We start from the raw sequence: 52,906 nt of genomic DNA, 5'->3' as shown, positions 1-52,906 counted from the left end.
GAGGACGGACCGCCATCGAGATAGTCGACCCCTCACTCGTCGCGCTCCCGAGCGTCGGGTAGGCATCGAGGCCATCGCCCGGGTACGACCACTTCCGAGAGCGGTTGTCGTAGTTCTCGCGATAGGCTGCCGACGGGCCGGAAAATGAGTCGCTGGTCGTCCCGATGACCGAAGCCGACCCACGCCAGGGGCCTTGGGACCCGTCGTAGTTCTCGACACCACCGATGGGGTCGTTGAACTCCTCGAGGACGATCAGCCCGGTGAACGCACCGTTCTGGACCGCGAAGGCGTCCGTCCCCCCGACGATGGAGAAGTCGAAGTCCCCCATGTCACTCGATGATGTAGGCGAACGTTCCGCCCGCGCGGACGATGTCGCCGGTCGCGTTCTCGACGGCGAACGTCACGGGGGCCTGCTCGCCGACGAGCGTGACGAGTGGCGTGTCGAGCGTCCCGACGGTCCGCCGGTTGTTTGTCGAGAACTGCTCTGTTCCCGAGCCGTCCGAGACTGTCGCCGTCAGGCCCGCCGGTGCCTGCCCGCTCTCGTCGAGGAGCGTGATGCCGATTACCTTCAGCGTCAGTCCCGAAGGCACGTACTCGAGGGTACGAGATCTATCGCCGTCCTGCAGCCGACCGACCGGGATGGGTGCCGTCCGGGCGTCCCGGACCAGCAGGGTCGCCGAGCGCCCCGCCACCTGACTCGTCGACGTCGCCTTCGCGACGGCGGTCGGATTCGCCCCTTCGTAGCGCTGGTTCTGTACGTCAACTTGCCGCCCGAGCACGCGTTTGTCGGTGAACGCTGTCACTGAAGACGCGTCCGTCTCGTACGTGGCGACGGGTATCCGCGGGTCGCCGCTCGCGAAGTCCGACGCGAGGCCGACGATGACTGTATCAGGTGCGGAGAGGTCACCACCGACGTAGACGGTCTGGTCGGTCGTCGACGCGGCCAGCGTCACGGTTGACGTGACGTCCCGCCCGAGGTAGACACCACCGACGATCGCCTCACCGGTGTCGATCTGAACGTCGAGGTCGGCCGACGACTGCTCCGGCGCGAAGGCGTTGAGCGGCGTCGCCTCGATGACCGAATCGGAGGCGGGGACGACCCACCCGCCGCCGGGGGCGTGGGCTGCCCGTTCGATCGTCGCCGCCGTGATCTGTGCACTGACCGCTCGGTTGGGGGATGGATTGACGAGATCCGTCATATCAGAGTGCTGTGAACGAGATGCTGACCTCGATCGTCACGGTCGTCGAGGCGTCTTTGTCGACCGGCGAGATACTCGCGTGATTCAGGAAGCGGTCGTCGGCGTAGAGTCCGATCTCCTGTAGTGTGTTCCCGTTCGCTTCCCCTTCGTCCAGATACGCGGCAGTGAGCACTTCGTCGCCGTTGCCCTCGATCGACGAGAGCGGAATCCGGGCGACCTCGTTTCCGAGGCTTCGGTCGGTCTCGGCGGGCGTCGTTCCGTTCGTTCCGACCGCCATCTCCGAGAGCGCCGGCGTATCCTTCCCGCAAAGCCCGTCGACGGCCCACTCGTGCAGCTCGACGCAGGTCGTGTTCCGCGCGAGCGAGAACTGCTCGGGCGGGACGCGCCGAAGGGCTGCTATCCGGGCCCGGTCGGGCAGGTCGTCCCAGGCGTCGATGACTGCACTCGCGAGGCCGACGTCGTAGCTCGCGACGGCGACGTTGCACTCAACGCCGACCTGTGCGAAGACGGTCACAATCCGGCCCCCCACGACGAGAAGGACCAGTCGTCACCGTCCCACGTCGCGGCGGCCGACGCCGCGCTCGTCACGGTTACGCTGTCGCTCGCCCCCTCCTGATCGGTCCCGGCGCTGCGGACGTCCTCGACGGACGACTGAGGGTCGTCTTGGTTCTCCGAGCGACGCTGGTCGCGCCGGAGCTCGTTCAACAGCCGTACGGCTTCTCGGGTTTGGGTGTCTCTCATGCTGGGTCTGGTGGCTGGTGCCGGTCGCTCAGAGCGTCCGGGCTTCCTGCGAGACGATGGAGGTCCGGAGTCGGCCGCCTGCGTAGTCGGTCGTCTTCTCGGTGACGACATAGTCACCGACGGCATCCTCGAGCGGGAAGTTCGCGGTGAACACCTGGCCGGCGTCGAGGTTGTGCGCAGCGAGCGACCGACAGTCGAACTCGAGTTCTTCGCGCGGCTCGTCACGATGCCGGAGGTCTGCCTCACCGCGGTCGCGGGCGGCTGTGAACGTCTGCAGGCCGTCGTCTTTGATTCGTCCCTCACGAAGGCCATACTCCCGTTGGCTCGCCGGGTCCTGTACTCGGACCGAGACGGGGAACGGAAAGTACGCGCGGTAGGCGGGCGTCGGCGCTGCGTCGACGCCGACCTCCTGACCCGTCGGTCCGTCGGACTCGATGATGAGCCACGGGTTCGGCTCGGGAAGCGTGTGAGTGGGCATGATGAAGCGCGTCCACCCGTCGGCGGCGAGGAACTCCGCCGAGAGTTGTTTTTTCGTGATGTCCGACTCGGTGTCCTCGATGGCGACCGGGCCCGACCCGTCGCCGACGTCCTTCTGCAGCCGGACGACGAGCCCGTCGGCGTCCTCGTTCCGATCGGCGCGCGTCCACAGCTCGATACGGGCGAGTTCCGACTTTCGCGTCGAGATACGCGTCGTGATGCGGTCGGCAGGCTGGTCGGTCACCGCCTGGTAGGCCGTGACCGTCTCCTGGGCGTCGTCGACGGCCTTGTCCGTCCCGCCGTCGACGCGCATTACGTTGATGAGTTCGTCGTCGGTCTCGCGGACGCGGTAGGTGCCGACGTCCGCCGGGCCGATCGTGCCGACCGGCTCGATGTCGGCGAGCGGCTGGAACGAGAGTGCCCGTCCTTCGGAGGCCATGATCGCGTCACCTTTCTTCTGTAGTTCGACGAGGACGTCGAGGAGGTTCATCCCATTCGAGAACTCGTCGGTGATCGTCTCGACGCGTCCGAGCTTCGAGCGGTCGATTTCCGGGGCCTTCTCCCGTAGCAGCGTGTTGACGATCGCGGTGTTCGCATCGGGGTCGTCCTCTGGGAGGCAAATAGGAGCGCCCTCGAAGACGTCGTAGACCTGTCGCCAGCTCGCGATGGCGAAGGCGAAGTCCTCGCTCTCGATCGTAATCGTCGCGTCACGAGGGCCGCTTCGCTCGCGTGTCTGGGGGCGGGCGACGCCCGTCCAGAGCGTGCCGTATCCGCCGAACGTCCCCGAGCCGAACGGACCCTCACCGAACACGCGTTTCCGGTTGATCGGCGTGTCGGCGATGAACGCCAGTCGGTCGCCCGCCGTGACCTCGCCGGAGTACTGCCCCAGCGCGTTGTCGACGACGAGCTTCGCGGTGTCCTTGCGCTCCTGGATGCGCTCGCTGATCGAGACGACATCGAGGTCCGGTGCCGGGACGGTGATGTCGGCCGCATCGAGGTCGTCGCTGTCGTTGTCAGGCTTGAAGACGGCGAGTCGCGCCTCGCGAACGGGGAGGGCGAGTGACCGCTGGACAATCTGGCTCATCGTCTCCCCCTCTGCACGAACATTGACGCCTCCCACTCGGCGGCCGACCGCTCGAGGCTGGGAAAGCGCTGGTTGAGCACCGCGGCGACGTCCTGCGGGTTCGTTGCCAGATTCCGCGTGTCGGCCTTCACGGAGATTTGGTTAAGCGCCTGCCACCCGGCGTTGCCGCTCCCGTAGAAGCGGACGATGTACCACGGGTCGACGTCTGGGTTCGTCTGGATGAGTCCAGCGTAGGACGGTTTGACGTCCGCCGCAGCGACGATTCGACCGGCGAACCCAGCAAGGGCGTCGTAGTCGTCGTAGTAGGCCGGCCACCACGCCGTCTGGTTCTTCCGTGCCAGGTCGGGGTCCTGGTCGCCCGGGGGGATGCCCACTGCCGGGACGATGTACCACCGGTCGTATTCGGTCACTGTATCAGCCTCCGCTCGAGGCCGTCCCAGTGGACGTCTGCGTTGTTCGTGTTCTCGTTGAGTAGCTGCAACCCCTCGAACGAGTCGAAATACGGGGCGTTCATCGATGTCGTCGCCCACGCGTCGGAGCTCCCCGCTTCGCGTATCTTCGCGACGATATCGGAGTTGTCGTACCGGAGTACGCGGAACTCGTAGAAGGTCGCTCCCGCAAACGAGTAGGAGACGTCCGCTGTCGAGGAGATGTTCGACCCCACTTCCTGTAGGTCGAAGTGGCCGTCGCCCATCTCCATGCGTAGACGGACGTACTCGTCGTTCACGGTGTCCATCGCGACGTAGAGAAAGGAATCGCTGATCGAACCGATCGACCCGTGTCGCGTGAACCCTCGGAGTTCGTAGCCCTTCGGGAAGTAGTTCGGCAACCCGTCGCCGGGGCCGCTCTCCAGTGTCGAGTAGTCACCGGTCGTATTGACGAGCGAGCCCGTCCCTTCCCAGAACGTCGAGTTGTCGACCGAGTAGCGCGAGACGTCCTCTCTCCACCCTTTGTTGAAGGTGTCGAACCGGTCGATCTCCTCCCACGAGGGGCCGACGATACCGACGTTGACGCCACGTCCCGTGACCGTGACACCGCGACCTTCGACGTTGATGCCTCGAGCCATTATTCGACGAGGAACCCGAATTGCCCGCCGACGCCGGGAGAGGTGAGGTCGCTCCCCGTCTCGTTGTTCGCGCGTACCTTTGCCACGCCGAACGACCCCGTGTTGTTGGTCCACGAGGCGACGCCGGAGTGCGCCCATGCGTCGGACGTCTCTGCCGAGGCGACGACGGTATCGGAGTCGTCCACCAACTCCGCGGAGAGGCCCGTTGGCGCGGACCCTGTCGAGGCGTCGAACGCTCCCCATCGATAGACGGTGATGGTGTCACCGTTCGGAACCGGGACGGCGATTTCGACGGACTGCGTGTCCTTGAGTCGCGAAACGGGTAGCGGGTCCGGGTTGTCGATAACCGCCTGGACGCGGTCGACGTCCACCGTCGCCGAGCCGCCGAGGCCGACCGCACCACCGCCCGAGAGCCACGTCCCTGCCGAGAGCGTTACTGTCGAGTTGACGAGCCCCGAGTTCGGGACGGATGACTCACCTGCGGCAGTATGGTTATGTCCTTCACTGGCTGCCCACGAGCGCGTCGCGAGGCGCCTCGTCGAGCCGCCGTTATCGAGCGCCAGGACCCTCCCCGTCTCATCGACCGTGGCGATGACGCTCCCGCCGGCGACAACCTCGAGGAGTCCGCCGCTTCCCTCTCGAAGCGTGAACGCCGAGCCGTCGCTATCGGTATCCGAGAAGACGAGCGAGCCGACGCCGGTCGCAGCGTAGCCGCCGAACGGGAGCCCCGCCTGCATCGCCGTCGACCCGTCTCGTGCGAGAAAGGCCGACGCGGACTCCCCACCGACGGTTTGGGCGTCGCCGTCCCAGATCGTGACCCACCCAGAGGCAGAGGGTCCCGTATCGAGGTAGAGCCCGGGCGGCGACTCGTCGGTCGTGAGATACCAGCGCTCCGGCTCTCCGCTTGCCGGGTCGGTGCTCGCCGGACGATTCGCCAGCGTACCCTTTTTGATGACGGCCTCGTCCTGGAGGTCGACAAGGTCTTCGAGGATCTCGTCCCAGACCTCAGCGTCGCCGCCGAGGACGGGGAAGGGCCAGTCGTGGTAATCTGTTTGTGGCATGGATTAGCCGTTGTTGAAGTTCGCGCTGCGAAGTTCGTCGACGAAGCCGCGGCCAGCCGCCCGGCCCTCACTGCGGGAGTTCGCGTTGACCTCGACGCGGCCGATGGTGACGCCGCCCGAGCCGCCACCGCCGCTGGTCTGGACGTTTGCGGCCTCCATCGCCCGAGCCATCGCACCAACGCCACGGTCGTTCAGCGGGATTACCGCTTCCTTGGAGCGGCCCTCACCGACGACGGCCCGCGTCGCCCCACTGACGACGCCACCGCTCGCGAGACCGATTGCATTGGCACCAGCGTTGATCGCGTCACCGACCGCATCTGCAGCGGACCCGGCAGCATCGGCCGCGGCGCTTGCCGCGTCGGCGGCCGCTCCTTTCGCGTCCGAGAGATAGTCCGCCGCATCGCTCGCGGCATCGCTCGCCGCGCCCACGATATCCGAGGCGATATCCTCGACCGCTCCGAGTTTGTCCTGGAACGCTCCGACGACGTCGCCGAGGAACCCTGATACGTCAGATATCAAGTCTCTCCCAAAGCTACCGATCGTCCCAAGGAAGCCCGATATCCAGCCGTCTACGAACGACGAGATAGCGTTGAACATCTCGGGAACGATGGAGTTGCCGATGATCTGGGAGTGGAGGTCCTCGAAGAACTGGATGACTGGCTGGATGAACGTGCGGTCGAACCAGCTGACGAACCCACCGACCCAGTTCTCGACGAAGTTCCGGATGCCGCCGAACGTCCGCTCGAGGAACCCAGCGATGGCATTCCAGGCCTCTTCCCAGTCGCCTTGGAGAATATTGAGCCCTGTTCGAACGACTGTGAGGATGAAGTCGACGGCTGTGTTTATTACCGACCCGACGGTGTCGAATAGGAACCGGACGATGACGAGGATCTCGTCGCCCCACGCCTGCCATGCCGACTCTGTCGCCCCGAGGAACCCCTCGATGAACGGCCAGATGAAGTCGACGAACTGCGTGATGCGTGACTTGATGGCCTGGTAGGTTTCGAGGATCTCGGAGTAGAGCGCCTGCCCGTGAGTTTTCCACTGCTTTTCGATACTGTTGAGGACGGGGGTGATGGCGTTCTGCCACAGCCACGTCATCGCTCCCATCACGACCGCCTTGACGTGCTCGAAGATCGCCTTCGCTCGCTCGTAGAGCACCTGCAGGCGGTCCCAGGCGTCTCGCATCCGCTGGACTCCGTTGGCGACCAGCGTCCGCATCTTCGAGGTATCCCCACGGAGCAGCGCCTTGACTCCCGAGAGGACCTGCCGGGTGGTGTCACGAATGCCGCCGAAGTTGTTCTTCCACGCAGCGTACAGCGCGGCCGCGGCGAGGCCGGCCGCAGCGAGCGGGGCCGACAGGCCCATCACGGCGGCGAGAATCGCGCGGATGCCGCCGGTCACGACAGGGACCGCACCCGTGATCGATGTCAGCGAGAGCGAGAACGAGGACACCGACGACACCACCGAAGAGATGATGCCGGGAATGCCGAGCAAGAAGCCCTTCAGGACGCCAAGTGCGTCCTTGAACTTCAGGATGCCGTAGACGCCGTACAGGAGCGCCTTGTCGACGAGTGCCGTCAGGATGGTCCGCATCTTCCCGAACGACAGCAGCGTCTTGGTCACGCTCGAGGAGACCGTCCCCAGCGTAAGGGCGACCGACCCCAGCGTCGACGCCAGCGTCGCAAAAATGCCACCCGCCGTCGTCGCGACAGATACGAGGCCGCCCAGCCCGGACGCGCCGATGAGCGTCCCGACCGGCCCGAGCAGGCCAAGGAGGACAGGTGCCAGCCCGAGGAGGACTGTCTTCCACCCACCGAACCTGTCGGCGACGGCCTGGATTTTCGGCGCGAAGCGGTCGAACAGCGCCTCGAGCTGGCCGAGCGCCGACCGGGCCGTTCGGACGAGCGTGCGGACCGTCGCGACGACGGTCGCCCGATGTTCGTGCCAGGCAGCGCCGATAACCGTGAGCGCTCCGCGGACCGATCCGCCGAGTGTGCGGATGCCCCCGATGAGCACCGTTTTGATTGTCTGGACGACCGATCGAGCGGTGATGCCCATCGAGTTGAGTTCGCTGCGGAACGCTCCGGCGACCGTCGACGTGATATCGCGGACGAGCGCCATCGCATAGCGGACGCTCGGGGCGAATTCCGAGCGGATTACCTGCAGCACCTCACGCGTCGCCGCCTGGATGCCGCCGAAGTCGGATCTCCACGCCGCGGCTAGGGCGACGACGCCCGAGGCGACGAGCCCGAGGACCGGGTTCAGGGCAGTCAGCGCCGTGATGATGCCCCCGACCTGCCCGGCGAGCAGGCCGAGGCGAATCTGGGCGTCCGAGAGGCTCTGTACCCATTGGCTGACGCCCTTCGTGACAGATGTCAGCTTCGAGACGAAGTCAGTCAGCCCAGGGAGCAGCGCCTCACCAATCGTGATGGCGACATTCCGAAGCTGGTTCGCCAGCAGCTGCGCCTGGTTGTTGAACGTCTTCGACTGCGCTTCGAACTCTCGCTGGAGGGACGTCGCGTTCTCGAATTGTTTGCCCGAGAGCTCGACGGCGCTGTTGACGCCCTCGAGGTTCTTCGCCAGATTCGATAGTGCCGTCCGCGAGAACGAGGTGAGCGTCTTGCGGAGCAGGTCGGCCTGCTTGCCCGACCCGGCCATCGTCTGGGCGAGGCGTTTGATCGTCGCGACGGGTGCCTCCGACCGCATCTGCTTGAACTGATCAACCGAGACGCCCAACGCCCGCGAGATGTCCGCCACCTTCCGCGGGTCGAGCATCTCCTGGGCGATGCGCCGAAGCCCGCGGCCTGCCTTCGAGGCGTTGGACGTTACCTCGTTGAGTGCCGCCGAGAGGCCCGCAATCTCGACTTGCGATGCGCCGAGCGTCGACAACGACGATGCCGACTCCATCATCGACGTGACGATTTCACTCGAACTCGTCGCGAAGTTATTCGAGAGGGCGTTAATCGCTGAGCCCAGGTTCTCTATCTTGGAGATGGGCGTGTCGGTAATCGTGGCGAGCTTCGCGAACGCCTCGCCCGCCTCAGTCGCTGCGAGGTCGGTCGCTGTCGCCATCTTCGCGACGGTCTCCGTGAAGCCGACCAGCTGGTCCTCTGCGACTCCGAACCGGCCGGCCTGTGCGACGAGGTCGGCGATCTCCGATTGGGCCAGCGGGATGGTGCCAGCCAGCCGCTTGACCTCCTCGGACATCCGCGCGGCCGTCTCGGCGGAGGTGACCTTTTCGACCTCCACGAGCGCGTCCTGGAACTTACGCGCCGCATTCACTCCCACGCCGGCGAGGACGCCCGACGCAGCGGCGACGGCGCCGCCCATCAGCCCGACGGCCTTTCGGAGGTCGAGAGCGGCGCTCTTCACCGATGCGAGCGCGCCGGAGACCTCCCCCGCGCCGGACGAAGATATCTCTACCTGGAGGCGCTCTGCTGTGATTGCCATGTCAGAAAGTCATTGTGTGCCGCGAGTGGCCTCTCAGGCCGCGTTCGGACCGGATTGCGCCATCAGATCGTCGATGCGCGCCTCTGCTTCGGGCGTCATCGCCTGCCCGGGTTTGGGCTCGCTGGCGGACTCGCCCGAGTGCTCGACTTCGAAGAGTTCGTAGTAGACGCTGAAGCCGACGAACAGCCGCTCTCTTTCCTGCTGGCCGAGTTGTCCGATGATGCCGTGGCGGTCGTAGGTGTAGCCACAGTGATGCAGGAAGTAGTCGACGAAGCAGGCCTGCTCGTGGGCGTCGAACTGGTCGAGTGACGTCCGGGGCTTACGACTCATCTTCGTCAGCCTGCTCGGCGAACTGCACCACTGCCTCGGGGTTCGCCTCGAGGAGCTGCATCGCCTCCGGCGGGAGGTCGCCCCGACTCGTCGCACGGATGCGCTCGACGACGGCGTCCTCGTCGGACGCCAGCAGGACGAGGATGAAGTAGGCGTCCTGCATCGCCCCGGTCATCTGGTCGCTGACGAATGACTCGGTCACGCCCTCGCTCGGGCACTGCGGATGTGTGGTGAGGTCCGGCGCGACGACACACCGGTCGAAGATGTTCGCGAGGTCGCGGTCGGTGAGGTCCTCGCCAGCCTCCAGCTTGCCCTCGATGTAGCGGCTTCGAAGCGCGCCGGTCAGCGGGCGGGCGATGCCGTCACCGCCGAGTTCCTCGACGTACTCTCGCCGAGGGATGATTTCGCCGTCCTCGTCACGCTGGATGGTCGTCTGTTCGAGGCTGACGAGGTCGTTGTCGCCCCCCGACCCGTTGATATGGTCGGGCGTCTGAGCGGCCTCGTCGCGCTGCTGGCGCTCGACGTTGGCGCCGGTATCGGTACTCTCTGGTACGTTGGAGAAATCGCTGTTGGACATGGGTTAGATTACGCCGGTCGGAAGTCGATGGGGGCGCTACCGTCGGTCTGCTGCAGCGCCGAGAACGTCGTCTCGACGGTCGCGAACGCCTGCCCCTCTTCTTTCGTGACGCTCCCGCCAGCACTGCAGTAGGCCCGCGGGAACGCGATATCGCCGTCGTCGAGCGGGATGACCATCTCCCCCTCGTTACCTTCGAAGTGGTCGCCGGACTTGTCGGCTGACTGCGTCTCGCCGAACACCGTCGCCTCAACCGTGGTGTCGCGGCCGTCGGCGTGCTTTGACTGCGCGAAGCCCTGCGTTGTCGACTCCTCTTCGATGTTGTTCGTGACGGTCGCCGTCGCCTCCACAATCGTCTCGGCGATCGGGCTGCCGTACCACTGGATGTCCGTCCCAAGGACGGTCTGCGGGTTACCGAGCGTCGAGCCGTCACCGAGCGAGCCAGCGCCCAGCGGCGGGACGCCGTGGTCGCCTTCGATGCCGTCGTAGTCGCTCTTCCCGGGGATGACCGTCAGCAGCTGGCCGGGCTGTGGGGTCGTGTCGTCGCCGTCGTTGACGTACACTTCGAGCGTGCCGGTGAGTTCAGTGTCGACCCACACAGCGCCGAGCGTGTCAAACTGCGTGGCCGAAGAGACGACGACCGTCCCATCGCTCCCGTCGAGCGTGACGTCCTCCTGGGTGCTCCCATCGACACCTTCGAGCGTGACCGACACGCCCGTGTCGCTCGCGTCGGTCGACTTGAGTGCGAGGAACGTCGTGGCCGAGGGCTGATCGAGTTGGTACTTCCGACGCTTGTCGAACATGTACGGGAGTTCGACCTGCGCGACAGCGTTATCGCCAGCTGACAGCGACAGCGCCGGTTCCGAGGGCCGCCCGCCTCGAGCGTAGTCGACGATGCGCGTCCCGAGCGAACTCGCCGATGGCGCGCTCCCCGACGGGTGAGAGTTGCCCCGTCCAGCAACGAAGTACTTCGCGTGGACGGTGTTGCTCGCGATGACCGACGCGAGCGTCTCGATCTCCATGAACGAGTGGGTTGCCAGCAGGTTGTTGTCAACATCTCGCATCCAGCCGTAGGCGAGTGGGTCGATGGCATTGCCACCGGAGTCGACCGGGAAGCGTTCGAGGTCGTACGTGACCGTCGACTCGTGCGTCTCCTGCTGGCGCTGCTTGTCAATCGGGTCGACGTTGCCGATGCCGGTCCGCTCGTCGTGGGTCGCCTCCGACTCCGCCTCGTAACTCGTCACGACTGACGAGTAGAGCTTCCAGTCGGGGTCGGCAGGGGTCTGTGCGTCGCCGGTCGCGTCGACGGTCTCGGGGACCCAGTGGTACTCGGTCCTACGCGAGCCGCTTTCAACGTTGAGTGGTGCCATGTGTTACCTCTGAAGGTTCGAACTGCGGAGTTCGTCAGTGAGTTCGACACCGATGTCGAGCTCTTCACCCCGAGCGAGCTGCAGTCGACTGAGCGCGACGTTCGCCTCCTCGGCAGCATCGCCGAGGTTCTCGAGCGCCGCAGTCAGCTCTTCGATGTCCCTGATGGCCTCCTCGGTGTCGGCCGTGACCGTCACCGTGAGCTCTTTTTGCTCCGTCATCAGTCGTCCTCCTCGTCGAGGGTGTCCTCGTCGGTCGGTGGGGCGTCGTAGCGCTCAACGCCCGGGTAGCGGTCGCTCTCAAGGATGTACTCGCCGAGGTCCTCCGGTACTTCGTCGGTCGTGCCGGTCGCGTGGACGCGCACGCTCCACGGCTCGCCGTCGAAGCGGCCGCCGAGGCGCGTCGTTCGAGACCGGCCTTCGTCAGTTGTTGGTAGTGTGAGTCGCATCAGGTGTTCTCAGTCTGCGAAGCGCACGCCGGACGATCGGCGAACGCGGGAACAAGAGTCAACCCCAGCGGATCGATACCGGGGCTGTCGGTCGGATGGCGATGCTACGCGGTCGGGGTCCGGTCGCGCAACCAGACTGCCCGCAACTCGGTTCGGAAGACCGCCGGACCGTCGTCGGTGTCGACGATGTCTCGGCTGTCTCCGGGCGCCAACGAGCGGAACTCGACGGGCGACTCGTCGAGTAGGATTTGACTTGCCTGCTCGAAGAGGTCGTTGCGGACGATCTTCGGGTTTACATCGTTGCCGCTCGTGCCGATGCCCTCGCAGTCGTCGCGGGTCCCCGCAACGCAGTTGACGAGGGCGAACCCCGAGAGTCGCTGGCGGCCCTTCCCGGTCTCGCCGTCGAGGCCAGTCAGGCCCGTCACACCGCCGCGATAGGGGCCTTCATCCATGTTGGTGATCGTGATGCACGGCATGTCGCCGTCGCGGTCATACCAGCCGGTGTGGAACACGGGCGCGTTCGCGACCGACGTCGCGCTGGCGTCCCAGTTCGATCTGAGGACGTCTCGCAGCACGACGTTCGGATCGGGCATGTCAGGCACCCTCCTCCGAGTCGATGGCGTAGACGCGGAGTCTGCCGTTCTGCTCGTCGTAAACGTGTACGACGTGGTAGACGACCTCCGAGGGCGTCTCGATTTCCGAGGGGTAGGGGTGAGCGTCGGTGCCATCGTAGACGCTGACGTCATCCGGGAGCAGAATCTCAGCGTCGATAAGCACCGACTCGCCATTGACGGTCGACGTCTCGACGGGGTCCTGTGGTTGCTCCACCTGCCCGGTCGTCTCGACAGTCTCGCCGAGTGTCTTGCCGGTGTCGCCGTGGGCGTCATCGCCGACGGCGGTCCCTGAGCCCTCAACGTAGTTCCGAACAGTCAGCGCCGTCTCGAAGTAGTCGACGAACCGCTGATCGTGCCGGGAAATCTGCCGCCCGATTCTGGTGCGCGTCATGAGACCCTCTCGTACTTGATCGATGCGCGGAGTGCACCCGTATCCACGGGCACGATCTCTTTCGCGATTCGCTCGACCTCCTGGGCGGCAAGTCGGACGAACTCTTCGACACTGTCGGTCTCCGCGCCGATCTGGTCGAGCCTACGGTTCGTCCGCTCGGCGGCCGGCCGGAGGTATGGCTGGGCCGCCATCTTCGAGGTGCCGTACTCAACATGGATGGCATAGTTCTGATTCGCCGAAACGACGTACGTGACGTCGCTCGTCCACCGCTCGTCGATGGTGTCGAGCGTCGTGACGAGGCTCCCAACCCCGGAGATACTCGCCCCCACGATTAGCCATCCATGCCCCGACCATCCGGGACGTCGATCCGCGCGACGGGCTTCTCGAGTTTCGAGAGCTGCCCGGTCGGGTCGAGTTGTGTCGCCTTCCGCCAGAGTGACAGCGCATCGTCCGTGTCGAAGCTAATCGCCCGATTGCCCTGCCGGAGTTGGGTGACGTCACCGTCGCCCTCGACGTACGCCGCTGCGAGCAGCGCCCCGACAAGTTCGAGGCGGTCGGCATCTCCTGGGGCGGCGTGCGGGGCGAGGTCGTCGTTGACCACCGACTCGGCGAGCGACTTCTCAAACGCCAACGAGCTATCGGGGTACTCAGACGAGTCCGCTCGCAGCGCGCCGCGGATGTCGCTCTCGCTGACGGTGATCGACATGGGTGGTTACTCCTCGTCCTCGCGGGCGGCCTCGATGGCGTTTATCGCGCCATCACGGTGCTTGCCCTCGCGCTCGGCGACGGCGAGTGCAGCGAGTTCGTCCTCGCCGTAGTCGCCGCCGTCCAGTTCGCCCTCGAACTCGTCGATCGTCATGTCCGACGGGTCGAACGGGGCGCTGGCGTCGTCCTCTTCTCCAGCTTGGTCCGAGGCTTCGCCACCGTCGTCGCTCTCGTCCTCGACGGGTTCGAGCTTGTCGCGAAAGGCGCTGATTTCGGCCTCAGTCGGCTCGAATACCTCACCCTGTTCGCGACGGTTGCCTGGGGCGCCGTAGTTCGGGGCGGTGACCCGGTACTGCTCAGGCATCTTCGACCTCCTCGCCGTCGATGTAGATGTCGATGGCCTCGTCTTCGGGGATGTGGATCTCCTGCCCCTGCGAGGTCTTGATGATGACTGCGCTGCGGGCGTCGTGGTTGTGGAACGCATCGTAGACCTCCTTGGCATCGCCGTCGTGGTCCCACGGAGTTCCGGAGTAGACTGTGGTTCGCGTCATCCGAATCAGACCCCCGTCGCGTGGACGATGCCGCTCTTCCCCGAGAAGGGCTGCTTGATCCGCGGGACGCGGCACTCGAACACCTTGAAGCGCTCGGCCATGCCGCCCTCGATGTCCCACGCCATGGTCGTGAGGCCGGCCGCGTCGGCGAGATCGACGACGTCACGCGACTTCGCGACCATCACGAGCTCGTCGCTCGGCAGGCTGCCGGCGTGCCGGACGTCGAGGTAGGGGTAGTCGCGGTTGAGCCGCTGCAGAATCGACATGTTGCCGTCCCCGCGCTGGTCCTCGGTCCGGGCGAGGCGGCCCCACTTCGCCGTCGGGACGTAGAGCCATGCGCCGAGTTCGTTCGGCATGTACCCCTCGTTGTTGTTCGACCCCTGCTGTTCCATCGCCTCCAGGAGTCCATCGATCGTCGGCTGGATGTTGGTCGCGGTGCCCCAGTCCCCGCCGCCGAATCCGGTCGCGGTGTCGTTGATGCGATTGGGCGCTGTCCGGTAGCCGTAGACCTTGAACGAGCCGTCCTGAGTCGTGATGGTCGAGCCCCAGCCGTTGAACAGCTGCTCTTCGACTGCTTGCCGGACCTCGAGGGCCGCCGCCGACGCGTTCTCGTTGGGGAGGTTCTCGCCGAAATTAGCGGAGTTCTGCTGCAGCCGCGCCGACATCTCGTAGTCGACATGGATGATCGGCAGCGGGACGCCGAAGAGTTGCTTGATGATGCTGTCCTCGGTCGAGCGAGCACGGCCGTCCATGCTCGTCTCCGCGACGTCGTCGAAGTCGGTCTTCGCCTGCCAGACCGAGACGAGGCGCGCGAGCGAGGTGTCACGCGTGAAGCCCGCCGCGACGAGGTCGTCGACGGCAGTTAGTGTCTTCTGGGGTTCGGGGATGACGTTCGGGTCACGATCCTCCCACTCCTCGAAGTCGAGCTGCTGGGCGGCCGTCAGCGTCCGCCGTCGGTCGGGCACCTGGTCAGTGACCGAGGCGGTCAGCGTGTTCCAGTTGCTCTGACCGATACCGCTAGCCTTCGCGATCTTGATGCGCGCTTCCTTCCGGGCCTCTTTGTCGCTCGCGAAGAGCGCCTGGCGGTGAAGCGGCGACTGTCCCTTGACAAAGTCGTCCGGATAGCTCCGGTATGCCTGCATGCTCGTGCTCATCTACAGCACCTCCACAGCAATCCGCGCACGTTCACCGGCCGCGGCGCCGGAGTTGTCGACCGCCTCGACTGCCTCGACCACCTCGGCGCCCGCAGTCGTCGCGAGCTTGAGGCTGCCGTCGTCGTTGAAGGCGAGCTTGTCACCGATGGCGATGGTCGCGTGAGCGGCGGTGGTGAGGTCGCCACCAGCTGCGAGCAGTGCGTTCTCGACGGTGTCACCCGAGCGGAACACCTGCATCTCGACGTTGTCGCCGGCATCGTAGCCCTGCTCGATGGGGCGGGTCGCTCCCGATGCACCACGCGGCGGCATCCGCTGCTCGATGGCGAAGCGGGCCGCCGGTCCTGTGGGTTCGACGCTCGACACGGGCTGGACGGTGCGGTTACCTACAGCCGTCTCGCCGGCGTACTCGAGGCCCATTCCCGGCGTGATAGCAGCCGCCGCCTCGGCTTCCATGTAGGCGGCGTCGTCGTAGACCGTCCCGCGGACGCGTTCGGTCATCAGTTCACCACCCCGTCAGACCACTCCTCGTCATCGCCGTCGCCGTCACTGCCACCGACCGACGCCGTGAGGTCGGCACCCACCGTGCCCGGAATCTGGGCGGCGGTGGTCTCGTGGGCCTGGCTCTTGATCTTCTCGAGAACCGACGGAGCCGACGCCAGCAGCTCCTCGCGATCGTCGGCGTCGTAGTCCTCGTGCTGGGCGATGATGTCCGCGACGAGGTCGGCCTTTTCGTCCTGTTCGCGCTGCTCCTGAACGCGCTGCTCGACGGCACTGTCGATGGCTGCCTCCAGCGAGTCGTGGTCGCCGAGGTCGAGGGCGTTCGCCGTCGCAGCACCACCATCGGCTGGCTGGTCCTGCATGCCGGCGTCGTCCCCATCCCCGCCGTCACCGTCGACATCGACGATGGCGTCGTGGGTTCGCTTGAGGTCGTCGTCGTCCATCTCGGCCAGCGACTCCTCCGTGAAGTCGTGACTCGAGACGAGCTGTTCGATTGCGTCGTCCCTGTTGAAGTCCTGCATCTGGGTTGAACTGCTAGAATCCGCACCGGTATCCGCCGGCTCGTCTCCACTCTGTTCGTCGCCGCCATCGTCCGCATCACCGCCCTGCTGGTCGGCCTCGCCGTCGTCGGTCGCGTCGTGGTCGCCACCGCGGATTGCGGCGGTCAGACTCTGGACGAAGCGCGATGCGATGGACTCGATCTGGTCGTCATCGACGGCCGGCGGCGTCCGGCTGCCGGCGCTGGCGTCGAGCAGCTCGCCGACGTCGTGTGTCTGCGACCAGGCGGCGAGCTGCTGGGACGGCCCCCAGTTCGCCGTGTTGTTCGGCGAGTCTCCCTTCGAGACGACCGAGAGATCGAGGAACTGGATGTCCGTCGCGATGTACGCGCCGGTCGTCTCGTCCTTCGGCCCGAGGTCGAAACTCGGATGGACCGAGACGTCGAAGCTGCCAGCCTTCACGCCGCGAGCGATCTGCTCGTCGTGTGTCTTGGCGTTGTAGCCGACGCCCTCGACGCCCTCCTCAGCGTCCTGGACGTAGTCGGCCGCCTCGACCGTCCCGATTGTGTCATCCGTGTCCGGCGGGTAGTCGTTGGGGCGCTGCGGGTCGTCGTAGCTCGGATGGTCCTTCGTGAGCGGCTGGCTCGACTGCGTCGGCGCGGCCGTACGGAGTTCCTCCTCGGTGAACAGGACTGGCGTCCCGTCCGCCATATGGAGGATGTCGCCGGCCGCGACGGCCAGCCCCGAGAACGTCCAGGGGCCATCGTCATCGACGCCGTCGGCCGACGCTTTGAGCCGCGCCGTCCGAGCGGTGATGCGGATGTCTTTCGTGTCGTGTTTCATCGTACGTAGCTGCAGAACCAGGGACCTCGGCAACCGGCTGAACCGCCGGGTTGACGCGTCATCGGGCTGGGTCGTCTGTGGGGTAGTTCACTCGGCCGTCGCCTGCCGGGCACGCAGCCGATATCGCCGGAGCAGATGCCCGAGCCGCGCTCGTAACTCGGCCGATGGGACCGGCGCGATTGAGCACACGCAGTTCGGGTGGGTGCGGCCAGGAATCAGCGTCGCCGCCTCCTCGACGCTGTAGGGTCCCTGGTCGGCGAGCGACTCGCAGATTGGGCACGGTCCCGACGTGACGACGCGGACTCGCTCGACACCGGTCCGCTGATAACGGCGAGCACTGGCGGTGTTGTAGGCATTGGAGATCTCCGTGCGGGAGAGCGTCCGTGCCCGCTTGATGCCGACATCGTCGACGACGCCGTTGATCCGCCGGGCGGCTTCTTTCGGGTTGATACCCTCCTCGAGGGCGGTCGTCAGCTCGCGACGGATGCCCGTCGCCATGTCCTGCGTGATGTCTTCGAGGTTGTCGTACGCTCGCGTGTAGATCGTCTGGAGCGTCTCCGCGTGGATGGGGGCGTTGAACGCCGACTGTAGCATCGCCTCGTCGACGTCGTAGCCTGCCTGCCGAAGACGGGTTGCCGCGCCGTCGAGTCCGCGGTCGTACGCCGACCGGACGTAGCTCGCCGTGAAGTGCTCGCCGTTGCGGACTTGCTCGCGAGTGAGTTCCTCGAGGAGACCCTCGTCGATGCGTGCCTGCAGCCACTCGATGAACTCGTCGACCTTCTGCGCGTCCGATCGGAAGTCGTAGGGGTCGGTCGCCGCTGCCGCGAAGAGCCATCCGATGAGTCGCCCGTCGTTTTCGCCGAGGTTGAGGGCGTCCTGTTCGTAACCGACGCGCGAGGCGATTTGCCCCTTTAGTGCGCGAAGTCGTGAGAGAAGCGCTGGGCGGAACTCTCGTCTATGTAATGTAGTCGTCCGAGTGACGTCTTGCGCCTCGGCCGTGAGGTGGTGGCGGTGCTCGTGGTCATGGTCGTGCATGAGCGCTCAGTCGTCGGCCGTCGCGGGGAACGCAGCGTCGAAGTACGCCTGTACCTGCGGGTCGCTCTCGTTGAGGGGAGGGAGGTCGCCGTCCTGGACGGCTGCCGGTTGCGGTGCCATGTCGGGAAACTCCCCGTCTTCGACCCACTGAACCGCACCTTCCGACGTCAGCCCAGGGACGAGCGTCTGGATGTGCTTCAGGATTTTCGCTCGGTTGAGCTGCACCTCCGAGATGTCCTTTGCGGACTGCTCGGCGAGTGGCGGCCAGTCGACGTCGTAATCACCGCCCGTCGGCTCGTCGAGGACGCCGAACCGTCGGAGGCGGTCGAGCAGCTCGCGGACCAGCGTCGGTGTGACGAACTGCTCGCGCCGTTCGGTGATCGTCCCGTAGAATTCCTTGAGGTCCTGTGTGGTCGCCCGCTCACCGGTCTCGTTACCCTTGAGGACAGACTGTGGGATGCGAGTCACCGCGCTGATGGCCTCGATCTCCGAGGCGATGATTGGTGATGGGTCGATGTCCGCACCGCCGAGTTCCTCGATGTCAGCCCCCTCAGTTCGGATGAATGGCTGGAGGTCATGGACGAACTTCTGGACCTCTTCGTCGAGGCGCTTCCCGCCGTCCTCGAGGCGGTACTCCGGATCGACGTTGATGTGCAGGCCGCGGTCGGCCGAGCGATAGGCGAGTTCGGCAGCACTCCCGAGCGTCTTCTCGATGTCGTACAGTGGGTTGTACGGGGCTTCGAGTCGCGACCGTGAGCGAATCTCGTCGTCAAGGAGCTCCTGGGCCGGGACGTGGATGACACGTTGATGGTGGACCCAGATGGTGCGGTCGGGGCCATCGTCGGCGAGGGCGTCGTTCTCGTCACCGAGGTCGAGGCGATAGTGGGTCGGTTTCCCCCACCGGGGGGAGTCCGGACCGCCGACCTTCATATCGTCGACCGAGAGCTGCGAGAACGGCCGGAGCCAGAGGATTGGCGACTGGCTGTCGCCGGAGAGTGACGATAGCACTGAGGCATTGACTGGTGCCGAGAGGTCCTCGCCGTCATCGAACCCGATGACGAGGACGCCGAACTGCCCGATGCCGGCGAGCCGATCTGCCCGCTTCGCGTAGTGCCACACCCGGTGATCGTTGGTGAGACGTTGGACCCCCGCCTCGAAGGGTGTCTGCTCTTCGGCGTCGGTTTCTTCTTCGTCGTCGATCTCGGGTGCGCCGCGCCACGTCGTCTCGACCGGCGTATCGACAATCGCCTGCGCGTACGGATGGCGCAGGTACATCGCGTAGAAGTCCTCGATATCGGGCTGTTTCTGCCAGCCGAACGTCTTGTAGAGGTCGCGATCGCCACCGTACTGCTGGCCGAGGTTCGCCGCCAGCAGGTTTCGCATCTGGATGGCTTCGATCTCGCTCGCCGTGAGGTCGCGATCGCCAGCCCCACGGTCGGTGTTCGTGCCAGTGAGCGTCTGTCGGCCACTCCCGCTGCTCTCGGTGTTGGTATCGTCACTCATGGATGTCAGTTAGCCGCCCCACGTTCCGGTGCCCGAGTAGCCGTCGGTCGGACCGACATGGCCCATGACAGCATATCTGGCGCTGTCGAGACCGTGGTCGGTCGCCTTCGCCTTCCCGACGTGGTCTTCCTTGTAGGAGTGGAACTCGTTGATGAGCTCTCCACAGCGCTCGGAGACGAGGAGGCCGGGGCGGTCCTCAGAGTCGAGTTCGAGTAGCGACCGGACTGCCGGGATGCCCTCGTCGAGATCCTTCTCGGCAGCCTCGACGCGGTAGCCAGCGCTGCGGAACTTCTGGTAGTGGCTCGGCTCGTGTTCGGCGTAGACCGTCCCACTGGGCTTGTCGTTCTCGACGAGCCATCGGACTGCCTCCTCGACTTGCGTCTCACTCTGGTAGAAGCAGTCTATGGCGACCAGTTGGTCGTGCGCTGTCTGCCCGATCTCGAGGACGACCCGTGGGTCGTCCCACCCGTGGTCGTATCCAAAGATTCGCCAGTTGCCGTGGACAAGTTCGTCGGCCTCCGCTTCGGTGATGACGTGGCGCTCGCGAGAAAAGCGCGGGTAGACCAACCCCTCTGCCGCCGCGAACCCACCGGCCAGCGCTTCCTCCTCACGCTCGGTGCCGGCGAACTGACGGGTGAGCTTGTCCCTCTCCGGAAGGAACGGGTTGTCCCGCGAGTCGGCGACGACGACGTAGAGACGCGTCGGGAGCGGACTGCCGTCGGGCAGCTGACGCTTCTCGGTGAACTTGTGGAAGTCGTTGTAGCCGTTCCCGGTCGATGTCCAGAGTGTGACGTTCGGCCCAGCCTCGGTGCGCTGCCTCGAGAGCAGCATCTCGTTCAGCTGGTAGATGTCGGTGTGCTCGTAGTGAGCTACCTCGTCGCACCAGATCGCGTTGAACTCACCACCAGCGTATCGGTTCCAGACGTCGGCCGACCCGAGGCGGGCGACCGCCCCCGTGACGTAGGTGAGCCGCCGGTCGTTGCGGTTGTAGTCGGCGACGATCGGCGAGTTCTCCGGGTCGCCACCCTCGTCAGGGACCGTGTCTTCGCCGGGGAGTTCCTCGAAGAAGACCTTGTACGTCGTCGGGCCGCCCTTCGCCGAGTCGGGGGCGATAACGAGGTTGTCCGACTTCGGGACCGTCATCCCGACCTCGTGAACCCACCGTGCGCCGAGGATAGTCTTGCCCGACCCGTAGCCGCCGCGGTAGCAGACGACGTCGAAGTCACCCGAGTCGATGGCGCTCAGCACTTCGAGCTGCGGGTCCCAGAAGTCCCAGTCGAGCGTGAGCCCTGTCGCCCCGATTTCGGTCCGGGCGCCCTTGCTCTCGAAAACCTGGGTGTCGGTGGTCATGCGTCAGTTCTCGTCGTCTTCGCCGTCGAGGCCGACTCGGTGGTGGTTGATCTCTACGGAGAAGCCCCCCGAGAGGTTCTGTCCGACCTCGCCCGAGTGCGTGACATCCAGCGAGTCACCCTCGGTGATCTTGTGGTGTGTTTTCACGAGATCGTTCATCCGGCCGAGTGCCCGGTCGAGGGCACCACTCGACGTCTGCAGCATCTTCGCCAGTGCGTCGACGAGTTGCTGGTCGACGTCGGCGGCCTCCTGGTCGTCGAGGATTTCGCGGACCAGCTGGATGGCCTCGTTGTTCCCCGACTCCTTCGCTGCTCTGAGAAGACGTGCCTTGATGGCCCAGATCTCCTCCTGGACGAGTTCGGCGTTGGACTGCTGGGAGACCTGCTCGTAGATCTCCCGCGTCTCGTCGTCCATGTACTCCGAGCGAAGGCCGTGGATGGCGTTCGGCGAGTCCATCCCGCGCTTCTTCTTTCCACCGTGCATCTTGCAACGCTCCCGGCCGTCGACAGGATACTGCGTGCAGTAGTTTCCGTCGCGGCACTTAGCGCCACATCGGTCGGGGAGTGGTTCCTCGCTGGTCATGGGAATGGCATGGGGTTACGGCAGCAGTAGGGTGGCATGGGGTCGCGGCCGACAGTCAGACGTCGTCGAACTCCTCTACCAGCGCGCTCGTTAGTGACTCGCCCTCGGGGCCGTGGATGACGGCGACGTACCGGCCGAACTTCCCCGTCTCTTTGAGCGTCGTCACACTCAGCGGGTACTCGCTCCCCTGCGACTCGAACATGAACCACTGCTCGACGAACGCCTTGTGCTCCTGGCCGCGCTGGAACTCCTCGGTGTCCTCGCCGACGGTGTGGATCTCGGCGGTATCCACACCGAAGACGCGGACGCGAATCGTCCGGCGCATGTCGAAGCCGACGTCGCAGACGATGTCGACCGTGTCACCGTCGACGACGCCGTCGTCAGCGAGACGGGCGGGGAACTCCCAGGCGTTGCCGGCGAAGGTGTGGTGACTCATGGGTGGATGTCCTCGAAGATGCGGTCGTGGAGGTCCTGCGGGTTGAGCCCGGGGCGGAGACTCGCCCAGGCGCGAAAGATCGTCCGGCCGGACGCTTGCTCGCCGGTATGGGTGTCTTCGGCGACCCAGAAGTCGCCATCGAACGAGAGGCGGATGTCGGCGCCGTCGGCGTAGCGCTTGATGTCGTCGAGGAGCAGGGGGTCGGTCATGCTATGCGACGAACTCGTTGGGGATGCCCGCCTCGTCGAGGATGCCTCGGAGGGTGCGCATCGCGCGAGTGCGCTCGAAGCCGACGCCGTCGAGATGGGCGACGGGATGGGCGACCGACTCGGGTTCCCAGTGGGCGCGGACTTTGATTGCCTGCCCGCCGTTCGTCGCCGTCCGTTCACCATCGGGGACGTCCCAACTCCGGACGTGGGTCTGAAACCACGGATAGTCGTCGTCCGTCCACGTCACCCGGCGGAGGTTCTCGACCTCGCCGCGGTATGAGTAGGACAGCTCCCAGTGGGGCTCGAAGTGATGCGTCCCGAGCGTCTTTCTCAACAACTCGTGCGAGCACTCGGCGAGGATGTAGGGGCCGTCGGGTTCGGGCTTCGACGACGTCGCCTTTCGGGCGATCCACAGACACGCCTTGATGACGTGCCACGGGATGCGGTCTTGCCAGCGGGTCATGTGAGGTCGGTGAAGAGGGCGTATGCCGCCCAGATCGTGACGGCGAACAGGACGAGGGTACCGACGAGCGTCTGGAGCGACGTCGCGGCGTGGAGTAGCATCACGTGACCATCGCGGCGAGCTGGTGGCCCCCCTCGACTGCGAGCCACGTCACCGCCGCCGCGAACAGGATCTCGTCGGCTTGCTTACTCGTCAGCGGCGTCGACTGGACGTGCTTCTGGATGACGCGGATGATCGCTGCCGCCGGGACGATGGTCGCCGGCTGGGCGTTGATCTGGAGCGTCTCGAGGACGCGGAAGTAGACGCCCGGAACGTGGATGAGCATCGACGCCGCCGTGATGCCAATCGTAATTGCGAGGGCGTCGCGTTTCTTCTCGGCGTCGAGGCCGCCGAGGTATCGCTCGACACGTGAACGGGCCTGTTGTTTGGTGCCCGAATCGCGGTGGGAGGGGTAGTGGCCCCAGTGGCCGATGAGCCCGTACCGCGATCCGAACGAGCGGTCACAGCCCGGGCAGTCGTGGGAGTCGTTGGTCATGGCAGGTATCGTCAGGTCGGTATCGGCGAGCGAGCGACTCGGCACGTCGCGGACTCTGGTAGAGTCGATGCAAGTGGCCACGAGGAAATGGAGCGCGCCCGTCGTGTGCTTGGGTCGCGGTACGACAGCGACAGTGCACAGAGGAGTCGCCCGCCCTAGACCGCCGACTGGCGAGTCACAGTTTGTCTCGGGGGTCCTCGATTCGGAACGGGCCGGGGACGTCACCGAGCTCGAAATAGCAGACGAGTATCGTCAGCACCACGGAGACAAACCAGAGGCCGAACAGCCAGACTGCACCAGGGTAGAGTACCGAGAAGTGCTGGCCGCCGAAGCCGAACAGGAATAGGGCGATACCGACACTCGCGAAGAAGAGATAGACCCCCTGCCCGAAGCGACGTGTGGAGCGAAAATGCAGATGGGCCATCGCGACGAACGCGAACCACCCGACGACATACCCGAGCGAGAACAGGAGGTCCGAGATGTCTGGATAGGACCACACGTCTTGGGCGAAGACGCCGACCGAACTCACGACCATGTCACACCCCCGGAGCGCGACGCATGATGATCAGTGTGACCATGCCCCCGACGATGACTCCCGCCAGCGCGGGATCTGGAGCGTATTTGGGGAGAAATGGTTCGAGGCCGACCATGAACACAAGCATGAACAGCAACGCCCACACGATTCGCTCCCGAGTCTGTCGAGTGAGAGGCGCGTGGGCCTTGTCGGTCCCGTCGGTAGTGTCGTCGGTGCGGTCCATTCATGGATGCTGCCACTCTGAGAGCGGCACTAGTGGTCGCAAACGTCCGAGACGGGGACGCGGTAGCGATGCCCGTCGATCTCGACGGTGACGATCTCCTCGGCGACGCGGATGTCCGCGGCGAACTCCCGCCCGACGACGACGGCATCGCGACGAGTGCCTGTCGGTGTCGGCACGGTGACTCGCTCGCTCGCGCTCACAGCAATCGCGCCTCCATCTCCTCGTCGAACGACGCTCGATAGATGTCGCCGATGTACTCGACGAGTGCTTCGTCGACGGCGCCGTGTTCGTGGGGGCATTTCGCGCAGACGCCCTCGAGCTTCCCGACGCCAGGGCGGAACTTCAGCCGACTCCCGCAGCGGCCGACGACCTCGCCGTCGACGCGTTGGGTCGGGTGGGGACAGCGGGCGATGACGTGGTCGAGCATCCACGCTGCCCAGTAGCCCTTCGCCGCGAGGCGCTCGGCCAGCGCGTACCAGACGAAACTGTCCAGCGCTCGCGGCGCCTCGGCTTTGAGTCGCTTCAGGGCGAGGGCGGCCGTCGAGTCCATCGACGGGTCAGGATCGTCGCGGACGTTCCGGTGCGTTCGCCGGAAGTACCCAAGCAGGCCTCGCTGGGCACTGACGAGTTCGCCGTTCGTGAGTGTGCCCTCGCGAGTGCCCGACCACTCGACGAGTGGATGCTGTTCTGGCGTTCGAACCCCGGTTCTGTACGCCTGTGTCTGGACGTCGGCGAGACCCTCTCCGACCTCCGGGCCAGGGTAGTTCTTCACCGACGAGAGCGGCGCACCGCTCTGTGGGTCGTGTGCGAGTTCCTCGATCATAGTGAGAGAGCAATGGCTGCGAGCCGGCCGAATCATTCACCCTCGCGGGTGTCATCGGGGGCAGCGTGTGTTGGGAGCGACTATCGCCCGGTGCGACAGGTCTGCGAGAAGCATAGTCGCCGGGAGGGGTAAGTCGATATGAATAGGCCTGTTTGTCCGATTCATCGTCACTCCTCGGCGACGACGGTGTCGTACAGCCGCTGGCGCGAGTCCGCCACGTACGGACGTGAGGCGACTAACCCGCCGTCCTCCAGTCGAGTGAGTGCGTGGCGGACCGTCCGCCGCTTCAGGCCGGTCCGGACGATCGCCTGCTGGGTCAGCGGGCCGTGCTCCTCGAGGAGGAGGTAGACTGAACAGCAACTCGGCGAGAGCTGCACGACCGCTTCCGGAATCTCGGTCGGGGGGTCGTTCGGTGACGATTCGTCGGGAGATTGGTCGGACATGATATCTTGACGGGTTTCACGGCGCGAACAACGGTCGAGTCGCCGTTCACGCTCCTCTACGCCTGCGGAGGAGGCGTAGAGGCGGCGTACCCTCCGCTAACGCTTTGTTTCATACACTACACACAACAACCTAAGATTAGACTAGGACAAGGGCGGTGGGACAACGGCGTGGAAGATTGGCATCTCAGTTCACCTCAGACGCGCCGTCGTTGTTCGCGGCGTGAAGCACCGCGTCATCGTTCACGGCGTCCAGATTCACGCGAAGCCGCTTCTGGTCGTGGAAGGTCCCGAACTCGAAGCCGTCGAGGTTTCCGGCGAGTTCCATCAATGTGTAGGCGTGGCCGCTCGACGGGTGGTTGCCGAACAGCGAGAGGACGTCGGTGTAGTCGAACCGGGCCTTTCCGTTCTTCTGTCCGAGCGCCTTCCGAGCGAGGGCGACGCGAACCTCTCGGACCTTCTCGTCGCGACTCTTCTGGTTGTACGGCTTCGCCTCCGGGTCGGGCGTGACGGTGCTCTCCAGTTGAGCGACGCGCTCTCGAAGGTCCGCGACCTCTTCGCGGAGTTCGTCGTTGTCGTCGCTCTGGAGGCGGACCGCCTGCCGGAGCGCTTCGTTCTGCGACTCCACGCTGTCGAGACGGTCCGAGAGGTCCTGGACTAACTCCAGAGCTTCCTCTCGCCCGATCTGCGCACTCATACCTCGGTCACCTCGATGTCGTGGCCGCTCTCTCCGAACGCGGCGGCCACAACGCCTGCGTTGCGCTGGATGTTGTACTCGTAGTGGAGGTCGCAGTCTCGGCAGGTGACGACGTACGTCATGCCTCGACCCCCTCCCCGGTGACGAGGTGGTAGTCGGCCTCGTCGTGGCCGACGCGATCGCGGTGCATCATGACCAGCGAGTGGGCGGTGGCCTCGTTCTCGGTCATGCCCTCGGCACCGCATTCCGAGCAGTGCATCCGGTAGGTCGACATCAGTCATCGACCTCCTCGACGATGACCTCGTGGCCGGACGAGCGGGCGTGGGCGCGTCGAACACGCCAGGCGGTCCGCTCATCCTTCCGGGTGTCTTCGACCGAGCAGTCCTGGCACTTGATCCGGAACATCACCGGCCACCTCGCGAGCCGTTGAGCCGCTCGACGGGGGCGACACTGTCCCGGTCTGGGCACTTCGGGAGGTGACTCCCAAGGCGGATGAACGTCTCACCACAGCCCGGACAGACGTACTTGGACTCTCGCCCGGCCATCACCGATCACCTCCTTCGTTGGCGAGTGTTCCGCCACGGAACGGGACCTCTCCAAGGTCATCGAGTTCGAGGGAACTCCAGCACGAGCAGTCCGTACACTGATAGATGACCTGAATTTCGGAGGTGTACTCGTCGTGAACGACACCTAGTCGTTCCCACTGGTGCTTGTGGTTGTGGTTGTAGAACCCCATCACCGATCACCTCCGGGAACGGCGTCGAAGCCGTCGGGCCACAGGTCGCCCGGCGAGCCGATACTGATGGCGCGCTCGCCCTCTGCGCGCTTGATCATCCGTTTCAGCGTGCCCGCGTCCGTCGCGTGCTGGGAGACAAACCCGTTCCCCGGCCCATAGGCGACGACGGTGAACTCCGCCGGCCCTCCAGTCGAACCCAGGGGGTTCGGGCGGATGAAGTGGCGACCCGCAGGTGAGCGGACCTCGAGGACGCGATGCCCGCGGACGTCGCCGATGAGCGACGACACCGAGAGCTTTCCCTCGGCGTTCGCGCCCGCCTTGTGGTGGGCGGTATCGGTCATCGGCGTGCCTCCTCACGAAGCTCCTCCAGCGAGTAGCTGGTGATGGTCTCGGCCGCTGGGTCGAGATGCGTCGAGGCCTCCTCGCCGCAGTAGTAGGCGGTCGCGACGCGGTCCTTCGTGTTGACCACTTCGACGCCGTTCCGCCCGACGATGTCGTAGCCCTCGCGAGCCATGTCGCGGGCGAGCGTCGCGGCCTCGCGCTGGTAGGGTGGTTGACCGAGCCGACTGAGCGCCTCGGAGACGCTCTTCATCAGCGGTGTCAGGGCACGCGAGTACGCCCCGACCAGCTCACTGAGCGCCGTCGCGACGTTCCCCACTGCTTCGGGGATGCTGGGTTCGTCGCTCACCGACCCTCACCTCGGAGTGGGGTCCCGCAGCGCTCGCACTCGCTGGGAATCGAGTAGTCGAGTCGGCCACACGTCGGGCATTCGACCCGAGTCGCGTTCCATCGACTCATCGCGAGATGCACCTCCGGCACCGTGGGCAGTGGCGCGTCCCGTCGACGGCCTCGTGGCGTTTGGTCGCGACCCCGCCGCAGCAGGGACACGAGACGGCGCTCACGCCACCACCTCGGTTGAAGAACCGCCGCTACCGGTGCGTGTCGCTATGGGCTTCGAAGTATGACAGTCAAGCCAAGGGTGGGATTCGAACCCACGAATTCTCGATTACAAATCGAGTGCTTGAACCACCCAAGCTCCCTTGGCGCAGTTCGCACTCAGTCGTGCCGCCGTGTGTGTTTATCGGTTTCGTCCGCCTTCGCCATCGTCACCCGGTGTGGGCGGAAGCCGTGGGCCTCGTAGAACCGGCGGGCGTCCTCGTTCTCGGCCATCACGTCGAGGATGACGACGGCCGCGCCGTCGGCGCGCAGGGCGTCCTCGGCGGCCGATAGCAGGGCCGACCCGATGCCCTCGCCACGGCGGCCCGGTTCGACGTAGAGGTTCTCGACGACCCCCTTCTTCTCGGCCTGTTCGTACACGCCCGTCTCCGGGCTGAACATGACGAACCCGACGACGTCCGTGCTCGCGTCGTCGTCCACCTGCGGGTCGCGGGCGACCAGGACGCCGCCCGTGACGATGCCGCGGGAGACCGTCTCGTAGACGGCGGCGCGGTTCTCCTCGGCGAGGAGGAACGACCCGAACCGCCGTTGGCCGTCGGCGAGACCGACCCACGCGTCCGTGATGGCGTCCGCCTCGTCCATCCGCGGGGTGTCGACCTCGACGTCCGTCACCGGAGCGCCTCGACGGCGGGGAGGGACTCCCCGGTGAGCATGGCCAGCGCGGCCCCGCCGCCCGTCGAGACGTGGTCGAACCCGGACAGCCCGAGGCGACGCAGGGCGGCGGCGGTGTCGCCCCCGCCGACGACGGTGAACTCGGCGGCCTTCGCCGCCTCGTAGAGGTCACGCGTGCCGTGGGCGAACAGGTCCATCTCGAAGACGCCCGCCGGACCGTTCAGGACGGCGGTGCCGGCGTCCGCGAGGGTGTCGCCGTAGTCGGCGACCGTCTCGCTGCCGATGTCCATCGCCGCCTCCTCCGCGGGGAGGTCGTCGACGGAGAGTTCGACGCGCTCGCCGTCGCGTTCGACCGCCACGTCTACCGGGAGGTGGATGCGGTCGCCGTACTCCTCGTAGAGCGACTCCGCACGCGCGAGGGCCTCTCCGGCGCGCTTCTGGACCACCTCGGTGCTCTCCGCCCCGAGGTCGACGCCGGCGACGTGCAGGAACGTGTTGCCGACGACGCCGCTGGTGAGGACGGTGTCGGCGAGGCCCGAGGACAGGACGGCCTCCGCGACGTCGATGGAGTCGTCGACCTTCGCGCCGCCGAGGACGTACACCCGCGGTGTCGGGGTCGAGGCGATGTCGCCGAGGGCTTCGAGCTCCCGCTCCATCACGCGGCCCGCGTAACTCGGGAGGTGCGTCGGGAAGCCGACCAGCGACGGCTGGGAGCGGTGGGCGGCGGCGAAGGCGTCGTTGACGTAGGCGTCGAGGGCGGGCGCGAGGCCGCGGACGAGGTGGGTGGCGGCGGCGACCTCGGGGTCGAACTCCATGTACTCCTCGCTGTAGAAGCGCGTGTTCTCGAGGACGAGCGCCGTCCCCGGGTCGAGGGTGTCGACCCGTCGGTGGGCCTCGGCCGAGAAGGTGGCATCGAGGTACGTGACGGACGACGAGAGCAACTCGGAGAGCGCCTCCGCGTGGGGTTCGAGCGTCGTGAAGTCGTCGCCGCCGGGTCGACCCTGGTGGGCGAGGACGACCACGCGCGCGTCGCGGTCCAGCAGTTCCTGGAGCGTCTCGACGTGCGCGTGGAGGCGGGAGTCGTCTGCGAGCGACCCGTCGTCGGCGATGGGACTGTTGATGTCGACGCGAACCCCGACGGCCGCGCCGGCGGCGTCGAGGTCGTCGAGCGTCCGAACCATGTCCGGGAGTCCATCATCGTAGAGCAAAGGTGTTACCCTCTCCGCCATCGTGCGCGAGCGGGCCGCTGTGGTACGATTTCTCGTAACATGGTGTCGCCTCAGTCGCCGGGACGGGCCGCCCTCCTCCCGGCCGACCGAACCCTTTTGTTTCCGTGGCAGTCACCGTCGGCGTGGACGAACTCGACCCCGCCAACACGGGACCGCTCGCCAGCCGCACCCCCCGACTGCCGGGCGCGTGGGACGTCCTGTCGCTCTCGGGGGTCGGCGTCGTCGGGACGTGGGTCGCGTACGCCGCCCTCGCCGGGGGCGACGTGACCCTCGCCAGAGTCACCCTCGTGGGCGTGCTGACCGCCCTCGCGGGCGTGGGCCACCGCGTGCGCGCCCGCGACATCGCCGCCCGGGAGCGCCTCGGGTTCGCGTCCGTCGGGGTCGCGACGTTCGCCGGGGCCGCCCTCTACGCCCTCGCGGCCCTCCGGGGCGCCCCGCCGAACCCCGTCCTCGGGGGCCCCGCGAGCAGACTGCTGGGGTCGGTGGCCCTCGTCTCGCTCGCCTGCGGGGCCGTCGCCGCGGGCGGCCTTGTCGCCGGCCGCCTCCGGGAGGTCCACGAGTCACCCGCCGAACGGGCCGAGCGAATCGTCGAGGAAGCGCTCGAAAATCCTCGAAACTGACACTTATGCTCCCGAGAGGACCTCGAAACCCGTAGCAGGGCCGAGGCGGAGCGAAGGGTTATTTATCATCGGAAACCCGAGGCTCTGCGTGACAGAGACTCATGGGTGTAAGTGATACATACTCGCGGGGACGCGACCTGGCGGTCGAGCGTCCCGGAGCACTCGTCGTCGGCGTGGTCGGCATGCTGCTGTTGCTCGACCTGATTCGCCGCCTGGCGACGGGCGTACTCGATCCCTCCCAGTTCGCGACCTACGTCTGGACGGGGCTGGTCATCGGACTGGTCTACGGGCTGGCGGGAATCGGCCTCTCGCTGACGTACAGCATCCTGAACTTCGCGAACTTCGCGCACGGCGAGTACGTCACGACGGGGGCGTTCTCCGGGTGGGCGGTCGCCTACGTCGTCGCCGGCGCGGGGGCCGCGGACCTCGGGAGTCGCCTCCTCGTGCAGGCCGCACCGGGTGCCATCGAGGCGAGCATCACCAGCACGCCCGTCGCCATCGTCCTCGGCCTCGTCGCCGCGATGGTGCTGGCCGTCGCCCTGTCGCTGGTCTTAGACCGGGTCGTCTACAAACCGATGCGCGGTCAGGAGGGCATCTCGCTGCTCATCGCCAGCATCGGCGTGGCGTTCGCGCTGCGCTACCTGCTCTCGTTCGTCTTCGGCAACAGCACCCGCGGGGTCACCGGCGGGACGGTGAAGACCACCATCGGCGGCGTCGTCCTCAACGCCCACGACGTGACGCTCGTCGTCATCGCCCTCGTGCTCATGCTCGGCGTCCACCTCGTGCTCCAGACGACGAAACTGGGCAAGGCGATGCGCGCCATGGCCGACAACGAGGACCTCGCGCGCGTGACGGGTATCCCGACCGAACGCGTCATCCGCTGGACGTGGATCATCGGCGGCGGCCTCGCGGGCGCGGCGGGCTACCTCGTCGTCCTCAAGCGCGGCACCATCGCCTTCGACTTCGGCTGGATCCTCCTCTTGCTCATCTTCGCAGCGGTCATCCTCGGCGGCATCGGGAGCGTCTACGGCGCGATGCTCGGCGGCGTCCTCATCGGCATCGCCGAGAACGTCTCGCTGGTCTGGCTCAGCGGGCCGTGGACGGACTTCACCACGCCCGTGGCGTTCGGCCTGATGATCCTCATCTTGCTGTTCCGTCCCGAGGGCATCTTCGGCGGGGTGAGTACGGCATGAGCACCGACACGGAGTCCGAGTCGGGTCGGTTCGGCCTCGGCAAGACCGGCACCGACCTCGCGCTCATGATCGGGATGATGCTGGCGCTGTACGTCGTCTTCGCGGGCGTCGGGATGGTCCTCGGCTTCCCGCTGTTCGGCATCGTCAATCTCGTCCGCGAACTGACGTTCTTCGTCGCCGTCTACGCTATCGTCGCCCTCGCGCTCAACCTCCACTGGGGGTACGCGGGGCTGTTCAACATCGGTGTCGCCGGGTTCATGGCCGTCGGGGCGTACGCTCTCGGCCTGCTCAGCGGGTCGCCGGCGGGCTCTCCCCCTGGACTCGGCCTGCCACTGTTCCTCGGTGTCCCCCTCGGGATGGGCGTCGCGGCGCTGGTCGGCCTCGTCGCCGCCCTGCCCGCCCTCCGCCTCAAGGCGGACTACCTCGCCATCGTCACCATCGCACTCGCCGAGATCATCCGCCTCACGTTCGTCTCCCGCGCCTTCGAGGACATCACGGGCGGCGCGGCCGGGTTCGGCAACTTCCCGGCGAACCCCGCCAACACGCTGTTGCTGACCGACCCGTCGAGCCTCGCCTCCGACCCGACGGCCGTCGGCGGGGTGGTCTTCGGGCTGTTCGAGTCCATCGGCATCGCCAGCCCGAAGGTCGCCATCGACTCGACGTACGCGGTGATGCTCCTCCTCGTCGTGGCCCTCGTCTACGTCTTCCTGCGACGACTCGGCAACTCGCCGTTCGGTCGCGTGCTGAAGGCCATCCGCGAGGACGAACTCGTCGCCCAGTCGCTCGGCAAGGACACCAACCGCTTCAAGATCAAGGTGTTCATGGTCGGCTGTGCGCTGATGGGACTCGGCGGGATGCTCTGGCAGGCCCTCGGCACCGGGAGCGTCAACCCGACGAACAACTTCCTGCCACAGATCACGTTCTACATCTTCATCGCCGTCATCATCGGTGGCGCGGGGTCGAACACGGGGAGCGTCCTCGGCGCGGGCCTGTTCGCGGGCGTCCTCTTCCTCCTGCCGTCGTACGTGGACAACCTCGTCAACTCACTGAACCTGCTGCAGAACACGACCACCCCACAGACGTTCATCGACGCCGTCGCTCCCGTCGCGTCGCTGGAACTGGCGCCGTTCTTCGCGTACGCGCTGGGGAACATCGACCAGTTGCGCTTCGTCCTCATCGGCGTCCTGCTGGTCTGGCTGATGCAGAACCGCCCGGACGGCCTGCTCGGCCACCGACAGGAACCCGCCGCGAGCGTCGACCTGATGCGCCGCACCAGCGGGTCGAAGCCACCTCGCGGAGAACCCGCCGCCGACGGGGGTGAGAGCGATGAGTAACGCCGAGGACGCCAACGTCGAGACGAACCTCCCGGAGGACGTGGACGCCTCCGACGGGGACGTTCTGGAGGCGGAGACGGCCGACTCCGAAGTCGAGGAGGCCGCCAAGACCACGCCGCGCGGCCTCCCCCTGCGCGTCGAGAACCTCCGCAAGGAGTTCGGCGGCATCACCGCCGTCGACGGGGCGACGTTCGCCGTCGAGGAGGGGTCGCTCACCGGCCTCATCGGGCCGAACGGGGCCGGGAAGTCGACGACCTTCAACTGCATCGCGGGCGTCCACCGGCCCACCGCGGGCAACGTCTACTTCCGCGGCGAGGACATCACGGGCCTGCGCCCGCACCAGATCGCCAACCGGCAACTCGTTCGCACCTTCCAGATCGCGCGCGAACTGGAGGAGATGTCCGTCCTCGAGAACATGATGCTCGCGCCGCGCGGACAGACGGGCGAGCGCCTCATCCACTCGGTCACGCCGGGCCTTCGTGGGAAGGTCGTCGGGGAGGAGGAGGCCACCCGCGAGAAGGCCTGGGAGACCCTGGAGTTCTTCGAGATCGACCACCTCGCGGGCGTGGAGGCGGGAACGCTCTCGGGCGGCCAGCGCAAACTGCTGGAGATGGCCCGCGTGCTGATGACCGAACCGGAGATGGTTCTGCTGGACGAACCGCTCGCGGGGGTCAACCCGACGCTCGAACACAAACTGCTCGAACGCATCCACGACCTGCGCGAACAGGGACTCACCTTCCTGCTCGTCGAACACGACATGGACGTCATCATGAACAACTGCGAACACATCATCGTCATGCACCAGGGCAAGGTGCTCGCCGAGGGCGACGCCGACGCCATCCGGAACAACGACCGCGTCATCGACGCCTACCTGGGTGAGACGCTATGAGCGCCGAGGAGTCGGCGTCGGGGACGGCACGCACCGCCAGTACCGACTCGACGCTCCCGGAGGGTACGGAGGAGAGTCTCCTCGCGGTCCGCGGGATCGACGCCGGTTACGGCGACCTGCAGGTGCTCTCGGACGTGAACCTCGACGTCCTCGACGGCGAGTACGTCACCATCGTCGGGCCCAACGGGGCCGGTAAGTCGACCGTGATGAAGTCCGTCTTCGGCCTGACGACGTTCATGGGTGGCTCCATCACCTACGCGGGCGACGATATCGGCGGCAAGAACCCCGAGGAGATCATCCACCACGGCCTGGGCTACGTCCCGCAGAACGAGAACGTCTTCGCGGGTCTCTCGGTCCGCGAGAACCTCGAGATGGGGGCGTACATCCTCGACGACTTCCCCGACGAACGACTGGAGGAGGTGTTCGAGCGCTTCCCCATCCTGAAGGAACGCCAGAGCCAGAAGGCGGGGACGCTCTCGGGCGGTCAGCGCCAGATGCTCGCGATGGGCCGGGCGCTGATGCTCGACCCGCAACTGTTGATGCTCGACGAACCCTCGGCGGGGCTCGCGCCGGACCTCGTCGACGAGATGTTCGACCGCATCGACGCCATCAACGAGAGCGGCACGGCCATCCTCATGGTCGAGCAGAACGCGAAGGAGGCGCTCAGACGCTGTGACCGCGGCTACGTCCTCGTCAACGGGAGCAACCGCTTCATGGACGAGGGGAGCGTCCTCCTGAACGACCAGGAGGTCCGCCAGGAGTTCCTCGGCGGGTAAGGTTCGTCTCAGTCCCCCTCACTCTCGCGACCTGCACCGCTCTCGTACACGTCTCGTACTCTTCACGCACACTTCTCGCGCTTCTCACGCCCGCACCGCCGGGGATGGCCGTGGCGGGCGTGGCGTCCGCTCCCCTGTCGGGTCGCGGTCGTCGAAAGAACTCGGAGGTCGTGGAGCGTCTACGCTTCGAACTGTATCTCCTCGATGGTCTCGATGCCGCCGCCCTCGGTGAAGCCGAACAGTTCGTAGGTCGCGGCCTCGAGGTCACCGGCCTCGTCGAAGCTGACGGCGCTGGAGGCACCCTGGTAGTTGATGTCCTCCCCGGCGGCCGCCGCGGCGACGGCGTCGGCGAGGTTCTCGGGGGTGTACTCCGTGCCCTCGGGGTTCGCGATGGTCCGCATCTGCTCGGCGATGGCCGCACCGCTGTTCTCGCCAGCGGCGGCGTTCGCGAGGATGAGACACGCGGTGGCGTCGTAGGCCTGTGCGGTGAACACGCCGGGCTCTGTGCCGTAGGCCTGCTGGTACTGCTGGTTGAAGAACTCCGTCCCCGGCCCGGAGGCCAGCGGCGCGGTCCCCTGCACGTTCGACATGGCGTTATCGACGTTCGAGGGGAGGTCGGGCGCGCGCATACCGTCCGTCACGAGGATGGGCAGGTCGGGCTGGTTGAAGTTGGCGTAGAAGTCGCGGAATATCTGCACCCCGCTCGCGGGGTAGCCGATGACGACGACCAGTCCGGGGTCGCCGGAGAGCGTCTGCTCCAGTCGTGAGGTGTACGACGACTGCTCCTTCTGGAAGGAGACGGTGTTGGTCACCGTGCCGCCTTTCTCCTCGAAGGCGGAGGCGAAGCTCTCGGAGAGCAACTGGCCGTAGTCGTTGGCGACGAACATCGTCGCGGCGCTGTCGACGCCCTTGTCCATCGCCACCTGCGCGAGGACCTGCCCCTGCAGGGCGTCCGTCGGTGGCGTCCGGAAGATGAGGTCGTTGTCCTGCAGGTCCGTGATGGCCGGCGAGGTGCTCGCCGGGGAACAGGCGGCGATGCCGTTCGGGATGAACACCTGCTCGTACACCTGAGTGGAGACGCCCGAGGACGCCGCGCCCGTCACCGCCGGGTAGCCGGCGTTGACGAGCGACTGGGCCGCGGACTGGGCCGCGTTCGGGTCCGTCTGCGTGTCCTCCACCTGGTTCTCGATGGTGAAGTCCGTCTCCCCCTTGAGTTGGCTCACGGGGAGGATGGCCCCGTCCTTGATGGGGACACCGAGTTCGCCGAGGTCACCGGTCAGCGGGAGGAGCGTCCCAACCTTGATGGGTTCGCTCCGGTCGGCACTGCCGCCGCCACCGCTCCCGCCGTCGGTCTGGTTGCCCCCGCCGCCACCGGTCGTGGTGGGGTCGCTGCCGTTGTCGCCCCCGCCACCGTTCCCGCCGTCGTCACCCGTACACCCGGCCAGAAGGACCGTCCCGGCGACGCCCGCGCCCTTCAGGAAATCACGTCTGTCGATGTCACGTCGCATACCTTCTCAGTATCCGAATAGGAACATATAAAGGTAGTCAAAACGGCGAAGCGGATTTCACGTATCAGCCTCGCCCCACTGACAGCTCTCGGGGCGGGTAGTGTCGAGACGGACCGTGCCAGGGTCGGCCCCACGCCGACCACAGGGCTGCCAGCGGACCGTACCTGTGAACGGAACGACGGTCTGGATGTCCCGTCGACCGGTTTCACACCACCGTGGAACTCGACTGTACGGCTTGCTATCGCCGGGTTACCAGCCGAGTTCGACGCTCGTGCCGTCCTCCCGGCAGTCTTCGAGAGCGTGCTTGGCGGCCATCCCGGCGTTCTGTGCGGTCCGGGCGTGCCCGACGCCGACCTTCAACTCCACGTTCACCGTCTCCTGGACGTGGTCGATGGCGTCCTGGTACTCCCCGGTGCCGAGGGCGGGACAGACCGCGATGATGTTGTCGCCCCCGACGAAGAACGAGAGGGCGTCGTGGGCCTGTCGCATGTACCGCATCAGTTCGGCGTAGCCCTGTTCGATGCGGATGAACGTGTCGAACTCGTTGAGGCGGTCGGTGTACTTGCCCGTCGCGTCGTTGACGTCGAAGTGCGCGAGTTGGACGTCCTCGTCGGTCCGGTCGGCCTCCGCGAGGGTGGCCCCCCGGAGAATCTCGCGGCGGGACCCGTCCTGTGCGCTCCCGGCGTCCTGTAACTGGTCGGTCGCGACGCCGAGGGCCTCGGCGGGGTTCGGCCCCACCGCCGTCGAGAGACTGACCGTCACCGGATAGCGATTGCGCACGGACTCCTGAACGAGCGCGTGTGCGTCACGGTCGAGACCGTTCGTGACGGCGATCATGTTGTCGAAGCGGGTGAAGAAGACGTACCCCTCGCGGTTGCCGAACAACTGGGAGAGGTCGGCGTAGAGGCGCGACTGGAGCGTCTGGAGGTCGACCTCCCGTCTCGGCTCGGGGGTCACCGTCCACGGCCCGTAGTTGTCGATCTGGACGAGGGTGACCTGCGTGTTCGTCACAGCGGGCGGTAGTCGGCCCCTCGCTATGCCTCTTCGGGTTTTCGACGCTCCGTGCTATCGGTGAGCCGACGTGAACTGTCACCACGGACCAGCGACTATCGTAGACGGAAGCGGTATCGCCGCGGGTGGGATGTCTCCTCGTATGTCATCCACGACACGGAAACGCCCCCGCCGGTTCACGCTCGACGCTACCTCCGCGACGGGGTCGAATCGCACGCTGACGCTGGCGGACCTCGAACGGTTCATGGCGGACAACGAGGCGTTCGCCCCGCGACTCCGGAGCGTCACGTTCGAACTGGACGACGCGGTGACGGACCACTCCTGAGTCGGATCGGTCAGCGCAACTCGCGGGCGAGTTCCGTCAGTCGGTCCTCGAACTGCCGGGCGGCGCCGGAGAGGGAGACGGCGTCGAGCGTCGAGTCGTAGCGCACCACGTCCGTCGCCAGCAGTTTCGGGAGGTCGTCCTCGCGGATGGCGCGGCGCATCTCGCGGCGACCGTCGGGCGTCGGGTCGGTCCCCGCCACGGCGAGTTCGCGGCCGAGGTCGGCCACGCTCATCCGCTCACCCCGGTCGTAGAGCACCCCTAGGAGGAGCCGTCGCCGTGGCTCCGCGAGCAGTTCGTCGACGACCGTCTCGGGGAGGGCGTTCTGGTCGTGCCGAAGTACCATGGGTACCTGTTACACACCGCGGGACAAGTAGGTATTGCCCGCAGAGGACAGGTCCGTCCGGGGAACTCAGGCCCGGCTGCCTTTCTCGGGCTGGAACTCCCAGAGGCCGGCCTCCCGCATCGCCCGCCCGACCGCGCCGTGGAAGTCCGGGAAGTCCTCGAACTCCTCCTGGTCGACGTGCTCGAAGATGTCGCGGACGCTCACGACCTCCTCGTAGTTGAGGCGGACGGGGTGGTCGCCGAACTCCTCGACGTAGTCGGCCTTCTTCAGCGGGAAGTCCTCCTCCTCGTTTATCTTCTTCGCGAGGACGGCCAGACCGTACTTCCGCATCCCCTCGCTCCCCTCGTCGGAGTCGGGGTCGTGGGGCCAGTCGTTTGCCATGTGGTGACTCTCGGACAGACGACGCAAAAGCGTTCTCACTTCCCCGCAGGGACCGCTCAGGCCGCCGGATTCCCCGTCGCGAACACCTGCTGGCCGTACGGCTGGAGCGGCCGGTCGAACGTCGTGGTGACGTCGGTCGTCGGGAAGACGGCGACGAAGCGTGTGACCTCCCGCCTCACGTTCCTGATGCCGTGCGGAGCCATCGGGGGGACGAGCGCCAGGCCGCCGCGCGAGAGGGGTTCCGATTCGCCGGCGACCGTCAGTTCGCCGTCGCCGTCGAGGACGACGACGAGTTCCTCGGTACTATCGATGTGCGTTCCGAGGGCCTTCCCGGGGTCGATTTCCGCGTAGACGACGGTCTGGGCGGTCGACGCGATGTCGGTTGCACCCGGGACCCCGTGGGTCAACGGGAAGTTGTCGCGGAACGCAACCGACGGGTCGTCCTCGTACCAGTCGTCGCTCAACTCCAGGTCCGCAGTCGCAACGCCCCTCGGTGTGCTCACGTGTGACTGCGACGTCACCTCGGGGGATAACCGCGTCGTCAGTGCACCAGATACAGCATCGCGTAGACGACGATGCCGAGCGTGAACGACACGAGCCACAGGGAGGCGGCCACGCGGCCCACGCGCTTGTGGTTCGTCGCCGGGAGTTCGGCGGGAGTGTGCGTCGCCGCCAAGAGGAGGACGTAGTACAGCAGCGGGATGCAGACGATAGCCAGCAGGACGTGAATCGCGAGCACCGGCAGGTAGACGAACTGGTAGACCGTCGCGGGGCCGGGGAAGTCGCTCGGTCCCTCGATGCTCACTCGGTAGAGGTAGAGCGCGAGGAAGACGACGAACAGGCCGAACGTCGCCAGCATCGCCGCGCGGTGGCGGTCGACCGCCCCCCGGCGAATCGAGCGCCACCCGAACAGGAGAGTGCCGATTGCGAGGGCGCTGACGACGGCGTTGATGTGCGGGATGAGGGCGATGAACCCCTCGGAGCGGGGCAGGGACTCGGTGGGGACGTAGCCGAGGACGGCCCCGAAGACGAGCGCCAGCGAGACGACGGACAACACGCCCGTCAGCGCGGGGACGTTCCGCCGGACGATGCGTTCCATACCGGGGACAGGGTCGTCGGGGGTATCGGCCTGTCGCTTCGCCCCGTCGGTTCGGTCGTCGGCCCATCCGCTCCGACCGGGAGGGGACCGAGCCGCCCCTCCTGCCCCGCGGCCCCAATTTGGGTCAGCGCTTTTTACAGATATGGTGGGTTTAGTGTCATGATTGGCAATGATATCAAAGTTAGTGAATTTACTAGAACGCTGGTTCTCACCTCCGACCACGACGGGCGGGCGGGGTCGCCGCCGCGGACGCGTCGGTGGAGACGGTCACATCCCCGGAGGACCTGACGGGGATGGGAATCCACGCCGGGACGTTCGTGTCGGACCGCTCCGTCGACGAACGCGACGTCGCCATCTTCGACTCGCTGACCGTCCTCCTCCAGTACGTCGACGAGCGGACTGCCTACCGGTTCCTGAACGTCCTCCTCGGTCAGTTCGAGGCGGCGGGCGTCGACACCTACGTCCGCCTCGCGCCCGAGGCGGTGAGCGACCGGACGGTGTCGGTGTTCGGGCCGCTGTTCGACGCCGTCGTCCGTCCCGACGGCTGAGTGGACCGCCCCCGGACCCGGAGACTGCGGAGGACCCGTCGCTCCCGGGTCGGTACGTCGCGAAGGACGATGTACGGGTGCTGTCCTAGCGACACCCGCAGTGAACGACGTGGGACCGGATTTGAACCTCGGTTGCTCGCGCTCGCTCGCGACGACGTTCGCAATCGGCGAGCCGATTGCTCACCGGCGGACCCCGGGTGCGACGTGGCACGGAGCTATCGCTCGTCGATGGTGGCTTCGTGAAGGATGATGCGTGGGTGCTGTCCTAATCAGCACCTGCACGTGAACGGCGGGTGTGCCGCCGTCAGTGCGTGGGACCGGATTTGAACCGGCGGACCTCTACAGGACAGCGCCCTCAACGCTGCGCCGTTGGCCTGGCTTGGCTACCCACGCACGCTGTGTCGTACGCACTCCAATGTACCCCGCGGGCTATTAAAAGCCCTTCCGTTTCGCTCCGCAGTGAGACGGTTCCACACGAGGGTGGCGGCGTGGCGGGGACGACACGTCACCATGCGGACGTTTGAAATACTCGCGGTACGGTACGACGGGTATGGCGAAGTACTCGACCGGCGGCGTCAGCTCCGGCGAGAGCGACTCCTGCGAACTCTGCGGTGCGGAGGGGCGCTCGCTGGAGGAAGCGAACGTGGCCGGGGCGCGGCTGCTGGTCTGTTCGGAGTGCCGACGACACGCCGAGGGCGGCGGTGGCGGCGGCGGGGAGCGTCGCTCCCGACAGGACGACGAGCACAGCGAGGAACGCGACCGGAAGCTCAGAGCCGTCCGCGCGCAGGCCCGCCTCGACGACGCCCGCAAGGGCGACGCCGACCGCTGGGTCGAGGGCGGCGACTACGAGGACGACCCGCTCCCGTACCTCGTGAAGGGCTACGGCGACCGACTCGCCGAGGCGCGCGAGGACGCGGGCCTCAGCACGGGCGACCTGGCGGGCGAACTCGGCGTCCGCGAGGCCGACGTCCTCGCCGTCGAACAGGGCCGGGCGACCAGCGCCGGCGTCGGCGGGTCACTCATCACCGCGCTGGAGGAGCGACTGAACGTCGAACTCGCCGACGAGTAGTCACGGGTCGCCGAACCCGAACGACCTTTCCGGCCGCCCGCCGACGCTCGTGGTATGCCATCGCGCGCCGCGGTAGAGCCGGAGCGGACCGACTTCGACGCCACCGTCGAGACGCGGGAGGGCCGCGAGGTGGTCCTCGACACGACTTACTTCTACCCCGAGGGCGGCGGCCAACCCGCCGACCGGGGCGTCCTCGGCGGCGTCCCCGTCGTCGACGTCCAGTACCGCGACGACCGGGTGGTCCACACGCTCGCTCCCGACGCGGACGCGAGCGAGGTCGACCCCGGTTCGACCGTGGCCTGCGCCGTCGACCAGCGGTTTCGCACCTACTGCATGCGGGCGCACACGGCGAGTCACGTCCTCTACGGCGCGGGCCGCCGACTGCTGGACGACCTCGGCTACGGCGGGTTCGGCATCGGCGCCGATCCCGTCCCGGGCGACGGCGGCCCCGCGAGCGTCCGCGGGAAGGTCCGCGTGGACTTCACGACGCCCACCGACATCGACGACGACACGCTAATCGAACTGGAGCGGCTCGTCAACCGGGCGGTCTGGGAGTCCCGACCCGTCTCGTGGGAGACGTACCCGAAGGCGGAGGCCCTCGAACTGGACGGCATCGCGTTCAACACCAAGACCGAGGAGGGACTGGGCGCGGAGACGGTCCGCGTGGTGACCGTCGGGGCCGCCGCCGGGGCGGACGCCGACGCCGACCCGTGGGACGTGGCCGCCTGCGGCGGCACGCACGTCTCGAACACGCGGGAAATCGGTCCCGTGACGGTCCTGGAGCGCTCGAACCCCGGCGAGGGCCTCACGCGCGTCGAGTTCGCCGTCGGCGAGGCGGGCATCGACCGCCGCGGCGAGGAGAAGGGCGTCGCCCTTGCCGCGGCCCGCGACCTCGGGACGAACCTCGCGGACGTACCCGACGCCGTCGCCCGCCTGCGCGACGAACGCGACGAGTACGCCTCGGAACTGGCCGACCTGCGCGGACGACTCGTCGACGCCCGCATCGCCGAACTCCGGGAGGAGACGGTCACCCGGGACGGGGCGACGTGGCTGGTCGGCCGCGTCGAGGGGCTGGACGCGAACGCCCTCGCCGACCGCGCCCGAGAACTCGCGGGGGACGGCGCGGGCGTGGTCGCTCTCGTCGACGACGGCGCACTCGCGGTGGCGACGGACGGCGAGACGGACGCCGGGGACGTGGTCGAGGCGGTCACGGACGAGTTCGGCGGCGGCGGTGGCGGGAGTCCGACCGTCGCGCAGGGCGGTGGCCTCGGTGCGAGCGACGACGAGGTGGTCGCGTTCCTCCGCGGGGAGTAGTCCCCGGGGGTGCGGACGGGGCGACAAGCGCGCAATTTTTGCACCCGGCCCGTAACCCTCTCTCATGCAACTGTCCGGCGAGCAGGAGGCCATCCGGAAGGCCGTCCGCGACTTCGCGGTCGAGGAGTTACAGCCAATCGCCCGCGAGTGCGACGAGGAGGCCCGTTTCCCCGAGGAGGTGTGGGACGGCCTCGCCGACCTCGACCTGACGGGGATGACCGTCCCCGAGGAGTACGGCGGGTTCGACGCCGACCCGGTCACCTACGCCGTCGTCAACGAACAGGTCGCGTACGGCACCCTCGCCGTCGCCACGGCGCTCTCGGTCCACTGCCTCGCCACCTCCTGCATCGCCGGGTTCGGCGACGAGGAGCAGAGAGAGCGGTGGCTCCCGGAGATGGTCTCGGGACGGCCCGTCGGCGCGTTCTGCCTCTCGGAACCCGGCGCGGGGTCGAACCCGGCGCAGATGACCACCACCGCCGAGCGAGACGGCGACGAGTGGGTCATCGACGGCGACAAGCAGTGGATCACCAACGGCTCGCGGGCGGGTGTCTACATCGTCTTCGCGAAGACGGGTGAGGACGCCATAACGCAGTTCGTCGTCCCGGGCGAGGCCGACGGCCTCACCGTCGGGCCGAAGGAGGACAAGATGGGCCTGCGCGCCAGCGACACGACGAGCCTCACGTTCGACGGCGTGCGCATCCCCGAGGGCAACCGCCTCACCGAGGAGGGGCGGGGGCTGTCGGCGGCGCTCTCCATCCTCACTGGCGGGCGCATCGGCATCGCGGCGCAGGCGGTGGGCGTCGCGCAGGACGCACTGGACCGCACCGTCGAGTACGTCAAGGAGCGCGAGCAGTTCGGCCAGCCCATCGGCGAGATTCAGGCGGTGCGCCACAAACTCGCTGACATGGAGACGACGACGCAGTCGGGTCGCCTGCTCACGCGCGAGGCCGCCCGCAAGAAGGGTGAGGGGAGCCCCGACACGGCGCACTTCGCGAGCATGGCCAAGCGCGTGGCCAGCGAGGGCGCGATGGACGTAACCAACGAGGCCATCCAGCTTCACGGCGGGTACGGCTACACGAGCGAGTTCGACGTGGAGCGCCTCTACCGCGACGCGAAGATAACGACCATCTACGAGGGGACGACGCAGATTCAGAAGACGGTCATCGCGCGCGGACTGCTCGACTGACTCTCCTACCAGTCGGTCGGGGCCGAACCTCTGCGACGAACTGTTATCTCGGTACCTGCGGTAGCTATCGTATGCCGGTGGTCAACGAACCGTCCCTCGTGAGTTTCGACGCGAACCGAGCGATGGAGGTCCTCCGGGAGACGTTGGGTGACGACCTCCTCGTCGTCGTCGAGTACGACCGCGACGGATTCAACACGCTGTACGTCGCGGACGTAATCCGCGCGCTCTACCCCGACGAGGGGGCGATGCAGGAGCACTTCGCGGGCATCCACGCGTACGTCTACCTCGATTTCACCGAACGCGAACTGTTCGAGGACCTGTTCATCGAGTCGGGCGGGACGCGCGCGTTCGTCACCTACATGGTGAACCTCGTCGCCATCCGCGTCGTCCGGGAGACGGAGGGGCTGTTCCTCTCCGCCGTGCCGGGGACGCCCGTCACGGAACTCGTCGAACTGGTCGAGGGCATCATCCGGTAGACCCGGGAGGCTTTCACTCGCTCGCCCGTAGAGCGAGTGATGCGAATCGACGACTACGACGCCGTCGTCTACGACCTCGACGGGACGCTGGTGCGCCTCGCCGTCGACTGGGACGCCGTGGCACGCGACGTCAGCGAGGTGCTCGAAGCCCGGGGGGTAGACGCCCCCCGCGACCTCTGGGAGATGCTCGAACGGAGCGACGAGACGGGCCACCGCGCGGCCGTCGAGGAGGCCATCGCGGCCCACGAGACGGAGGGCGCGCGCAACTCCGAGCGACTGGCGCACGCGGACGGCGTCCCACACGGGATGCCCGTCGGCGTCTGCTCGCTCAACTGCGAGGCGGCCTGTCGAATCGCGCTGGAGACTCACGGGCTGACCGAGGCCGTGAGCGTCGTCGTCGGACGGGACTCGGTTGGGACGGAGAAACCCGACCCCGAACCCCTGCTCGCGGCGGTCCGGGAACTCGGCGTCGCCCCCGAGCGGACGCTGTTCGTCGGCGACTCCGAGCGCGACGAGGTGACTGCCGAGCGGGCCGGAACGGCCTTCCGGTACGTCTGAACCGACACCGACTCGCTTTAGGGCAGGGAGCGTCGCTCGCTGGTCACGGGCGGTGCGGGCCGCGTCCCCGCTCACTCGGGGTCCGTCGAGGGGCGGTCCTGTCGGGAGCGCGCGTAGAGGAAGACGCCGAGGGCGACGAGAATCCAGACGACTGCACCGACGCGGACGGCGAACTCGGCGCGGGCCGGCCACGTCGGGAGCGGCGGGCCGAACAGCGAGAGGGTGGCGACGACGGGCGCGCCGACGACGATGGTGAGGACGAACGTCGTCTGCATCACCCACCCGAAGTCCACGCCGTCGGGGTCCGTCCGTTGTACGTCCGGCACACCCGGGGTTCGGCGGGTGGGGGCAAGAACCGTTCGTTACGGGCGCGGACCGGTGGCGTTTACTCCACGTGTGCTGGACGGTCACTATGCCCTCTGTCACGGACCTCCGTGCGAAGGCGGGGTCTGCCCCCATCACGATGCTGACCGCCTACGACGCGCCCACCGCCGCCCTCGTGGACGAGGCAGGCGTCGACGTGATTCTGGTCGGCGACAGCCTCGGGAACGCCGTCCTCGGCCACGAGACGACGCTCCCCGTCACCGTCGACGAGATGGCGAGTCACACCGCCAGCGTGGCGCGGGGCGTCGACGAGGCACTCGTCGTCGCCGACATGCCCTTCCTCTCGGTGGGCGTCGACGAGGCGGAGTCCGTCAGGAACTGCGGGCGGATGCTGAAGGAGGCGGGCGCGGACGCGGTGAAACTCGAATCGGGACCGCACACCGTCGCCCTGACCGAGCGACTGGTCCAGTTGGGCATCCCCGTGATGGCCCATCTCGGTCTCACCCCACAGCGGGTGAACCAACTCGGCGGGTACACCCGGCAGGGAACCACCGAGGCGGCCGCCGATGAGATTGTCGACCTCGCGGGCGCACACGAGGCGGCGGGTGCGTTCGCCCTCGTCCTCGAACACGTCCCCGCGAACCTCGCGGCGGCGCTCACCGAGGAACTCGACGTCCCGACCATCGGCATCGGGGCCGGCCCGGACTGCGACGGGCAGGTACTGGTCTTCCACGACGTCGTGGGTCTCTCGACGTGGACGCCGCCGTTCGCCCGACAGTTCGGGGACGCCCGGGCGGAGATGACGCGGGCGGTCGAGTCGTACCTCGAGGCCGTCGAGTCGGGGGCGTTCCCCGCCGACGAACACAGCCACGTCGAGGCGGACCTGGAGGGCCTCTACTGAAGTGACAAGGCGAGTGCCTCGGGGCTTGACCCCGAGGCGGTTCACTGAAGGCGGCGGGTGGGGACTCCCACAGGTTCCCCGATTTTCTGACTCCCCAACCCCGAGGCGAGGACCTAAGTTGTGACCCGGTGTGGGTGACAGTATGGAACTGCGGGCGACAGAACCGTTCGACCTCCGGCAGTCGCTGGCCGTCCTCGCGCGGTCGCCGTGTTGTGCGGACGACGTCCGGTGCCGGGACGACCGACTCGTCACCGGCGGGTACGCCGACGGCTACCCGTACGTCGTCACGGTCCGGGAGGGGGTCGGAAACCGACTCGTCGGGGAGGTAGAGTGGCTGGAGTCATCGGGCGACGAGCGCATCGTCGCGGACGCCGTCGGGGCGTTCCTCTCGCTGGCCGACGACCTCGGTCCGCTGTACGCCGCGGCAGACGAGGACGCCGTGTTCGGCCCGGTCGTCGAGGAACTGTGGGGGTACCACCAGGTCCGGTTCCCCTCGCCCTACGCGGCGGCGGTGTGGGCGGCGCTCTCGAAGCGGACCCCGACGACGGTAGCTCGGGCCCAGAAACGCGACCTCGTCGCGGCCTGCGGGCGGATGGTCGACCGGGACGGGGGGGACAGGCTGGCGCTGTTCCCCGCCCCGGAGATGGTTCGCGCGCGCAGCGAGGCGGTCGGATCGCTTCTGGACGGGACGAAGGCGCGGACGGTGCTCGCGGCCACCGAGGCGTTCGCCGAGGAACCCCTCTCGACGCTCCCGACGTCGCGACTCGTCTCCCGACTGGAGGACCTCTGGGGGTTCGACGCGCGGATGGCCGAGTTCGTCGCCCTCCGCGGGTTCGGTCGGATGGAACGCCCCCCGGCCGACGAGTACGAACTCCGGTCGACCGTCGGGGACCTCTACGGGCACGGGGACGACCCGACGGCCGAGGCACTCGACCGACTGGCGGACCGCTACGAACCGCTGTCCGGGTACTGGGCGCACTACATCGACGTGTGGGCCGCGCGACGCGACGAGGACCTCGTCATCGACCGATAGGGGGGGTGGAGAGTTCGCAAGCTAGGCTCGTATCCGGGAGCCACGAGTGGGTAACGACGTGACTGTGGTCGGCGGCGGGTCCCGCCAACCGACCCGACCGGCAGACGACTGCCGACGCGAGCGACGTCACGACTACGGAGATTCATCTATCATATGGTAGGAGACAACGTCACGTCCTCCTCACGGGGATTCGGTGTCGCATCGGTCTCGGAGTTCTTCGAGAAGTACGGACTCGGGTTCGTCATGGTCGCGAGCTACTTCGGCTCGGGGTCCGTGTTCATCGCGAGTTCCGCGGGCGTGCAGTTCGGCTACGCGCTCATCTGGGCGGTCGGCGGGGCGGTCCTGCTCGGCTTCATGGCCCAGGACATGAGCGCCCGCCTCGGCATCTTCGGCGAACCGCTGATGGTGTTCGTCAGACGGAAACTGGGACGCGGCCCGGCGACGGGTATCGCCGTGTTGCTCTCGGTGGGGTGTGTCGCGTGGTGTCTGGAACTGACCGCGGCGGTCGGCAAGGGCATCGAGGTGCTCATCGGCGGGGCCGTCGGCTGGCAACCGCTCGCACTCGTCACCGGCGCGGCCGCCATCGTTGTCGGCATCGTCGGCTACGACTGGATCGAGAAGCTGATGACCGGCATGATGATCGGTCTGCTAGTCGCGTACGTCCTCGTCGCCGGCATCTCCGCGCCCGACATCGGCGGCATCGTCGCCGGGGCGGTCCCGTCGATTCCGGGACCGGGCGCGCTGACGCTCGCGGCGGCCATCCTCGGGACCACCGCGCTGTGGCCCAACTTCTTCCTCGAGTCCATCCTCGTCCGCCAGAAGGGCTGGGTGGACGCGTCGGCGATTCCCACGATGCGCCGTGACCTGACGGTGGGCTACATCGTCGGCGGCATCACGACCATCGCCATCATCGTGGCGACCGCGGCCGTCCTGCGACCCGCGGGCGTCACGCAACTGGACACGTTCATCACGCCCGGACTGGTGCTCGCGGAGATACTCGGCGAGTGGGCGCTCGTGCTGTTCCTCGTCGGCGCACTCGCCGCCGCGTTCAACAGCATCGTCCCCATCATGTGGACGCCCGCGTACATGATTCCGCAGGCGATGGGGATGGACGTCTCCGCCGACGACAAGCGCTTCAAACTCGTCTACGTCGCGCTCGTGGCCATCGGCAGTCTCTCGCCGGTGGTCCACGCCGTCTTCGGCCTGAGCGTGGTGGACATGATCATCCTCTTCCCGGCGTACAACGGCGTCGTCGGCCTGCCCATCACCGCCGCACTGTTGTTCTGGGCGGTCAACGACCGCGATACGATGGGCGAACACCGGAACGGCAGGTGGCTGAACGCGGCGAACGTCCTGCTGGTCGTGCTGTCGGTGTACCTCGCCGTCTCCTCGGCCGAGGGCGTCTTCAGCGCCATCCTCGGCGGCGGGTTCTAGATGACGCTGCCGCCCGCCCCCGTCGCGGTCGTACTGGTCGTCGTCGCCCTCCTCGGGGGAGTCGGCATCACGGCCGTCGGACCGGGCGGCGTCTTCGTCACCATCGCGCTCTACGCGCTGACGAGTGCCGACCCGGCGACGGTCGCCGGGACGGCCAGCGCCACGTTCGTCGCCACGGGCGTCCTCGGTGCCCTCGCGTACGCACGCTCGGGAGAACTCGCCGACCCGTGGGGCCGGCGGGCGGCCGTCGCCCTGAGCGTCGCGGGTATCGTCGGTGCCCTCGTCGGCGTCTGGCTCAATGGATTCGTCTCGACGGAGGGCTACGGCGTCCTCCTCGGCATCGTCGTGGCGCTCTCGGGGGTCCTCGTCTGGTGGCGCTCGCGGGTCTCGCCGGGGGGCGGGACCGACGGTTCGACGCCCGGGATGGTAGTCGTCGGCACGCTCGGGTTCGGCGTCGGCGTCCTGAGCGGTCTGCTCGGCGTCGGCGGCCCCGTCCTCGCCGTCCCCCTCCTCGTCGCCGTCGGGGCGCCGATGCTCCAGTCGGTGGCCATCGCGCAGGTGCAGTCGGTGTTCATCGCGGCGTTCGCCACGGCGGGCTATCTGGTCCGGGGGGCCGTCTCGCCGGAACTCGCGGTGCTCGTCGGCGTCCCCGAACTCGTCGGGGTGGTCGTGGGCTGGCGGGTGGCCCACTCGGTCGACGCGATTCGACTGAAGCGTGCGCTGGCGGCACTGCTGGTCGCGCTGGGGCCGTACCTCGCCCTTCGCTGAGGGCTGACCCTCACTCCAGCCCGGCGAGGAATCCGTCGACGGCCTCGTTCCACGACTCGCCCCGTTCGAGCATCGAGAGGTGTGCGGCGCCCTCGACGACGGCGAGTTCGCAGTCCGGGAGGTGCTCGGCGAGGTACTCGTGGTACTTCACGGGCGTCAGCCGGTCGTGTTCGCCCGTGATGGCGAGCGAGGGGGTGTCGATGTCGCCCACTCGGTCGCGCACGTCGAAGGCGTCACAGGTCAGGAAGTCCCGCTCGGTCACCTCGCGCCCGACAGCGCGCATCGTCTCCTTCGAGTCCGCGACGGCCTGCGGGCCGGCGTCGTGAAAGAGCATGTCGTCGCCGTGGACCATCTCGATGGCGGCGTCGAAGTCGTCCGCGAGTCGGCGTTTCAACTCGTCGTGGACGCCGAGTTTCGCGCCCGTGCCACAGAGGACGAGGGCCTCGGCGTCGAAGTCGCGTTCGAGGGCGACGTGCTGAATCACCGCTCCCCCGAGCGAGTTACCGACGAGAGCCGTCGCGCCCGTCTCGCGGGCGACGGCGACGACGTCCTCGGCGTACGCGTCGAGGGTCTCCGGCCCGGCGGGGGTGTCGACGTCGTCGCTCTCGCCGTGGCCGCTCAGGTCGAGGGCGACAGCGGGCCGGTCCCCCCGATTCCCGTACTGGTGGACCCATATCTCGTGGATCCCGCCGCTACCGTGGACGTACACCACCGGGTCGCCGTCGCCGAAGTCGGTCCGCCGGTACGCCGTCGTCCGCCCGTGGTGTGACACCGTCTCCATGCCCGGTCTGCGGCCACGACCGACTTAAACGCGCGGACGGGTCGCACCCCGTCGCGGGAGGGAACCGCACGCCGGAACTGCATTTCGACCGAAATTCGGCCGGCCCACCGCAGTCGTGCGGTTTGCGTGGCGAAGGTTTATATTCTAAGCGGACTAACATGGGGTTAGTATATGAGCAGTCAGCAGCGGTTCGTCGAGAGCGATGGGCCGATCTCCCGGTACGACTACGACGACACGGTGGTGTTCGCCATCGACCTCGGGTCGGCGAGCGACGCGCACGTGGACGTCGTCGACGGGACGGTCATGCTCGTGGTCGGCGACCAGCAGTACGAGTTCGAGGTTCCCGAGGGTGACGCGGAAGCGTTTATCAAAAACGGCGTCGTCACCGTCGAAGTACGACAATGAAGCTCACCGTCAAACCACTCAAGCAGAAGGACGCGGGCCGCGGCCTCGCCGCCATCGCGCGCGGCGCGATGGCCGACCTCGACCTGGAGAACGGTGACTACATCCTCATCAGCGGCGGCGACGGACGTGCCGTCGCGCGCGTCTGGCCGGGCTACCCGGAGGACGAGGGTGAGGAAGTCATCCGCATCGACGGCCGCCTCCGGCAGGAGGCCGGCGTCGGCATCGACGACCGCGTCGAAGTCGAGAAGGCCGACGTGAAACCCGCGAAGAGCGTCACCGTCGCCCTCCCCCAGAGCCTGCGCATCCGGGGCAACATCGGCGGCCACATCCGCGACAAACTCAGCGGGCAGGCCGTCACGAAGGGCCAGACGGTCCCCTTCTCGCTCGGCCTCGGCCCCCTGTCGAGCATGTCGGGCCAGCGCATCCCCCTGAAGGTCGCGGAGACCGAACCCAAGGGGACCGTCGTCGTCACCGACACGACGGAGGTTCACGTCAGCGAGAAGCCCGCCGAGCAGATCGCCGCGGGCCGGACCGTGGGCGGTGCGGAGGGCGGCCCCTCCATCACCTACGAGGACATCGGCGGCCTCGACGACGAACTCGAGCAGGTCCGGGAGATGATCGAACTCCCGATGCGCCACCCGGAGCTGTTCCGCCAGCTGGGCATCGAACCGCCGAAGGGCGTCCTGCTCCACGGCCCGCCCGGCACCGGCAAGACGCTGATGGCGAAGGCCGTCGCCAACGAGATAGACGCCTACTTCACGGACATCTCCGGGCCGGAGATCATGTCGAAGTACTACGGGGAGTCCGAAGAACAGCTCCGCGAGATCTTCGAGGAGGCAGCCGACAACGCCCCCGCCATCGTCTTCATCGACGAGATCGACTCCATCGCGCCCAAGCGCGGCGAGACGAGCGGTGACGTGGAACGCCGCGTCGTCGCCCAGCTCCTCTCGCTGATGGACGGCCTCGAAGAGCGCGGGCAGGTCACGGTCATCGGCGCGACCAACCGCCTCGACGCCCTCGACCCGGCGCTGCGCCGCGGCGGGCGCTTCGACCGCGAGATCGAGATCGGCGTCCCCGACAAGGACGGCCGCAAGGAAGTCCTGCAGGTCCACACGCGCGGGATGCCCCTGACCGACGACGTGGACCTCGACATGTACGCCGAGAACACCCACGGGTTCGTCGGGGCCGACCTCGAGTCGCTCGCCAAGGAGAGCGCGATGAACGCGCTCCGGCGCATCCGCCCCGAGATCGACCTCGAACAGGACGAGATCGACGCCGAGGTGCTCGACTCGCTGCGGGTCACCGAGGAGGACTTCCGCAACGCGCTGAAGGGCATCACGCCCAGTGCGCTCCGCGAGGTGTTCGTGGAGGTCCCGGACGTGACGTGGGAGGACGTCGGCGGACTCGGAGACACCAAAGAGCGCCTCCGCGAGACCATCCAGTGGCCGCTCGACTACCCCGAGGTCTTCGAGGCCATGGACATGGAGGCCGCGAAGGGCGTCCTCCTCTACGGCCCGCCGGGGACGGGGAAGACGCTGCTCGCCAAAGCGGTGGCCAACGAGGCGAACTCGAACTTCATCTCCATCAAAGGGCCCGAACTGCTGAACAAGTTCGTCGGCGAGTCGGAGAAGGGCGTCCGCGACGTCTTCGAGAAGGCCCGCGCGAACGCCCCCACGGTGGTGTTCTTCGACGAGATCGACTCCATCGCGGGCCAGCGCGGCCGCAACATGAGCGACTCGGGCGTCGGCGAACGCGTCGTCTCACAACTCCTGACGGAACTCGACGGCCTCGAAGAGTTGGAGGACGTGGTCATCGTCGCGGCGACGAACCGACCGGACCTCATCGACTCGGCGCTCCTGCGCCCCGGGCGACTCGACCGGCACGTCCACGTGCCCGTTCCCGACGAGGACGCGCGCAAGAAGATCTTCGAGGTTCACACGCGCAACAAACCCCTCGCAGACGGCATCGACCTCGATCAGCTCGCGCGGCGAACGGAGGGCTACGTCGGCGCGGACATCGAGGCCGTCTGCCGCGAGGCGGCACTCGTCGCCACCCGCGAGTTCATCCGGTCGGTCGACGACGACGACATCGAGGGCACCGTCGGCAACGTCCGCATCACGATGGACCACTTCGAGGAGGCGCTGGACGAAGTGCAGGCGAGCGTCACCGAGGAGACCCGCCAGCGCTACGCCGAAATCGAGGAACGGTTCAACCGCGGCGAGAGCCCCGAGGACCGCGAACAGGTCAGTCGGACCTTCCAATAGGACCGTTTTACGCCTCGGGTGGCGGCTTCGCCGCCACCGCTCGGCGCAAAACCCTCCACGAAAAAGGGCCGGTTCCTCGCTTACGCTCGGAACCGGTGAACCGCACTCACTCGCTTCGCTCGTTCGCGCGGACGCTGACTCCCTATCGAACCTGTCGGACGCTGGTATCGGACGATCGATCCCTTCGGGTCGTCCCGACCGAGTATCGGCCCGCGGGATTCTGATAGTCCGCGATTCGTTCGAGCCACTGTTGGACACGCGTTGAGAGTCGCTCGCCATTCGAGGGGCCGGGAGGAGGGTCCGACGACGGCAACTACAGTTTCACTTTCGCCCCGTCTGGCGAAGGTTGTCGTTTCGCCCGCGAGAGCGTCGACCGGAGATGCGATCACCGCTCGAAATCACCGAAGAGGGGGAGTACTGGCTCCGGAGTCGTGACGTCAGCGATTCGTCGACGGTTGGAGGCGAGGCGTACTTCGCCGAACACGACGTCACGCCAGCAGAGGAACTCACGGCCGAGGACCTCCCGCCGGCGGAGACCGAGGCCGTCCGGGAACTCGACCGGGAGGCACTCGACAGGGAACTCACCATCGGCAAGTGGCAGGTCACCGGGTCCGCGGAACGAGTCGACGAACTGTGGCCCAAACTCGTCGCCGACGCCGAAGCCGGCACCATCTGGGCGGTGAAAGCGATGACCGGGTTCGGGTACGAGGCGCTCTCGGTGTACGACGACTACGTTCTGACGGTCTATACGCCCAACTACTTCGACAGGGACGACGTCGGTCGAGTACGGGACCACCTCCGGGACGAACACCGGGTGACCCACAAACTGTGCTACAAACCCGACATCTACACGAAGAAGGGTGTCGTGGCGGAGTCGGCCGGCGAGTTCGGTCTCTCGCGTCCCGCCCGATACGTCGAATAGGTGGCTCGGAAAGCGGCGCCCGGGC

The 52,906-nt window shown here is 67.1% G+C and carries 71 protein-coding genes, 2 tRNA genes and 1 pseudogene (1 of these 74 running past the window's edge); 19 read left to right on the top strand and 55 right to left on the bottom strand.

Translation table 11 applies throughout. The features are described from left to right. From NKG96_RS12315 to NKG96_RS12100, 46 genes are all read right to left on the bottom strand, one after another. On the bottom strand, positions 1-328 hold the beginning of the coding sequence (locus NKG96_RS12315; RefSeq protein WP_254535248.1) for a hypothetical protein. The gene continues 398 nt to the left of window position 1, outside the view; 328 of the gene's 726 nt are visible here — the first part of the coding sequence; it begins with the start codon at positions 326-328; the stop codon falls past the left edge of the window. A gap of 1 nt (position 329) precedes the next feature. Next, the gene (locus NKG96_RS12310) at positions 330-1,199 is read right to left on the bottom strand and encodes a hypothetical protein (protein ID WP_254535247.1); all 870 of its coding nucleotides are present in this window, start codon (positions 1,197-1,199) and stop codon (positions 330-332) included. Between the two features lies 1 nt (position 1,200). Beyond that, entirely contained in the window at positions 1,201-1,713 is a 513-nt protein-coding gene (locus NKG96_RS12305; protein ID WP_254535246.1) for a hypothetical protein, read from the bottom strand. After that, the gene (locus NKG96_RS12300) at positions 1,710-1,904 is read right to left on the bottom strand and encodes a hypothetical protein (protein WP_254535245.1); all 195 of its coding nucleotides are present in this window, start codon (positions 1,902-1,904) and stop codon (positions 1,710-1,712) included. The genes NKG96_RS12305 and NKG96_RS12300 overlap by 4 nt, the downstream gene beginning before the upstream one ends. A gap of 64 nt (positions 1,905-1,968) precedes the next feature. Next, a complete protein-coding gene (locus tag NKG96_RS12295) occupies positions 1,969-3,501 on the bottom strand; it encodes a hypothetical protein (RefSeq protein WP_254535244.1) in 1,533 nt (510 codons plus the stop codon). Then, positions 3,498-3,911, bottom strand: a complete 414-nt coding sequence (locus tag NKG96_RS12290; protein WP_254535243.1) for a hypothetical protein — start codon at positions 3,909-3,911, stop codon at positions 3,498-3,500. The genes NKG96_RS12295 and NKG96_RS12290 overlap by 4 nt, the downstream gene beginning before the upstream one ends. Then, positions 3,908-4,567 carry a hypothetical protein gene (locus NKG96_RS12285; RefSeq protein WP_254535242.1) on the bottom strand — a complete coding sequence of 220 codons (660 nt, stop codon included), beginning with the start codon at positions 4,565-4,567 and terminating at the stop codon, positions 3,908-3,910. Before NKG96_RS12285 ends, NKG96_RS12290 begins: the two co-directional genes overlap by 4 nt. Further along, positions 4,567-5,628: a hypothetical protein gene (locus NKG96_RS12280; protein ID WP_254535241.1), complete on the bottom strand. Its 1,062-nt coding sequence runs from the start codon at positions 5,626-5,628 to the stop codon at positions 4,567-4,569. Before NKG96_RS12280 ends, NKG96_RS12285 begins: the two co-directional genes overlap by 1 nt. Before the next feature lie 3 nt (positions 5,629-5,631). Further along, positions 5,632-9,081: a phage tail tape measure protein gene (locus tag NKG96_RS12275; protein ID WP_254535240.1), complete on the bottom strand. Its 3,450-nt coding sequence runs from the start codon at positions 9,079-9,081 to the stop codon at positions 5,632-5,634. A 33-nt stretch (positions 9,082-9,114) separates the two neighbouring features. Next, positions 9,115-9,411: a hypothetical protein gene (locus tag NKG96_RS12270; RefSeq protein WP_254535239.1), complete on the bottom strand. Its 297-nt coding sequence runs from the start codon at positions 9,409-9,411 to the stop codon at positions 9,115-9,117. Then, on the bottom strand, positions 9,401-9,988 hold the full coding sequence (locus NKG96_RS12265; protein WP_254535238.1) for a hypothetical protein: 588 nt from the start codon (positions 9,986-9,988) through the stop codon (positions 9,401-9,403). Before NKG96_RS12265 ends, NKG96_RS12270 begins: the two co-directional genes overlap by 11 nt. An 8-nt stretch (positions 9,989-9,996) precedes the next feature. Then, positions 9,997-11,355, bottom strand: coding sequence for a hypothetical protein (locus NKG96_RS12260; RefSeq protein WP_254535237.1), 1,359 nt, complete (start codon positions 11,353-11,355; stop codon positions 9,997-9,999). 3 nt (positions 11,356-11,358) lie between these two features. Next, positions 11,359-11,574 carry a hypothetical protein gene (locus tag NKG96_RS12255; protein WP_254535236.1) on the bottom strand — a complete coding sequence of 72 codons (216 nt, stop codon included), beginning with the start codon at positions 11,572-11,574 and terminating at the stop codon, positions 11,359-11,361. Continuing rightward, positions 11,574-11,801 carry a hypothetical protein gene (locus tag NKG96_RS12250; protein WP_254535235.1) on the bottom strand — a complete coding sequence of 76 codons (228 nt, stop codon included), beginning with the start codon at positions 11,799-11,801 and terminating at the stop codon, positions 11,574-11,576. The genes NKG96_RS12255 and NKG96_RS12250 overlap by 1 nt, the downstream gene beginning before the upstream one ends. 104 nt (positions 11,802-11,905) lie before the next feature. Next, a complete protein-coding gene (locus NKG96_RS12245; RefSeq protein ID WP_254535234.1) occupies positions 11,906-12,394 on the bottom strand; it encodes a hypothetical protein in 489 nt (162 codons plus the stop codon). 1 nt (position 12,395) lies between these two features. Beyond that, positions 12,396-12,806, bottom strand: coding sequence for a hypothetical protein (locus tag NKG96_RS12240; RefSeq protein WP_254535233.1), 411 nt, complete (start codon positions 12,804-12,806; stop codon positions 12,396-12,398). Then, positions 12,803-13,135: an HK97-gp10 family putative phage morphogenesis protein gene (locus NKG96_RS12235; RefSeq protein WP_254535232.1), complete on the bottom strand. Its 333-nt coding sequence runs from the start codon at positions 13,133-13,135 to the stop codon at positions 12,803-12,805. The genes NKG96_RS12240 and NKG96_RS12235 overlap by 4 nt, the downstream gene beginning before the upstream one ends. A 2-nt stretch (positions 13,136-13,137) precedes the next feature. Continuing rightward, positions 13,138-13,512, bottom strand: coding sequence for a hypothetical protein (locus NKG96_RS12230; RefSeq protein ID WP_254535231.1), 375 nt, complete (start codon positions 13,510-13,512; stop codon positions 13,138-13,140). A 6-nt stretch (positions 13,513-13,518) separates the two neighbouring features. Next, a complete protein-coding gene (locus NKG96_RS12225; protein WP_254535230.1) occupies positions 13,519-13,875 on the bottom strand; it encodes a hypothetical protein in 357 nt (118 codons plus the stop codon). Next, positions 13,868-14,062, bottom strand: coding sequence for a hypothetical protein (locus NKG96_RS12220; protein WP_254535229.1), 195 nt, complete (start codon positions 14,060-14,062; stop codon positions 13,868-13,870). The genes NKG96_RS12225 and NKG96_RS12220 overlap by 8 nt, the downstream gene beginning before the upstream one ends. Positions 14,063-14,067: 5 nt before the next feature. Continuing rightward, positions 14,068-15,216, bottom strand: a complete 1,149-nt coding sequence (locus NKG96_RS12215) for a major capsid protein (RefSeq protein WP_254535228.1) — start codon at positions 15,214-15,216, stop codon at positions 14,068-14,070. Beyond that, the gene (locus NKG96_RS12210) at positions 15,217-15,714 is read right to left on the bottom strand and encodes a hypothetical protein (protein WP_254535227.1); all 498 of its coding nucleotides are present in this window, start codon (positions 15,712-15,714) and stop codon (positions 15,217-15,219) included. After that, the gene (locus NKG96_RS12205) at positions 15,714-17,054 is read right to left on the bottom strand and encodes a hypothetical protein (RefSeq protein ID WP_254535226.1); all 1,341 of its coding nucleotides are present in this window, start codon (positions 17,052-17,054) and stop codon (positions 15,714-15,716) included. Before NKG96_RS12205 ends, NKG96_RS12210 begins: the two co-directional genes overlap by 1 nt. 87 nt (positions 17,055-17,141) lie before the next feature. Then, the gene (locus NKG96_RS12200) at positions 17,142-18,089 is read right to left on the bottom strand and encodes a phage minor head protein (RefSeq protein ID WP_254535225.1); all 948 of its coding nucleotides are present in this window, start codon (positions 18,087-18,089) and stop codon (positions 17,142-17,144) included. 6 nt (positions 18,090-18,095) lie between these two features. Beyond that, positions 18,096-19,592, bottom strand: a complete 1,497-nt coding sequence (locus NKG96_RS12195) for an anti-CBASS protein Acb1 family protein (RefSeq protein ID WP_254535224.1) — start codon at positions 19,590-19,592, stop codon at positions 18,096-18,098. Positions 19,593-19,601: 9 nt separating this feature from the next. Beyond that, the gene (locus NKG96_RS12190) at positions 19,602-20,942 is read right to left on the bottom strand and encodes a terminase large subunit domain-containing protein (RefSeq protein WP_254535223.1); all 1,341 of its coding nucleotides are present in this window, start codon (positions 20,940-20,942) and stop codon (positions 19,602-19,604) included. Between the two features lie 3 nt (positions 20,943-20,945). Continuing rightward, on the bottom strand, positions 20,946-21,524 hold the full coding sequence (locus NKG96_RS12185) for an HGGxSTG domain-containing protein (RefSeq protein ID WP_303651780.1): 579 nt from the start codon (positions 21,522-21,524) through the stop codon (positions 20,946-20,948). Positions 21,525-21,579: 55 nt separating this feature from the next. After that, entirely contained in the window at positions 21,580-21,960 is a 381-nt protein-coding gene (locus NKG96_RS12180) for a thermonuclease family protein (RefSeq protein WP_254535221.1), read from the bottom strand. After that, positions 21,957-22,169 (bottom strand): hypothetical protein, encoded by a 213-nt coding sequence (locus NKG96_RS12175; protein WP_254535220.1) that lies wholly within the window; start codon positions 22,167-22,169, stop codon positions 21,957-21,959. The genes NKG96_RS12180 and NKG96_RS12175 overlap by 4 nt, the downstream gene beginning before the upstream one ends. 1 nt (position 22,170) lies before the next feature. Continuing rightward, the gene (locus NKG96_RS12170) at positions 22,171-22,632 is read right to left on the bottom strand and encodes a hypothetical protein (RefSeq protein WP_254535219.1); all 462 of its coding nucleotides are present in this window, start codon (positions 22,630-22,632) and stop codon (positions 22,171-22,173) included. Positions 22,633-22,732: 100 nt separating this feature from the next. Continuing rightward, positions 22,733-23,167, bottom strand: a complete 435-nt coding sequence (locus NKG96_RS12165) for a hypothetical protein (RefSeq protein ID WP_254535218.1) — start codon at positions 23,165-23,167, stop codon at positions 22,733-22,735. Between the two features lie 175 nt (positions 23,168-23,342). Continuing rightward, complete coding sequence (locus NKG96_RS12160; RefSeq protein WP_254535217.1) at positions 23,343-23,702, bottom strand: hypothetical protein; 360 nt, start codon at positions 23,700-23,702, stop codon at positions 23,343-23,345. A 1-nt stretch (position 23,703) separates the two neighbouring features. Then, positions 23,704-23,925, bottom strand: coding sequence for a hypothetical protein (locus tag NKG96_RS12155; protein ID WP_254535216.1), 222 nt, complete (start codon positions 23,923-23,925; stop codon positions 23,704-23,706). 29 nt (positions 23,926-23,954) lie between these two features. Beyond that, the gene (locus NKG96_RS12150; RefSeq protein ID WP_254535215.1) at positions 23,955-24,125 is read right to left on the bottom strand and encodes a hypothetical protein; all 171 of its coding nucleotides are present in this window, start codon (positions 24,123-24,125) and stop codon (positions 23,955-23,957) included. Next, positions 24,122-24,748: a hypothetical protein gene (locus NKG96_RS12145; protein WP_254535214.1), complete on the bottom strand. Its 627-nt coding sequence runs from the start codon at positions 24,746-24,748 to the stop codon at positions 24,122-24,124. Before NKG96_RS12145 ends, NKG96_RS12150 begins: the two co-directional genes overlap by 4 nt. Positions 24,749-24,915: 167 nt before the next feature. After that, a complete protein-coding gene (locus tag NKG96_RS12140) occupies positions 24,916-25,191 on the bottom strand; it encodes a MarR family transcriptional regulator (RefSeq protein WP_254535213.1) in 276 nt (91 codons plus the stop codon). Positions 25,192-25,375: 184 nt separating this feature from the next. Next, a complete protein-coding gene (locus NKG96_RS12135) occupies positions 25,376-25,885 on the bottom strand; it encodes a hypothetical protein (protein ID WP_254535212.1) in 510 nt (169 codons plus the stop codon). Next, complete coding sequence (locus tag NKG96_RS20920; protein WP_256558088.1) at positions 25,882-26,007, bottom strand: hypothetical protein; 126 nt, start codon at positions 26,005-26,007, stop codon at positions 25,882-25,884. The genes NKG96_RS12135 and NKG96_RS20920 overlap by 4 nt, the downstream gene beginning before the upstream one ends. After that, positions 26,004-26,159, bottom strand: coding sequence for a hypothetical protein (locus NKG96_RS12130; protein WP_254535211.1), 156 nt, complete (start codon positions 26,157-26,159; stop codon positions 26,004-26,006). The genes NKG96_RS20920 and NKG96_RS12130 overlap by 4 nt, the downstream gene beginning before the upstream one ends. After that, on the bottom strand, positions 26,159-26,290 hold the full coding sequence (locus NKG96_RS20915) for a hypothetical protein (protein WP_256558087.1): 132 nt from the start codon (positions 26,288-26,290) through the stop codon (positions 26,159-26,161). The genes NKG96_RS12130 and NKG96_RS20915 overlap by 1 nt, the downstream gene beginning before the upstream one ends. 139 nt (positions 26,291-26,429) lie before the next feature. Beyond that, positions 26,430-26,621 carry a hypothetical protein gene (locus tag NKG96_RS12125; RefSeq protein WP_254535210.1) on the bottom strand — a complete coding sequence of 64 codons (192 nt, stop codon included), beginning with the start codon at positions 26,619-26,621 and terminating at the stop codon, positions 26,430-26,432. Continuing rightward, complete coding sequence (locus NKG96_RS12120) at positions 26,621-26,962, bottom strand: hypothetical protein (protein ID WP_254535209.1); 342 nt, start codon at positions 26,960-26,962, stop codon at positions 26,621-26,623. The genes NKG96_RS12125 and NKG96_RS12120 overlap by 1 nt, the downstream gene beginning before the upstream one ends. Next, a complete protein-coding gene (locus NKG96_RS12115; RefSeq protein ID WP_254535208.1) occupies positions 26,959-27,309 on the bottom strand; it encodes a hypothetical protein in 351 nt (116 codons plus the stop codon). Before NKG96_RS12115 ends, NKG96_RS12120 begins: the two co-directional genes overlap by 4 nt. Positions 27,310-27,592: 283 nt before the next feature. Next, positions 27,593-27,666 (bottom strand) — tRNA-Thr (locus NKG96_RS12110). Positions 27,667-27,677: 11 nt separating this feature from the next. Beyond that, positions 27,678-28,190: a GNAT family N-acetyltransferase gene (locus NKG96_RS12105; protein WP_368409253.1), complete on the bottom strand. Its 513-nt coding sequence runs from the start codon at positions 28,188-28,190 to the stop codon at positions 27,678-27,680. Then, a complete protein-coding gene (locus tag NKG96_RS12100) occupies positions 28,187-29,371 on the bottom strand; it encodes a phosphoglycerate kinase (protein WP_254535207.1) in 1,185 nt (394 codons plus the stop codon). Before NKG96_RS12100 ends, NKG96_RS12105 begins: the two co-directional genes overlap by 4 nt. A 170-nt stretch (positions 29,372-29,541) precedes the next feature. Between NKG96_RS12100 and NKG96_RS12095 the strand changes: the two genes are divergently transcribed. The 5 genes from NKG96_RS12095 (at position 29,542) to NKG96_RS12075 (ending at position 34,231) form a co-directional block, all read left to right on the top strand. Continuing rightward, on the top strand, positions 29,542-30,039 hold the full coding sequence (locus NKG96_RS12095; protein ID WP_254535206.1) for a hypothetical protein: 498 nt from the start codon (positions 29,542-29,544) through the stop codon (positions 30,037-30,039). A 101-nt stretch (positions 30,040-30,140) separates the two neighbouring features. Beyond that, positions 30,141-31,232 (top strand): branched-chain amino acid ABC transporter permease, encoded by a 1,092-nt coding sequence (locus NKG96_RS12090; RefSeq protein WP_254535205.1) that lies wholly within the window; start codon positions 30,141-30,143, stop codon positions 31,230-31,232. Then, positions 31,229-32,566: a branched-chain amino acid ABC transporter permease gene (locus NKG96_RS12085; protein ID WP_254535204.1), complete on the top strand. Its 1,338-nt coding sequence runs from the start codon at positions 31,229-31,231 to the stop codon at positions 32,564-32,566. The genes NKG96_RS12090 and NKG96_RS12085 overlap by 4 nt, the downstream gene beginning before the upstream one ends. Continuing rightward, positions 32,559-33,455 (top strand): ABC transporter ATP-binding protein, encoded by an 897-nt coding sequence (locus tag NKG96_RS12080; protein WP_254535203.1) that lies wholly within the window; start codon positions 32,559-32,561, stop codon positions 33,453-33,455. Before NKG96_RS12085 ends, NKG96_RS12080 begins: the two co-directional genes overlap by 8 nt. After that, positions 33,452-34,231, top strand: coding sequence for an ABC transporter ATP-binding protein (locus NKG96_RS12075; protein WP_254535202.1), 780 nt, complete (start codon positions 33,452-33,454; stop codon positions 34,229-34,231). Before NKG96_RS12080 ends, NKG96_RS12075 begins: the two co-directional genes overlap by 4 nt. A 179-nt stretch (positions 34,232-34,410) precedes the next feature. Here NKG96_RS12075 and NKG96_RS12070 read toward each other — a convergent pair whose 3' ends face one another. Both NKG96_RS12070 and NKG96_RS12065 read right to left on the bottom strand, forming a co-directional pair. Continuing rightward, positions 34,411-35,739, bottom strand: coding sequence for an ABC transporter substrate-binding protein (locus NKG96_RS12070; protein WP_254535201.1), 1,329 nt, complete (start codon positions 35,737-35,739; stop codon positions 34,411-34,413). 249 nt (positions 35,740-35,988) lie between these two features. After that, entirely contained in the window at positions 35,989-36,750 is a 762-nt protein-coding gene (locus tag NKG96_RS12065; RefSeq protein WP_254535200.1) for a GTP cyclohydrolase III, read from the bottom strand. 142 nt (positions 36,751-36,892) lie between these two features. Here NKG96_RS12065 and NKG96_RS12060 point away from each other — a divergent pair, with 142 nt between their 5' ends. Continuing rightward, entirely contained in the window at positions 36,893-37,075 is a 183-nt protein-coding gene (locus tag NKG96_RS12060; RefSeq protein WP_254535199.1) for a hypothetical protein, read from the top strand. Positions 37,076-37,085: 10 nt separating this feature from the next. Here the strand turns inward: NKG96_RS12060 and NKG96_RS12055 are convergent, their stop codons facing one another. The 4 genes from NKG96_RS12055 to NKG96_RS12040 all read right to left on the bottom strand — a co-directional run bounded on the left by NKG96_RS12055 (position 37,086) and on the right by NKG96_RS12040 (position 38,898). Further along, positions 37,086-37,418, bottom strand: coding sequence for a DUF7344 domain-containing protein (locus tag NKG96_RS12055; protein WP_254535198.1), 333 nt, complete (start codon positions 37,416-37,418; stop codon positions 37,086-37,088). Between the two features lie 66 nt (positions 37,419-37,484). After that, positions 37,485-37,799: a DUF5785 family protein gene (locus NKG96_RS12050; RefSeq protein WP_254535197.1), complete on the bottom strand. Its 315-nt coding sequence runs from the start codon at positions 37,797-37,799 to the stop codon at positions 37,485-37,487. Between the two features lie 56 nt (positions 37,800-37,855). Then, positions 37,856-38,302, bottom strand: a complete 447-nt coding sequence (locus NKG96_RS12045; RefSeq protein ID WP_254535196.1) for a cupin domain-containing protein — start codon at positions 38,300-38,302, stop codon at positions 37,856-37,858. Between the two features lie 38 nt (positions 38,303-38,340). Next, positions 38,341-38,898: a DUF420 domain-containing protein gene (locus NKG96_RS12040; protein WP_254535195.1), complete on the bottom strand. Its 558-nt coding sequence runs from the start codon at positions 38,896-38,898 to the stop codon at positions 38,341-38,343. 239 nt (positions 38,899-39,137) lie between these two features. Here NKG96_RS12040 and NKG96_RS12035 point away from each other — a divergent pair. Beyond that, positions 39,138-39,446, top strand: a pseudogene (locus NKG96_RS12035) (DUF7504 family protein); the annotation flags it as partial. A gap of 308 nt (positions 39,447-39,754) precedes the next feature. Here the strand turns inward: NKG96_RS12035 and NKG96_RS12030 are convergent. Continuing rightward, positions 39,755-39,839: transfer RNA gene (locus tag NKG96_RS12030), tRNA-Leu, on the bottom strand. A gap of 157 nt (positions 39,840-39,996) precedes the next feature. Between NKG96_RS12030 and NKG96_RS12025 the strand changes: the two genes are divergently transcribed. From NKG96_RS12025 to NKG96_RS12005, 5 genes are all read left to right on the top strand, one after another. After that, a complete protein-coding gene (locus NKG96_RS12025; protein WP_254535193.1) occupies positions 39,997-40,515 on the top strand; it encodes a helix-turn-helix domain-containing protein in 519 nt (172 codons plus the stop codon). Between the two features lie 54 nt (positions 40,516-40,569). Further along, entirely contained in the window at positions 40,570-41,829 is a 1,260-nt protein-coding gene (locus tag NKG96_RS12020; protein WP_254535192.1) for an alanine--tRNA ligase-related protein, read from the top strand. A gap of 64 nt (positions 41,830-41,893) precedes the next feature. Then, a complete protein-coding gene (locus NKG96_RS12015; protein WP_254535191.1) occupies positions 41,894-43,015 on the top strand; it encodes an acyl-CoA dehydrogenase family protein in 1,122 nt (373 codons plus the stop codon). 71 nt (positions 43,016-43,086) lie between these two features. Then, positions 43,087-43,491 (top strand): DUF7522 family protein, encoded by a 405-nt coding sequence (locus NKG96_RS12010; RefSeq protein ID WP_254535190.1) that lies wholly within the window; start codon positions 43,087-43,089, stop codon positions 43,489-43,491. 45 nt (positions 43,492-43,536) lie between these two features. Then, the gene (locus NKG96_RS12005) at positions 43,537-44,049 is read left to right on the top strand and encodes an HAD family hydrolase (protein WP_368409311.1); all 513 of its coding nucleotides are present in this window, start codon (positions 43,537-43,539) and stop codon (positions 44,047-44,049) included. 71 nt (positions 44,050-44,120) lie between these two features. On the opposite strand, the gene NKG96_RS12000 is transcribed toward NKG96_RS12005, so the two are convergent. After that, the gene (locus tag NKG96_RS12000; protein ID WP_438267420.1) at positions 44,121-44,324 is read right to left on the bottom strand and encodes a DUF5822 domain-containing protein; all 204 of its coding nucleotides are present in this window, start codon (positions 44,322-44,324) and stop codon (positions 44,121-44,123) included. A 137-nt stretch (positions 44,325-44,461) separates the two neighbouring features. Here NKG96_RS12000 and panB point away from each other — a divergent pair, with 137 nt between their 5' ends. From panB to NKG96_RS11980, 4 genes are all read left to right on the top strand, one after another. Beyond that, positions 44,462-45,274: a 3-methyl-2-oxobutanoate hydroxymethyltransferase gene (panB, locus tag NKG96_RS11995; RefSeq protein WP_254535187.1), complete on the top strand. Its 813-nt coding sequence runs from the start codon at positions 44,462-44,464 to the stop codon at positions 45,272-45,274. Between the two features lie 142 nt (positions 45,275-45,416). After that, on the top strand, positions 45,417-46,307 hold the full coding sequence (locus NKG96_RS11990; protein ID WP_254535186.1) for a DNA-3-methyladenine glycosylase family protein: 891 nt from the start codon (positions 45,417-45,419) through the stop codon (positions 46,305-46,307). 153 nt (positions 46,308-46,460) lie between these two features. Beyond that, positions 46,461-47,741, top strand: a complete 1,281-nt coding sequence (locus tag NKG96_RS11985; protein WP_254535185.1) for an NRAMP family divalent metal transporter — start codon at positions 46,461-46,463, stop codon at positions 47,739-47,741. Next, a complete protein-coding gene (locus tag NKG96_RS11980; protein ID WP_254535184.1) occupies positions 47,742-48,509 on the top strand; it encodes a sulfite exporter TauE/SafE family protein in 768 nt (255 codons plus the stop codon). A gap of 10 nt (positions 48,510-48,519) precedes the next feature. Here NKG96_RS11980 and NKG96_RS11975 read toward each other — a convergent pair whose 3' ends face one another. Next, complete coding sequence (locus NKG96_RS11975) at positions 48,520-49,290, bottom strand: alpha/beta fold hydrolase (protein WP_254535183.1); 771 nt, start codon at positions 49,288-49,290, stop codon at positions 48,520-48,522. A gap of 171 nt (positions 49,291-49,461) precedes the next feature. Between NKG96_RS11975 and NKG96_RS11970 the strand changes: the two genes are divergently transcribed. From NKG96_RS11970 to NKG96_RS11960, 3 genes are all read left to right on the top strand, one after another. Continuing rightward, positions 49,462-49,695, top strand: a complete 234-nt coding sequence (locus NKG96_RS11970) for a DUF7127 family protein (RefSeq protein WP_254535182.1) — start codon at positions 49,462-49,464, stop codon at positions 49,693-49,695. After that, the gene (locus NKG96_RS11965; protein ID WP_254535181.1) at positions 49,692-51,959 is read left to right on the top strand and encodes a CDC48 family AAA ATPase; all 2,268 of its coding nucleotides are present in this window, start codon (positions 49,692-49,694) and stop codon (positions 51,957-51,959) included. Before NKG96_RS11970 ends, NKG96_RS11965 begins: the two co-directional genes overlap by 4 nt. Before the next feature lie 379 nt (positions 51,960-52,338). After that, positions 52,339-52,881, top strand: coding sequence for a putative phosphothreonine lyase domain-containing protein (locus NKG96_RS11960; RefSeq protein WP_254535180.1), 543 nt, complete (start codon positions 52,339-52,341; stop codon positions 52,879-52,881). Positions 52,882-52,906 lie beyond the last annotated feature (25 nt).

It is taken from the genome of Halomarina litorea, assembly GCF_024227715.1.
In the GTDB taxonomy this organism is placed as follows: Archaea; Halobacteriota; Halobacteria; order Halobacteriales; family Haloarculaceae; genus Halomarina; species Halomarina litorea.
The sequence above is the reverse complement of the archived record's forward strand: the minus strand, read 5'-3'. Positions and strand labels throughout refer to the sequence as shown.

Coding starts and splice junctions, on each gene's coding strand:
- NKG96_RS12040 (WP_254535195.1), bottom strand. CDS start 38,898: ATGGAACGCATCGTCCGGCGGAACGTCCCCGCGCTGACGGGCGTGTTG.
- NKG96_RS12250 (WP_254535235.1), bottom strand. CDS start 11,801: ATGCGACTCACACTACCAACAACTGACGAAGGCCGGTCTCGAACGACG.
- NKG96_RS12280 (WP_254535241.1), bottom strand. CDS start 5,628: ATGCCACAAACAGATTACCACGACTGGCCCTTCCCCGTCCTCGGCGGC.
- NKG96_RS11990 (WP_254535186.1), top strand. CDS start 45,417: ATGGAACTGCGGGCGACAGAACCGTTCGACCTCCGGCAGTCGCTGGCC.
- NKG96_RS11975 (WP_254535183.1), bottom strand. CDS start 49,290: ATGGAGACGGTGTCACACCACGGGCGGACGACGGCGTACCGGCGGACC.
- NKG96_RS12260 (WP_254535237.1), bottom strand. CDS start 11,355: ATGGCACCACTCAACGTTGAAAGCGGCTCGCGTAGGACCGAGTACCAC.
- NKG96_RS12180 (WP_254535221.1), bottom strand. CDS start 21,960: ATGAGTCACCACACCTTCGCCGGCAACGCCTGGGAGTTCCCCGCCCGT.
- NKG96_RS12120 (WP_254535209.1), bottom strand. CDS start 26,962: ATGACCGATACCGCCCACCACAAGGCGGGCGCGAACGCCGAGGGAAAG.
- NKG96_RS12220 (WP_254535229.1), bottom strand. CDS start 14,062: ATGACGCGAACCACAGTCTACTCCGGAACTCCGTGGGACCACGACGGC.
- NKG96_RS12175 (WP_254535220.1), bottom strand. CDS start 22,169: ATGACCGACCCCCTGCTCCTCGACGACATCAAGCGCTACGCCGACGGC.
- NKG96_RS11965 (WP_254535181.1), top strand. CDS start 49,692: ATGAAGCTCACCGTCAAACCACTCAAGCAGAAGGACGCGGGCCGCGGC.
- NKG96_RS12310 (WP_254535247.1), bottom strand. CDS start 1,199: ATGACGGATCTCGTCAATCCATCCCCCAACCGAGCGGTCAGTGCACAG.
- NKG96_RS12205 (WP_254535226.1), bottom strand. CDS start 17,054: ATGAAACACGACACGAAAGACATCCGCATCACCGCTCGGACGGCGCGG.
- NKG96_RS12020 (WP_254535192.1), top strand. CDS start 40,570: ATGCCATCGCGCGCCGCGGTAGAGCCGGAGCGGACCGACTTCGACGCC.
- NKG96_RS12165 (WP_254535218.1), bottom strand. CDS start 23,167: ATGACCAACGACTCCCACGACTGCCCGGGCTGTGACCGCTCGTTCGGA.
- NKG96_RS12100 (WP_254535207.1), bottom strand. CDS start 29,371: ATGGTTCGGACGCTCGACGACCTCGACGCCGCCGGCGCGGCCGTCGGG.
- NKG96_RS12140 (WP_254535213.1), bottom strand. CDS start 25,191: ATGTCCGACCAATCTCCCGACGAATCGTCACCGAACGACCCCCCGACC.
- NKG96_RS12025 (WP_254535193.1), top strand. CDS start 39,997: ATGGCGAAGTACTCGACCGGCGGCGTCAGCTCCGGCGAGAGCGACTCC.
- NKG96_RS12215 (WP_254535228.1), bottom strand. CDS start 15,216: ATGAGCACGAGCATGCAGGCATACCGGAGCTATCCGGACGACTTTGTC.
- NKG96_RS12070 (WP_254535201.1), bottom strand. CDS start 35,739: ATGCGACGTGACATCGACAGACGTGATTTCCTGAAGGGCGCGGGCGTC.
- NKG96_RS11980 (WP_254535184.1), top strand. CDS start 47,742: ATGACGCTGCCGCCCGCCCCCGTCGCGGTCGTACTGGTCGTCGTCGCC.
- NKG96_RS11985 (WP_254535185.1), top strand. CDS start 46,461: ATGGTAGGAGACAACGTCACGTCCTCCTCACGGGGATTCGGTGTCGCA.
- NKG96_RS12270 (WP_254535239.1), bottom strand. CDS start 9,411: ATGAGTCGTAAGCCCCGGACGTCACTCGACCAGTTCGACGCCCACGAG.
- NKG96_RS12200 (WP_254535225.1), bottom strand. CDS start 18,089: ATGCACGACCATGACCACGAGCACCGCCACCACCTCACGGCCGAGGCG.
- NKG96_RS12195 (WP_254535224.1), bottom strand. CDS start 19,592: ATGAGTGACGATACCAACACCGAGAGCAGCGGGAGTGGCCGACAGACG.
- NKG96_RS12145 (WP_254535214.1), bottom strand. CDS start 24,748: ATGATCGAGGAACTCGCACACGACCCACAGAGCGGTGCGCCGCTCTCG.
- NKG96_RS12010 (WP_254535190.1), top strand. CDS start 43,087: ATGCCGGTGGTCAACGAACCGTCCCTCGTGAGTTTCGACGCGAACCGA.
- NKG96_RS12015 (WP_254535191.1), top strand. CDS start 41,894: ATGCAACTGTCCGGCGAGCAGGAGGCCATCCGGAAGGCCGTCCGCGAC.
- NKG96_RS20915 (WP_256558087.1), bottom strand. CDS start 26,290: ATGTTCCGGATCAAGTGCCAGGACTGCTCGGTCGAAGACACCCGGAAG.
- NKG96_RS12245 (WP_254535234.1), bottom strand. CDS start 12,394: ATGCCCGATCCGAACGTCGTGCTGCGAGACGTCCTCAGATCGAACTGG.
- NKG96_RS12160 (WP_254535217.1), bottom strand. CDS start 23,702: ATGGTCGTGAGTTCGGTCGGCGTCTTCGCCCAAGACGTGTGGTCCTAT.
- NKG96_RS11960 (WP_254535180.1), top strand. CDS start 52,339: ATGCGATCACCGCTCGAAATCACCGAAGAGGGGGAGTACTGGCTCCGG.
- NKG96_RS12265 (WP_254535238.1), bottom strand. CDS start 9,988: ATGTCCAACAGCGATTTCTCCAACGTACCAGAGAGTACCGATACCGGC.
- NKG96_RS12240 (WP_254535233.1), bottom strand. CDS start 12,806: ATGACGCGCACCAGAATCGGGCGGCAGATTTCCCGGCACGATCAGCGG.
- NKG96_RS11970 (WP_254535182.1), top strand. CDS start 49,462: ATGAGCAGTCAGCAGCGGTTCGTCGAGAGCGATGGGCCGATCTCCCGG.
- NKG96_RS12060 (WP_254535199.1), top strand. CDS start 36,893: ATGTCATCCACGACACGGAAACGCCCCCGCCGGTTCACGCTCGACGCT.
- NKG96_RS12210 (WP_254535227.1), bottom strand. CDS start 15,714: ATGACCGAACGCGTCCGCGGGACGGTCTACGACGACGCCGCCTACATG.
- NKG96_RS12285 (WP_254535242.1), bottom strand. CDS start 4,567: ATGGCTCGAGGCATCAACGTCGAAGGTCGCGGTGTCACGGTCACGGGA.
- NKG96_RS12170 (WP_254535219.1), bottom strand. CDS start 22,632: ATGACCCGCTGGCAAGACCGCATCCCGTGGCACGTCATCAAGGCGTGT.
- NKG96_RS12130 (WP_254535211.1), bottom strand. CDS start 26,159: ATGTCGACCTACCGGATGCACTGCTCGGAATGCGGTGCCGAGGGCATG.
- NKG96_RS12090 (WP_254535205.1), top strand. CDS start 30,141: ATGGGTGTAAGTGATACATACTCGCGGGGACGCGACCTGGCGGTCGAG.
- NKG96_RS12000 (WP_438267420.1), bottom strand. CDS start 44,324: ATGCAGACGACGTTCGTCCTCACCATCGTCGTCGGCGCGCCCGTCGTC.
- NKG96_RS12080 (WP_254535203.1), top strand. CDS start 32,559: ATGAGTAACGCCGAGGACGCCAACGTCGAGACGAACCTCCCGGAGGAC.
- NKG96_RS12085 (WP_254535204.1), top strand. CDS start 31,229: ATGAGCACCGACACGGAGTCCGAGTCGGGTCGGTTCGGCCTCGGCAAG.
- NKG96_RS12075 (WP_254535202.1), top strand. CDS start 33,452: ATGAGCGCCGAGGAGTCGGCGTCGGGGACGGCACGCACCGCCAGTACC.
- NKG96_RS12255 (WP_254535236.1), bottom strand. CDS start 11,574: ATGACGGAGCAAAAAGAGCTCACGGTGACGGTCACGGCCGACACCGAG.
- panB (WP_254535187.1), top strand. CDS start 44,462: ATGCCCTCTGTCACGGACCTCCGTGCGAAGGCGGGGTCTGCCCCCATC.
- NKG96_RS12125 (WP_254535210.1), bottom strand. CDS start 26,621: ATGGGGTTCTACAACCACAACCACAAGCACCAGTGGGAACGACTAGGT.
- NKG96_RS12295 (WP_254535244.1), bottom strand. CDS start 3,501: ATGAGCCAGATTGTCCAGCGGTCACTCGCCCTCCCCGTTCGCGAGGCG.
- NKG96_RS12135 (WP_254535212.1), bottom strand. CDS start 25,885: ATGAGTGCGCAGATCGGGCGAGAGGAAGCTCTGGAGTTAGTCCAGGAC.
- NKG96_RS12225 (WP_254535230.1), bottom strand. CDS start 13,875: ATGCCTGAGCAGTACCGGGTCACCGCCCCGAACTACGGCGCCCCAGGC.
- NKG96_RS12230 (WP_254535231.1), bottom strand. CDS start 13,512: ATGTCGATCACCGTCAGCGAGAGCGACATCCGCGGCGCGCTGCGAGCG.
- NKG96_RS12055 (WP_254535198.1), bottom strand. CDS start 37,418: ATGGTACTTCGGCACGACCAGAACGCCCTCCCCGAGACGGTCGTCGAC.
- NKG96_RS12185 (WP_303651780.1), bottom strand. CDS start 21,524: ATGACCAGCGAGGAACCACTCCCCGACCGATGTGGCGCTAAGTGCCGC.
- NKG96_RS20920 (WP_256558088.1), bottom strand. CDS start 26,007: ATGACGTACGTCGTCACCTGCCGAGACTGCGACCTCCACTACGAGTAC.
- NKG96_RS12050 (WP_254535197.1), bottom strand. CDS start 37,799: ATGGCAAACGACTGGCCCCACGACCCCGACTCCGACGAGGGGAGCGAG.
- NKG96_RS12275 (WP_254535240.1), bottom strand. CDS start 9,081: ATGGCAATCACAGCAGAGCGCCTCCAGGTAGAGATATCTTCGTCCGGC.
- NKG96_RS12155 (WP_254535216.1), bottom strand. CDS start 23,925: ATGGACCGCACCGACGACACTACCGACGGGACCGACAAGGCCCACGCG.
- NKG96_RS12190 (WP_254535223.1), bottom strand. CDS start 20,942: ATGACCACCGACACCCAGGTTTTCGAGAGCAAGGGCGCCCGGACCGAA.